Below are 56,402 nucleotides of genomic sequence, written 5' to 3'. Positions count from 1 at the left end.
GGGCGATTGTGTCAGCCTGCCCCCCGGCTATGCCCAGCCCCTGGTGTTCGAGCCGCTGGAGCGCGCGTTGGCCGACCGCGCCGGCCGGGGCAACGGCACCATCGCCGATGACCTGTACGCCCTGGGCGTGACCCTGCTGACCCTGTACCTGGGCCGCGCGCCCGGCCGGGGCCTGGACGACCAGACGCTGCTGCAGGCGCGCATGGACAGGGGCACGTATTCGGCGCTGACATCGGGTGTGCGCATCCCGCAGTCGCTGGTGGAGCCGCTGCGCGGCCTGATCACCGACGACGCCCGCCAGCGCTGGACCCTGAACGACCTGGACATGTGGATGCAGGGGCGCCGCCTCAGCCCCAAGCAGGCGCAGCTGCCCAAGCGGGCACCGCGCCCCATGGAATTCCAGGGCCGGGAAATCTGGCACGTCCGGGGCGCCGCCTGGGCCTTTTCCAAATCCCCCGTCGCCGCCGCCCAGGTGATCGAGCGTGGGGAGTTGGATCGCTGGCTGCGCCGGTCCCTGAATGACGAGCCACGGGCGGAAGCCGTGGCCAACGCCATCCGCACCGCCACCTCGGGCGGCCGCGCCTCCAACGTGGAGGAGCGACTGGTGTCCCGCGTCTGCACCGCCCTCGATCCCCCAGGCCCCCTACGCTACAAGGGCCGGGCCATCATGCCAGACGGCTTCGGCACCGCCCTGGCCGAGGCCCTGGCCACCGGGGAGGGCGGTCAGGCCCTGGCGGAGATGATCGTGGGCCAGTTGCCGGCCTTCTGGATCAGCGTGCAATCGGAATACAAGGCCGAGCAGGTGCTGATGATCCAGCAGTTCGACGCGGTGCGCGCCGTGCTGGAGAACACCAGCCCCGGATTCGGCATCGAGCGCGCGCTGTACGGCCTGAACCAGGTGGCGCCCTGCCTCAGCCCGGCGGTGGCCGACTATTACCCCCTCACGCTGGGCGACCTGATGGCGGCGCTGGACGTGGTCGGCGCCGGCGCCGGCCCGGGGCGGGACCCCATGGACCGCCATGTCGCCGCCTTCGTCGCCACCCGCAATCCCAAGCTGAACGAACGCCTGCTGGCCACGCTGGCGGCGGAGTCGGCGCGGCGGCCGGTGGGGGTGCTGGCCATCCTGGCCGATACCCAGCGCCGGGCGGGTCCGCCCAAGGTGCCGGGCCTGGCCCTGTGGATGACCAGCATCCTGGAACCGTCGTTCAAGCGCTTCCGCAACCTGAAAAAACGGGAAGAGGTGCGCGTGGCGGCGCAGAAGGCGGCGCGCGAGGGCGTGCTGGACATCCTGCTCAGCATCGTCGACGACCCCAAGGCCCTGACCCAGGACCACCATGGCTTCCTGGATGCGATGCGCCGCCATGAAAGCCTGACGGCCCGCATCAGCAAGATCGAGGAAACACTGGGCGACCGCAGCGACGTCGCCGTGTCCAAGGGCAAACGGGTGGCCGCCATGGTGGCCAGCGGCATCTCCCTGGCCGGCTTGGCCTTGATCGTCACCTTGATGGCGGGCGTGAAGTGAGCCAGGGTGGTGCCATGAACAGCGCCTCATCCCCCCGACGCCGCAGCTATGGCGGCCTGCTGGCCGCCGCCGTGCTGCTGCTGCCCCTGGGCGCGCTGGTGCTGCCCACCTCGGTGCTGACCGTCATCGGCATGATCCCCACGCTGGTGGCGTGGATCGTCGACCGCGATCCGGACAAGCCGGCGGCGGTGACCGTGGGTGGCCTGAACCTGTGCGGCGTCATGCCCTTCTGCATCCAGCTTTGGCAGCATGGCCACACCATGGACTATGCCGCCGGCCTGCTGGTCCAGCCCGTGACCTGGCTGGTCATGTATTCCGCCGCCGGCGTGGGCTGGCTGCTCTATTTCGGCATACCGCCCCTGGTGGCCGGCTGGGCCGTCGCCCGTGACCAGGCCAAAATCCGGGAGCTGGATGAGCAACGCCAGGCGCTGGTGGAGGAATGGGGCATCGAGGTGACGGGCCAGGGCCTGAAGCCTGACGTCCCGGCCGAGGGCGACGCCCCGTCGGAGGAACCGCCCGATCCCCTGGCCGACACCGCCGCGGCGCCGTGACCGACGACGGCCGCGCCCGCCCCTCGTATAACGCCCCTGCCCCTTATTCCGCATGAGCCCCGCCCCCATGCCCGTGTCCCGACTCCGCGTCCCACTGGTCCGCGCCCCGCTGATGGCCATCGTTCTGGGAGCCCTGTCCCCGGCGGCCTGGCCCGTTGCCGCCCAGGCCCAGGCGGCGTTCCAGCCGGTACCCCAGGCCGTGGCGCCGGCCAAATATGGGGTGGAGGTGGTGCGCACCTATCCCCACGACAGCCAAGCCTTCACCGAGGGCCTCTTTTACCTGGACGGCTTTCTGTATGAGAGCACCGGGTTGGAACGGCAGTCCACCGTCCGCAAGGTGGAGTTGGCGACGGGCAAGGTGGTGCAAAGCCATGACCTGCCGCCCCAGTATTTCGGCGAAGGCATCGTCAACTGGAAAGACCGGCTGGTGCAGCTGACCTACCGAAGCGAGGTCGGCTTCGTCTACGGCCTGGGCGATTTCAAGGAGCGGAAGAACTTCCGCTATCGCGGCGAAGGCTGGGCCCTCACCCAGGATGGCCACCGGCTGATCATGAGCGACGGCACGCCCGAACTGCGCTTCCTGGATCCCGAGACGCTGGCGGAAACGGGGCGCATCACCGTCACCGACAACGGCTACCCCATCCGCAACCTGAATGAGCTGGAGTTCGTGAAGGGCGAGATCCTGGCCAACATCTGGCAGACCAACCTGATCGCCCGCATCAACCCCGCCACCGGCGCCGTCACCGGCTGGATCGACCTGACCCCGCTGGAGACCCTGTCCGGACGGGCCCCGAACGTCGACAACGTGCTGAACGGCATCGCCTATGACGCGGCGGGTGACCGGCTGTTCGTCACCGGCAAACGCTGGCCCAAGCTGTTCGAGGTCAAGCTGGTGCCCATGAAGTAGGGCTCAGCCCTCGCCCAGCGCCGCCGCCAACCGATGCAGGCGGTCGCGCAGGTCCGTCACCTCATCCAGGGGCATGGGAAAGCGGCAGAACATGGCGCCGGGAATGGCCAGCGCCTTGTCGCGCAACGCCCATCCCGCCGGCGTCAGCTCGACACGCACGCGGCGCTCATCTTCCGGATCGCGGCGCCGGGCCACCAGGCCGGCGGCTTCCAGGCGCTTCAGCAAGGGGGTCAGGGTACCGGAATCGAGATCCAGCCGTGCGCCCAGGTCCCCCACCGTCATGGACGCCGCCGGCGAGGGCGTCCCCCGAGGCACGCCCTCCCATAACACCATGAGCGCCAGGTATTGCGGGTAGGTCAGGCCCAAGGCATCCAGCAAGGGGCGATAGGCCCGGGTGATGCGGTTGGTCGCCTGGTACAGGGCGAAACACAGCTGGCGATCCAGCGCCAGCGGATTGTCGGCGTCGTCCGGGGGGACCGCGTCGTCTGGGGAGGGGGAAAGGCTGGCAGGCTTGACCATCGGGACCGCTTCGCAAGGTGCGCTGGATTAGGGGCAGACCTTGAGGGCGATGGCAATGGCAGAAGCGGCCCCTGCCGACCGCTCAGGTCTGCAGAACCTCCACCTTCACGCCGCCGGCGCCGGTCATACCCTCCACCCCCGCCTTCAGCTTGGACAGGAAGGTGAAATTGATACCGTCGCGGCCGGCCAGCAGGGTGGTGAGCTTGTGACGCGGCAGATCGACCCGCTTGGACAGGTCCTCCATCAGGCCACCGCCGCGCAACGATTTCACGGCGTCGGACGACAGCTCCGGGTCGACATAAAGCTTCCCCTCCTTGCGGATCAGATACAGCGTGCCGGTCATGGCGCCCCCACCGCCCGGTCCCGGCAGGGCGGCGACCTCACCGGGGCCGCGCAGATAGGCCGTGACGGTCTGTTCCTGGCGGTCATGGGTGAAGTCGCGCAGGGCGGGCGCCGACTGCACGATGATCTGGGCCAAGGCGCGGGATCGGGCGATGGCGCCGACCAGGCGGCCATAGCCCGCCACCGCCGCCTCATACGAGGCCTCCACCGCGTCCTGCTTCAGCAAGGGGGCCGCCGCGTCGCCCACGGGCACGGTCTCCGCCAATAGGGCGGCGTGCCGCACGTCCTGGTGCAATCGCTCCAGATCGGCCACGGCCTGCGCCACCTCCTGCGCCGTCACGTCCAGGTGGGTGATCCACTTTTCCATGACATAGCCGGTGCCCAGGCCCATAGGCTCCGCCCGATCCACCATCGCCTGCAACACCGGCTCCACCGACTGGATGTGCAGTTCCGTCACCGTCTGGCGCAGTTGGGCCAGGCGGATCAGCGTGGCGGGACGCTTGCTCTCATCCAGACTCTCCCCGCGCGACGCCAGCACGGTGATGAAGGACAGGGTGTCCCCCACCTCCACCCACAGCTTGCGGAAGGCGTTCAGCTCCTTGGTCCGCGCCACCATCTGGCAGGTGCGCTGCAGGGCGCCCACCGACTGCTCCAACTGCCGGATGTCGCCGATGATGCGGGTGTACAACTGCCCCTTGTCGGGCTGCCGTTTCCAGGGGTTGGGCGCGTCGCCTCGCACGGCGGGAACTCCAAATAGCGGACCGGGGCATCGCCCGGCACCAGGAATGGTATCAGGCCGACCCACGCGTTCCCAAATCCATAAAGCGCGCATTCGCATAGGGTGCGCCCGGCGCCGTCAGACTCGAGGGGCCTGCCACCGCCACCCGGCCCGCCATGCCGTCCGTGCCGCTTCCCTTGGCCCGATGCCGGGCGTGCCCCCGACCATGCGCGGCATGGGGTCCATCTTCAAGCCCCGCCGCGCCGAGTGTCAATTAACGGCAATCGTTTCGGTTTCGAACTAATCCAGGATAACCGGGGACGCGCACCAAGTGACTAGGCCAACCGGACAGGCGGGGACCAGGCGGGGACGGTGTGACGGGATGGCCTGCCAGGCGCGCTTCACCCACGCCGGGGGCCGCACCATCGGAAAAGCTTAGCCCATCAACATTTTTGGTCGCCGTTTAAGGTGACAGCGCCCCCGCCAGCGGGTACATCGACATCCAAGCAATACGCGGGGCATCACATCACGCCGGCGGCACGCGCTTGCACAGCGCCGCCATCCGGTTGGGCAGATACGGGAGAGGTGGTTTTGAGCCTTTGGACGAAAAAGACTATTGCGGAGGCCAGCGCCGACAATGACGGCGACGAAGGCCGCCCCACTCTGGCGCGCAGCCTGAATGCATGGAACCTGACCGCGCTGGGCATCGGCGCCATCGTCGGCGCCGGCATCTTCGTCCTGACGGGCTCGGCCGCAGCCCAGTACGCCGGCCCCGGAATCGTCCTATCCTTCGTGCTGGCGGCCACCGCCTGCCTGTTCGCCGGCCTGTGCTATGCCGAGTTCGCGGCCATGGTGCCGGTGGCGGGCAGCGCCTACACCTACGCCTATGTCACCGTCGGCCAGTTCCTGGCCTGGATCATCGGCTGGGACTTGGCGCTGGAATATCTGTTCGCGTCGGGCACGGTGGCGGTCGGCTGGTCGGGCTATTTCGTGAACCTGCTGAAACAGGTGGGCATCGTCATCCCACCAGCTTTGACCTCCGCCCCGTTGACGGTGAAGGACGGCTTCCACTTTGAGACCACGGGCGCCATCCTGAACCTGCCGGCCGTGGTGCTGGTGGGCCTGATCACCGTGCTGCTGTACCTGGGCATCCGCAATTCGGCCCGCGTCAACGGGCTGATCGTGCTGCTGAAGCTGGTGGTGGTGTTCCTGGTCATCGGCTTCGGCCTGTTCTACGTGGTCCCGGCGCATTGGTCGCCGCTGATCCCGGCCGAGGTGGTGGACGAGAAGGGTTCCCACTATGGCTGGAGTGGCGTGCTGCGCGGCGCCGGCGTCATCTTCTTCGCCTATATCGGCTTCGATGCCGTCTCGACCACGGCGCAGGAGGCGGTGCGGCCCCAGCGCGACATGCCCATCGGCATCCTGGGATCGCTGATCTTCTGCACCGTGCTTTACATCCTGATGTCGCTGGTTCTGACCGGCCTGGTGCCCTACACCGAGCTGAACGTGCCCCACCCGGTGGTCGTGGCCATCGAGGCGGTGAAGGATCTGCACTGGCTGGCCCTGCCGGTGGACCTGGGCGCCGTGGCGGGCCTGACCACCGTCATGCTGGTCATGATGCTGGGCCAGAGCCGCGTGCTGTACGCCATGTCGCGCGACAGGCTGCTGCCCCCGGTGCTGGGCAAGGTGCACCCGACCTACCGCACGCCTCACGTGGCCACCGTCGTCACCGGCGTCCTGGCCGCCTTCCTGGCGGGCCTGTTTCCCATCGACATCCTGGGTGAGCTGGTTTCCATCGGCACCCTGCTGGCCTTCGCCATCGTCTGCGGCTGCGTCCTGGTGCTGCGCATCACCCAGCCGGACACCGAACGGCCCTTCAAGACGCCGCTGTTCTGGCTGGTCTGCCCCCTGGGCATGCTGGTCTGCGGCTACCTGATGTCGGGCCTGCCGGGCGACACCTGGCTGCGCCTCATCATCTGGATGGTCGTCGGCTTCGGCGTGTACTTCTTCTACAGCCGCCGCCGCGCCGCCTGACAGGTGCGGTTCGAATGGCGAAATGGGGCTGGGCGAAACGTTCGCCCAGCCCCTTTCCGTTTCTGTGCGGGGGAACCTAACGCCGGGCAAAGCTGCCCAGCGGTCCGCCACTGGCGGCGGGCCAGCCGAAGCCCAGGACGGCCAAGAGGTCGGCGGACGCCGCGTCGTTGACCAGCCCCTCGGCCAGGGCCGTGACCATGGCGGTGCGCACCGCCGCCATCAGTTGCCGCCCGGCATCGGCGGGCGGCGGGTCGTCCGGCGGGCGCTTCAGGGCGGCGAGGACAGCGGCGGCCCCCTCCTCCCCCAGCAGGTCGGTGACGGCGGCGTACCCCAGCCGGCGGGCCAGGGACCAAGGCCCCTCCGCCAGGCCGGCGCCGCGCGCCGCCGCGTCCACGTCCGCCGCGCCAACCGTGGGCCCCAAGTCCAGGGCCGCCCGCAGATAGGCCGCGTTCAGCCGGCCAAGGAAACGGCCCTCCTCATCCTCCACCCGAAAGGGGGTGCGGCCCAGGCGCCGGGCGGCGTCGATGGCGATGGACAGGGCGGGGGCCGAGGTCGCGGGGCCCGCCACCACCTCCGCGACACCCCCATCGGCCGGCAGGTGCAGGCCCACCAGGCGGTCCGGCCAGGACAAGCCCTGGGCCACCGCGCCCACGCGCAGGCGCGGCCCCGTCAGCGCCAGCAGGGCATCATCGCCCAGCGCCGCCTCCGCCGCGGCCAGCAGGGCCCGCTTGGCCGCCAAGTCCTCGCGGCTGGCATCGAACAGGATTTCGATCTTGCGGCCGCCCAGGCGCGCGGGCGCAAGATCGTCCAGACCATCGGCGTCCGCCACCACATGCACATCCAAGCCGGCGCGGCGGGCGGCCAGGGCCACGGCGTCCGCCGCCGGGCCGCGCCCCAGCACGGCGACGCGCGCCAAATCCGCCACGGGCAGCGCCGGGCGCCAGGCGGCCTTGTCCGCCTCCCCCTTCGCCACGACCAGAGTACGCACCAGGGCCGCAACCTCTCCCCGGCGCAACAGGCCAGCAGCCAGCGCCCGTTCCAGCGCCAATCCCTCATCCAGCGCCAGGCTCAGCCCCTGGCTGACCGCCGTCTCGATGGCGGCGGTGGCCGAGGCCACGGCGATCGGCTTGCGCTTCTGGCCGACGACGAAGGGCGGCTCCGCCCTCTGCGCCAGACGGCCACGCACCCAGGCCTTGGCCGCCGCCCGGACATGGCTGGCCGGCACCACCTCGTTCACCAGCTTGGCCTCCAGCGCCGCCGCCGCCGTCACCATATGGCCGCCGGACAGCAGGCCATGCGCGCCCACCCAACCCAGCAGGCGGGGCAGGCGCTGGGTGCCACCGGCCATGGGCATCAGGCCCAGGCGCTGGTCGGGGAAACCGAATCGCGCGGCGGGATGATCGGTGGCGACGCGGTAGCCGCAGGCCAGCGCCAGCTCAAGCCCCGGCCCCAGGGCCGACCCGCTGAGCGCCGCGGCTATGGGCTTGGCCGTTCCTTCCAGGCGACGCAGGATATCGCCATAAGGGGCGATGGCCGCCAGCAGCGCGTCGTCGGCCAGGCCGGGCGCCGCGTCCGCCAGGGCCAGCAGGCCCAGCGGCTCCCGCCCCAGCAGGAAATGCCCCTTGGCCGACGCGATCACCAGGCCGCGCACCTCCTCCCGGTCCTCCAGGATGGCGGCCAGTTCATCCAGCGCCGCCACCAGGGCGTCATCCACCAGGTTGGCGCGCCCAGGGGCGTCCAGCGTCGCCAGGGCGATGCCGTCGTCGTCGAGCGTCAGGTGCAGGGGGGACGGATGGTCGGTCATGCCCGCACTGTGCCGGGCCGCCAGCCCCCCGGCAAGTCCCCCTATTCCTTAGGAAAAGGGCGCCGGCGGTGATCCGCCGACGCCCTGCCCCCTGTAATACATGGCTGGGGTCGATTGTCCTCAGCCGCGCAAGGCGGACGCCTCGCGCGCCAGCTTGGTGATGCCGGCCCAGTCCTTGGCCGCCACCAGGTCCGCCGGGGTCAGCCAGGAGCCGCCGACACAGGCGACGTTGGGCTGGGCCAGATAGTCGGGTGCCGTCTTCACGGTGATGCCACCCGTGGGGCAGAAGGTCACACCCGGCAGGGGCGAGGCCAGCGACTTGATCAGCTTCAGGCCGCCCACGGCCTCGGCCGGGAACAGCTTCACATGGCGCAGGCCACGCGCCTGCAACGCCATCACCTCGGACGGGGTGGCGGTGCCCGGCAGGAAGGGCACGCCCTTGGCCAACACCTCGTCCAGCAGGGCGGGATAGCAGCCGGGGCTGACGATGAACTGCGACCCTGCGTCCTGGACCCGGCCCACCTGATCCGGCGTCACCACCGTGCCGGCGCCGACCACGGCATCGGGCACCTTGGCGGCGATGGTTTCGATGGCGGCCAGGGCGGCCTCGGTGCGCAAGGTGACTTCCAGCACCCGCACGCCGCCCTCGACCAGGGCCTCGGCCAACGGCAGGGCGTCCTCGGCCTTCTCGATGATCAGGACGGGAACGACGGGGCCCAGCGCCAGGATTTCGCCCACGCCGTACTTGCTCTGCGAACTCATGCGAAATCCTCTCCGAAGCTATGGGCGCCTTCCTCGGCGCCGGTCACATGGGCGCGCATGGCCCCGAACAGGTTGCGGCCGGTGCCCCAGCTGTTGGCGCTCAGGTCGGGCGCGGCGGCCGGGCGGGCGGCGAACTCGGCCGCGTCCACCAGGATGTCCAGCGTTCCGGCCTCGCCATCCAGGCGCACCACGTCGCCGGTCTGGATGCGGGCCAGGGAGCCGCCCTTCAGCGCCTCCGGCGTCAGGTGGATGGCGGCCGGCACCTTGCCCGAGGCGCCGGACATGCGGCCATCGGTGACCAAGGCCACCTTGAAGCCCTTGTCCTGCAGCACGCCCAGGGGCGGCGTCAGCTTGTGCAGTTCCGGCATGCCGTTGGCGGCCGGGCCCTGGAAGCGGATGACGGCGATGAAGTCCCGCTCCAGTTCACCGCGCTTGAAGGCGGCCAGCATGTCGTCCTGGCTGTCGAAGACGATGGCCGGCGCCTCGACGATGCGGTGCTGCGGCTTCACCGCCGACACCTTGATGATGGCGCGGCCGGCGTTGCCGGTCAGCAGGCGGATGCCGCCCGACGGATCGAAGGGCTCGGCGGCGGGGCGCAGGATGGTGGTGTCGGCGCTGTGCGGGGTGCCGGGGCGCCAGGCGGCCTTGCCGTCCTTCAGCCAGGCCTCATGGCGGTAGGCGTCCAGGCCGGTACCCTGCTCCGTGCCGTCGGCCACGGTGGCGACGTCGCCATGCAGCAGCCCGGCGTCCAGCAGGGTGCTGATCAGGAACTGCAGCCCGCCCGCGGCGTGGAAGTGGTTCACGTCCGACACGCCGTTCGGGTAAACCCGCGCCAGCAGGGGGACGGCTCCCGACAGGTCGCTGAAATCCTGCCAGTCGATGCGGATGCCGGCGGCGCGCGCCACCGCCACCAGATGCAGGGTGTGGTTGGTCGATCCGCCCGTGGCCAGCAGGCCGACGATGGCGTTGACGATGCTGCGCTCATCCACCAGGCGGCCGATGGGCATGTAGTTGCCCGACTGCTCCGTCAGCTGGGCCACGCGCTGGGTGGCGGCCACGGTCAGGGCGTCGCGCAGCTCCGTGTTCGGGTTGATGAAGGAGGCGCCCGGCAAATGCAGGCCCATGATCTCCATCAGCATCTGGTTGGAGTTGGCGGTGCCGTAGAAGGTGCAGGTGCCCGGGGAGTGATAGGACTTGGACTCCGCCTCCAGCAGGTCGTCGCGGGTGGCCTTGCCCTCCGCGTACAGCTGGCGGATGCGCGCCTTTTCCGGGTTGGACAGGCCCGACGGCATGGGGCCGCCCGGCACGAAGATGGCCGGCAGGTGGCCGAAGGACAGGGCGCCGATCAGCAGGCCGGGAACGATCTTGTCGCAAATGCCCAGGTACAGGGCAGCGTCGAACATGTCATGCGACAGGGCGATGGCCGTGGCCTGGGCGATGACATCGCGGGAGAACAGCGACAGCTCCATGCCGTCGCGGCCCTGGGTCACGCCATCGCACATGGCGGGCACGCCGCCAGCGAACTGGGCGACCACGCCGGCCTCATGCGCCGCCTTCTTGATGATGGCGGGGAAGCGCTCGAACGGCTGGTGGGCCGACAGCATGTCGTTATAGGCCGACACGATGGCGATGTTGGATTTGCGGTTGCCCGCCAGCGCCGCCTTGTCGTCGGCGGCGCAGCCGGCGAAGCCGTGGGCCAGGTTGCCACAGCCCAGCGCGCCGCGCCGCGGGCTCTGGCCCTTCTGGGCGTCCAGGCGCCGCAGATACAGGGCGCGGCTGTCCGCGCTGCGCTGGATAACGCGGTCTGTGACCCGCCGCAGGGTGTCGTGTAGCGCCATGGGGTCCTCCCTGGCTGAAAAGCCATGAACGTGGGGCGCCGACGGGGCCGGCGATGCGGTGCCGCCCCCGGGGCTTCAAGTCGAATGAACTCCGCCGAACCCTTACAGTTCGGGGTCGTGCCAGCGGCGGCCGTCGCGGTCCAGCAGCAGGGCGGCGCTGATCGGGCCCCAGCCGCCGGCGGCGTAGGGGTCCGGGCGCATGTCCGTCTGTTCCCAGCCGGCCAGGATGGTGTCGATCCACGACCAGGCGGCGTCCACCTCGTCACGGCGCATGAACAGCGACGGGTTGCCCCGCACCACATCCATCAGCAGCCGCTCATAGGCCTCGGGATAACGGTCCTTGAAGGCCTCGGCGTACGACAGGTTCAGCGGCACGGACCGCAGGCGCAGGCCACCGGGGCCCGGCACCTTGGTCATGATGTTCAGCTGCACGCCCTCGTCCGGCTGCAGGCGGATGACCAAACGGTTGGCCATCAGGTCGCCCGAGCCCTTGGGGAAGACGCTGTGGGGCACGTCCTTGAACTGCACGACGATCTCGGAATACCGGACCGGCAGGCGCTTACCCGTGCGCAGGTAGAAGGGCACGCCGCTCCAGCGCCAATTCTCGATCTCGGCCTTGATGGCGACCAGCGTCTCGGTGTTGCTGGAGCGGGTCAGTTCATCGGCGTAGCCCGGCACGGGCTGGCCATTGATAGAACCGGCACGGTACTGGCCGCGCACCGTCTTGGCCTTCACATCCGTTTGGGTGATGGGGCGCAGGGCCCGCAGCACCTTGATCTTCTCGTTGCGGATCTGGTCGCCGGACAGGTGGGCCGGCGGCTCCATCGCCACCAGGCACAGCAGCTGCAGGAAGTGGTTCTGCACCATGTCGCGCAGGGCGCCGGCCTTGTCGTAATACTCGGCCCGGCCCTCGACGCCGACGCTCTCGGCCACGGTGATCTGGATATGGTCGATCCAGCTGCTGTTCCACAGCGGCTCGAACAGGGCGTTGCCGAAGCGCAGGACCATCAGGTTCTGCACCGACTCCTTACCCAGATAATGGTCGATGCGGTAGATGCGGTCTTCGGGGAAGACGGCGCCCACCTCCTCGTTCACGGCATTGGCGGATTGCCCGTCGTGGCCGATGGGCTTTTCCAGCACGACGCGGCAGGTGTCGGTCACGAGGCCGGCGGCTTGCAGGTTGCGGCAGATGGCGCCGAACAGGCTGGGCGCGGTCGCCAAATAGCAGACGCGGGCCTTGTCCTCATGCCCCTTCAGCAGCTTCTGCAGCTGCTCCCAGCCGGCGGGCTTGGTGGCGTCCAGCGACACGTAGCTGAGCCGGGCGGAAAAACGCTCCCACACGGCCGGCTCCAGGTCGGCGGCGGGCACGTGGCGCTGCAGCGCCGCCCACACCGTGCCCCGGAAATCCTCCACCGTCTGCTCGGTGCGGCTGACGGCGATGATGCGGCTTTCATCCGTCATCTGCCGGTCGCGTTCCCGGTAATAGAGGCCGGGCAACAGCTTGCGCATGGCAAGGTCGCCGGTACCGCCGAAAACGACGAAATCGAAGGGATTGACTTGCAGCACTTCAGCCATCATGGCGCCTTGGCTTAGGTTCCCAGGGATGGCAGGGCCATCCGCCCGTTATCAATTATGCGGTTATTTCACTACCACAATTCCCTGGAAGCGCCACCGGAAAATCACCCCTCTGGTAACAAGGTTGGTGATTTTCCGGTAATTTCGCAACATGACTGCCCTGCGGCCGCAGGCGCTCTCCAGGGTGGGCCGCGCGCCCGCTCAAGCCTTCAGGCCGCCCATCAGCAGGTATTTCACCACCAGGTAATCCTCGATGCCGTATTTGGAGCCTTCGCGGCCCAGGCCGCTCTGCTTCACGCCGCCGAAAGGCGCCACCTCCGTGGAGATGATGCCCTCGTTGATGCCGACCATGCCGTATTCCAGCGCCTCCGCCACCCGCCAGATACGGCCGATATCGCGGCTGTAGAAATAGGCGGCGAGGCCGAACTCGGTATCGTTGGCCATGCGGATGGCCTCGGCCTCGTCCGTGAAGCGGAACAGCGGCGCGACGGGGCCGAAGGTCTCCTCCCGCGCCAGGATCATGTCCGGCGCGGCATCCAGCAGCAGGGTGGGCTCGAAGAAGTTGCCGCCCAGGGCATGGCGCCGGCCGCCCATGGCCACGCGGGCGCCCTTGGACACCGCATCGGCGATGTGGCGTTCCGCCTTCTCCACGGCGGCGGCGTTGATCAGGGGGCCGGTGGTCACACCCTGGTCGGTGCCGTTGCCCACGCGGAGCCGTCCCACCGCCTCCGCCAAGCGGGCCGCGAAGGCCTCATAGACGCCGTCCTGCACCAGGATGCGGTTGGCGCAGACACAGGTCTGGCCGGCGTTGCGGTATTTGGAGGCCATGGCCCCCTCCACCGCCGCGTCCAGATCGGCGTCGTCGAACACGATGAAAGGCGCGTTGCCGCCCAGTTCCAGCGACAGCTTCTTCAACGTGTCGGCGCTCTGCTTCATCAGCAGCTTGCCCACGGGCGTGGATCCAGTGAAGGATAGCTTGCGCACCAGCGGGTTGGAGGTCATCTCCCCGCCAATGGGCTTGGGATGGCCGGTGACGACGCTGAACACCCCCGGCGGCACGCCCGCCCGCTCCGCCAGCACGGCCAGCGCCAGGGCGCTGTAGGGCGTCACCTCGGACGGCCGCACTACGATGGGGCAGCCGGCGGCCAGAGCCGGTCCCACCTTGCGGGTGATCATGGCGATGGGGAAGTTCCAGGGGGTGATGGCGGCGGCGACGCCGATGGGCTCCTTCACCACGACGATGCGCTTATCGCCGGCGAAGCTGGGGATGGTGTCGCCGTAGGCGCGCTTGCCCTCCTCCGCGAACCATTCGATGAAGCTGGCGCCATAGGCGACCTCGCCCCGCGATTCGGCCAGGGGCTTGCCCTGCTCCGCCGTCATGATGCGGGCCAGATCCTCCTGCGCCGCCATGATCATCTCGAACCAGCGGCGCATGACGGCCGCGCGGTCCTTGGCGGTGCGCGCGCGCCAGCCGGCCCAGGCGGCATTGGCCGCCCTGATGGCCAATGCCGTCTCGGCGGCGCCCATGTTGGGGATGGTGCCGATGACCTCGCCCGTCGCGGGGTTGTCGACGTCCAGGGTGCCGCCGCCGTCGGCATCCACCCAGGCCCCGCCGATATAAGCCTGGTCCCGCAGCAGACCGGAGTCTTTCAGACCGAGGGCCTGAGCCGTACGGATGAGAGGCCCATTGGGGGCGCGAACTTGGGGGGCGCGAACGGGGCTATCCATGGCAAACCTCTTGTAACAACCGCCCGGGGGCCGCCCGGGGGCATGGTTCTTACGTAGGCGGGCGCCGGCGGTGTTGCAATGCGGGAGCCGGCACGACTACCGGCCGGCGGGTCACAACCGGCCATCCCCCGCCTGCGTTCCCAGGCCAAGCTGAAATCTGGATCTTGGGGCTCAGGCCGCTTCGTGATCCGGGTCCGGCAGGTTCCCCGCCCGGCCCAAGGCACGGCGCGCGCGGACCAGCGCCTGGTCCAGGGTGCGGCCGAAATGGACCTGCCGCGGCTTCAGGCCCTGGGTCAGCAGCAGGCGCCGCGCCTCCGGATCGGCCAGGGCGATGGCCACCACGGCCCCCTGCTTGCGCGCCTTGGCCACCAGCCCATCGATGACGGTCACGGCCGTGGAATCCAGCAGCGGCACCGCCGTCAGGTCCAGCACGTAAGCCCGTGGCCGGGCCGCGATGCGGTCGAACAGGGCGGACACGCCGGCCGCCGCCCCGAAAAAGAATGCCCCGGACAGACGAAAGACCAGGATGTCGTCGTCGTGGGTCTGAGGCTGGTCCGGCAGCGGGCCGGCGTGATCGGCCACGTCAGGCGCCACCAGGGGGGTGCCCCCCTCCACCCGCAGGGTCCCGGCCATGCGGTGGATGAACAGCAGCGACCCGGTGGCGAAGCCGACGACGATGCCCAGCGTCAGGTCCCGCAGGATGGTGAGCAGGAAGGTGGACAGCAGCACCGCGGCATCCCCCCAGGACGCCCGCAGCAACAGGGCGAAGGCATGCTTCTCCGCCATGTTCCAGGCGACGATCGCCAGCACCGCCGCCAGCGCCGGCAGGGGGATATAGCTGGCCAGCGGGGCGGCCACCGCCATGAACAGCGCCAGGAACACGGCATGCGCCATGCCCGATACCGGCCCGCGCGCACCCGCCCGCACATTGGTGGCCGTGCGGGCAATGGTGCCGGTGACGCAGATGCCGCCGCAAAGCGCGCTGGCGATGTTGGCGACGCCTTGCGCCACCAACTCGGCATTGGCCCGGTGGCGCCGGCCGGTCATGCCATCGGCGACCACGGCGGACAGCAGGCTTTCGATGGCGCCCAACAGCGCGAAGGACACCGCATCCGGCAGGACCGCCAACACCAGGTCCGGCGACAGGGGCGGCAGATGGGGGGCGGGCAGGCTGCGCGGGATGCCGCCGAAACGCGTGCCGATGGTCTCAACGGGCAGGTGGGCAAGCGCCGCGACCACGCTGGCCGCCGCCACCGCGATCAGCAGGACGGGCCATTGAGGGCGCCAGCGCCGCAGCAGCACGATCAGGGCGATGGTCGCCACCGCCGTACCCAGCGCGGCGGGGTTCAGCGTGGGCAGCGCGTGCCCCAGGGCCAGCAGCTTGGGCACCAGCGGCCCCGGCTCCTTGCCCGGCAGCGTCAGGCCCAACAGGTCGCGCGCCTGGCTGGCCGCGATGATGACGGCGATGCCGGCGGTGAAGCCCACGGTGACGGGATAAGGGATGTATTTGATGAAGGTACCCAGGCGCAGGGCACCGATGGTCATGAGGATCAGGCCGGACAGGAGCACGGCCAGCGCCATGCCCCCCACCCCCAGCCGCTCCACCGACGCGGCGACCAGCACGATGAAGGCCCCGGCCGGGCCGCCGATCTGAAACCGGCTGCCGCCCAACAGCGACACCAGGAAGCCGCCGACGATGGCGGTGTACAGCCCCCGGTCCGGCGTAACACCCGAGGCGATGGCGATGGCCATGGACAGCGGCAAGGCCACGATGGCCACGGTCAAGCCGGCCACCAGGTCAGCCCGCAGGTCGCGCAGGCCATACCCCTCGCGCAGCACCGTGACCAGCTTGGGCTTATAAAGTTCCCGCCAGCCTGGCTCCGCCATCGTCCTGTGCATGACGCCCCCTGTCCGTTACCCCTGTCGTTACTGCGCCGCCCCCACCCTTTGCGCCCTACCATCGCCCAGCCGGGTCATCCCGGCCTAACCCTTTCCCGCTCAGCCCTTCTTCTGTGCGGCCTTGCGCGCCTTCTGGGCGGTGGCGAAGGCGGCGGCCCAGCCTTCCTTCACCACCTGACGGCCACGGCCGATGGCCAGGGCGTCGGCGGGAACGGGCTCGGTGATGGTGCTGCCGCCGGCGATGAAGGCGCCGTCGCCCACCTGCACCGGGGCCACCAGGGTGGCGTTGGTGCCGACGAAGACGTTGCGACCCACCTGGGTGCGGTACTTGAAGGTGCCGTCATAGTTGCAGGTGATGGCACCGGCCCCGATGTTGGTTCCCTCCCCGATATCGGCATCGCCGACATAGGCCAGATGGTTGGCCTTGGCGCCGTTGCCCAGGGTGGAGGCCTTGACCTCCACGAAGTTGCCGATGTGGGCGCCGGCGCCGATATCGGATCCGGGGCGCAGGCGGGAATAGGGGCCGATGATGGCCTCGCGCCGCACCACCACCCCTTCCAGATGGCAGAAGGGCCGGATGGTCACGCCATCCTCCACCACGACGCCGGGGCCGAACACCACGTTCTGGCCCACGGTGACGTCGCGGCCCAGCACCGTGTCGGCGGAGAACCACACCGTGTGCGGGTCGGCCAGGGTGGCGCCGTTCAGCATGGCCTGGCGGCGCAGGCGGGCCTGCATCAGCTTTTCCAGCTTGGCCAGCTCGACACGGGAATTGACGCCTTCCACATCCGCCGGGTCCCCCTCCGCCACCGCGCAGGCATGGCCCTGGGCGCGGGCCACGGCCACGGCGTCCGTCAGGTAGTATTCGCCCTTGGCGTTGGCGTTGCCGATGGCGTCCAGGATGGCCCACAGGCGGCGCCCATCGAAGGCCATCAGGCCGGCGTTGCACAGGCCAATGGCGCGCTCCTCGGCCGTCGCGTCCAGGTACTCCACGATCTTGGTCAGCCCGCCGGCCTCATCCTGCACCAGGCGGCCATAGGCGGCGGGGTCGGCCGGGCGCATGCCCAGCACCGCCACGGCCGGATCACCGGCGCCACGCCGCGCCTGGACCAGCAGGGACAGCGTCTCCGGCCGCACCAGCGGGGTGTCACCGAACAGAACCAGCACGTCGCCGTCAAAATCTCCCAGGGCCGCGCGCGCCGCCTTCACCGCGTCGGCCGTGCCCAGCTGCTGGGACTGCAGCACCGTGGCATGCGGCGCCACGGCCTTGGCCACGGCCTCCTGCCCCGGCCCCACGACGACGACGACGCGATCCGGGTTCAGCGCCGCCGCCGCCCGCAGGACATGGGCCACCATGGGCTCATTGGCGATCGGGTGCAGCACCTTGGGCAGGTCGGACTTCATCCGGGTGCCCTTCCCCGCCGCCAGGACGATGCAGGCGAGGGTGGCGGTCGGCGTCGAAGCGGTCATGGCGATACCCTTTGGGCGGCTTGGTTCAGGACCTCGCGGGGGCAAGGGCTGTCGTCCGATGGGATGAGGCGGACGCCTTGCCATCCCGACGCCATTGCCAGCGCGGCCCCCTTACTGCCACAACGTTGGTGTGTCGCGAAACCGCCTTCGCCGGAGGCCCGCCCATGTCCGCGTTGCCAGCCGCCATCCTGTTCGATTTCGACGGAACCCTGATCGACAGCGCCCCCGACATCCTGACCGGCATCAACCTCCTGCTGGATGAGGAGAACCTGCCCAAGCTGGATCTGGCTCAGGTGCATCAATTCATCGGCGACGGCGCCCCAATGCTGGTCACCCGCACCTTCGCCGCCGTCGGACGGCCCCTGGACCCCGACTCGGTCCCCGCCATGACCGACCGTTACATGGCCATCTACGAGTCCCTGCCGGCTGATCCCGGCTGCGTCTTCCCGGGTGTGGCGGGGACGCTGGCCAGCCTGCGCGAAAGCATTCCCCTGGCCCTGGTGACCAACAAGCCGGAGCGCGCGACCCACGCCGTGCTGCGAGCCATCGGCCTGGACGGCCTGTTCACGGCGGTGGTGGGCGGCGACACCCTGCCGACGCGCAAACCCCATCCAGGGCCCCTGCTGCACGCCATGGCCCAGTTGGGCGCGGCGCCCGCCCGGACGGTCATGGTGGGCGACGGCGCCAACGATGTGACCGCTGGCCGCGCCGCCGGCTGCCGTGTCGTGTGCGTTACCTATGGCTATCCGCGCATGCCCGTGGAAGAACTAGGGGCGGACCGGCTGGTGGACCATTTCCATGACCTGCCGGCCGCCTTGGCGGACCTGGCCCTGCAGTGAAGCGGCCGGGCCGGGGTTACCGGCTTTGGGGGAAAAGTCGCTTATGCGTGGTTTGGATTTGCGGGCAGAACGGGAAGAGATTCTGGACGCCCTGCTGGTGACGGGCACGGCCTTCATGCTGGCCGTGGCGCAATGGCGCCATGTCGTCCACTTCTTCGATCAGTTCCTGCTGCAGAACCTGCAGGCGGAGGTGGGGGTGCTGTACGGCTACCCCCATTGGCGCTTCTTCCAGTCGCGCGTGCTGGCGCCCGTGATGGAACATCTGATCGAGCTGATGGGCATGACCCTGGCCAACGCGCACGCCACCGTCGCGATCTTTGGCCTGACCGGCGCCGGCCTCGCCCTGTTCTACGCCGCCCAGGCGGCGGGGGGCCAGGACGGGAATGGCCGGCAGAAGGCCTGGACCGCCCTGCTGGCCATGCATGTCCTGTTCGCGGCGCTGATGTCCAAGCCTTGGCTGTACATCTGGGACTTCGTGCTGCTGCTGACCACGGCGGTCTTCTACCTGCTGGTCCTGACCCGCGCGCCGTGGTGGGCCTTCCTGGCCCTGCTGGGCGTCGCCTGCTTCAATCACGAGTCCGCCGTGTTCATCGGCGGCTACATGGTGGCCAAGGCCCTCGTCGATGCCTGGATTGAAAAGCGGCGGCCGGATCCACGATGGCTGGGGGCCGGGGTGGGCGGCAGCATCGCCGCCTTCGCCATCATCGAAACCCTGCGGCGCACCCTGCTGAAGGAAGAGATGGGCTGGAAGCTGTTCAAGGAAATCCAGAAGTCGTCCTCCACCACCTTCGACGGCTATTTCCACATCCAGGTGGGGGAGAACTTCGGCCAGTTCTATGACTGGGTCGCTGATCCCAGCCTATCCCTGGATCTCCTGATTCCAGTCTACCTGGCCACCGTCCTGGGGATGACGGCCCTCATGGTGCGGCGGCACGGCCTCCGTGCCCTGGCGCTGGCGGCCTTCGTCGGGGTGCAGGTGGTCGCGGTCCTGGCCCTGGGCCTCACCAATGAGACCCGCACCCTGCTGCATCTGGCGCCCTTCGTGGCGCTGGCCGCCATCTGGCTTAAGAAACCAACGGCGGACGCGCCCGGCCCCTTCGCCGCCTGACGCGACGATGGCCCAGCCTCACGGTGCGATGGGCTGGGGCGGGACAGTGCCTTGGACGTTGATGGTGTAGGTCTGCCTCTGGGCGGTGCCCATGGGATAGAAGACCTGCACCTCCAGCACGTCCGCGCCGGTATAGCCTGGGGCGGGCTGGTACCACAGCTGCTGGGCGGGCATGGGCTTCTTGTTGCAGGCAGCGCGGGGATTCCCGGCGGGGAAGGTGGGATAGTCCGTGCCGTCGCGCAAGCTGGCGGTGCCGTGGGCCGGCGCGGTGAGGATTTGCACCGTGATGCCCGAAATCGGTGCACAATCCTCATGCAGACCTTGATAGAAATTCAGTTCGCGCTCTTGCCCCACGGGAACCGTACGGGTCAGCATGACCTTTTCCGGCGTGCCAACCGTACCGGCGGGCCGGGCCACTGGGGCGCCGTTCGTGGTGACGGGCACAACCTGCACATGCTGTACCGCACAGCCTGCCGCCAAGGCCATGGCCGCCATCATCACCATCCAACGCCCAGCGATCATCGCATCCTCAAGAGTGCGTGTCAGGATGCCGCCCGGCGCGACACCTCTCGCATAGGTCGCATTATTTTGATGAATACATCCATGTGACAAACGGCCGCCCCAGGGGGCTTTCCCCGGGGCGGCCGTCTGTCACATCATCTTGTCCCAAGCGAACCCGGCATCAGCCCAGGCGCGACAGCGCCTCGGCCAGCTTGGCGCGGGTGCCGTCGGCCTCGGCCCGGCGCTCCCGCTGTTCCTCGATGACCTCGGGCGGGGCCTTGTCGACGAAGTTGGGGTTGCCCAGCTTGGCGTCAACCTTGGCGATCTCGCCCTCCAGCTTCTGGATTTCCTTGGCCAGGCGGGCCTTCTCCTTGGCGATGTCGATGAAGTCGGCCAGCGGCAGGACCAACGTCGCCTCGTCCACCACCGCCTGCACGGCACCGGTGGCCGGCGCCTCCTCCGTCAGGGTGATGTCGGACAGGCGGGCCAGCTTCAGGATCAGGTCGCGGTGGGTGGCCAAGCGCGCGGCGGTGTCGGCCCCGGCACCCTTCACCAACAGCGGCAGTTGGGCCGACGGTGGCACGTTCATTTCCGACCGGATGGTGCGGATGGTGGAGATGAAGCGCACCACCCAATCCATCTCGGCCTGAGCGCCGGCGTCCTTGTAGGCCGAGGGGTACTGCGGCCAGGCGGCGGTGATCAGGTCGCCGCGCTCCTGTCCCTCGCCCAGCTTCTCCCACAGCTCTTCCGTCAGGAAGGGCATGATGGGGTGCAGCAGGTGCAGGATCTGGTCCAGCACCCAGGCGGTGACGGCGCGGGTTTCGGCCTTCGCCGCCTCATCCTCGCCCTGCAGGATGGGCTTGGTGAACTCCAGGTACCAGTCGCAGAAGCTGCCCCAGGCGAAGTGGTACAGGGCGTTGGCGGCATCGTTGAAACGATAGCCCTCCAGCGCCTCGGTCACCTGCGCCGCGCAGTCGGCCACGGCGCCCACGATCCAGCGGTTGACCGTCTGGGTCAGTCCGGCTGGGGTGAAGCCCGGCACGGGCGCCACCTGGTTCATCTGGGCGTAGCGGGCGGCATTCCACAGCTTGGTCGCGAAATTGCGGTAGCCCTCGACGCGCGAGGTCGCGAGTTTGATGTCGCGGCCCTGGGCCGCCATGGCGGTCAGGGTGAAGCGCAGGGCGTCGCAGCCATACTGGTCGATCAGGTCCAGGGGATCGATGACGTTGCCCTTGGACTTCGACATCTTCTGCCCCTTCTCATCCCGCACCAGGGCGTGGATGTAGATGGTGCGGAAGGGCACGTCGCCCATGAAATGGATGCCCATCATCATCATGCGGGCGACCCAGAAGAAGATGATGTCGAAGCCGGTGACCAGCACGTCGCCCGGGTAATAGCGCGCCACCTCTGGCGTCTTTTCCGGCCAGCCCAGGGTGGAGAAGGGCCACAGCGCGGACGAGAACCAGGTGTCCAGCACGTCGGAATCGCGGGTCAGCAGTGTGGGGGCGCCGTAATGGGCGTCCGCCTCCTCCTGGGCCTGGGCCTCCGTCTCGGCGACGAAGAACTTGCCGTCCGGCCCGAACCACGCCGGGATCTGGTGGCCCCACCACAGTTGGCGGCTGATGCACCACGGCTGGATGTTGCGCATCCACTCGTAATAGGTGTTTTCCCACTGCTTGGGCACGAACTGCGTCTTGCCTTGTTCCACGGCCTCCAGCGCGGGCTTGGCCAGGGTGACGGCGTCGCAATACCACTGGTCGGTCAGCCAGGGCTCGATGACCACGCCACTGCGGTCACCGTGCGGCTGCATCAGGGTGTGCGGATCGATCTTCTCCAACAGCCCCAGGGCCTCGATCTCCTCCACCACCTTCTTGCGGGCGACGAAGCGATCCAGCCCCTGGTACTCGGCCGGCGCATGCTCGTTCAGCTTCGCGTCGCGGTCGAACAGGTTGATCATGGGCAGGTTGTGCCGCTTACCGACCTCGAAATCATTGAAGTCATGGGCGGGTGTGATCTTCACCGCGCCGGTGCCGGTCTCCGGATCGGCGTATTCGTCGGCGACGATGGGGATGCGGCGGCCGGTGATGGGCAGGATGACATTGCGGCCCACCAGGTCCTTATAGCGCTCATCCTCCGGGTGCACGGCCACGCCGGTGTCGCCCAGCATGGTTTCCGGGCGCGTGGTGGCGACAGTGATGTAGGTCCCCGACACTTCCCCATTTGGCCCTTCCACCGGATAGCGGAAGTACCACAGGCTGCCCTTCACCTCCTTCTGCTCGACCTCCAGGTCGGAGATGGCGGTGTGGAGCTTGGGGTCCCAGTTCACCAGGCGCTTGTCGCGATAGATCAGGCCCTGGCGGTACAGCTCGACGAACACCTTGCGGACGGCGGCGTTCAGGCCCTCATCCATGGTGAAGCGTTCGCGCGACCAGTCAGGGGAGGCGCCCAGGCGGCGCAGCTGGCGGGTGATGGTGCCGCCGGACTCGGCCTTCCACTCCCACACCTTCTGGAGGAAGGCCTCGCGGCCCATCTCCTGGCGGGTCTTGCCTTCCTTGGCCAGGTTGCGCTCCACCACCATCTGGGTGGCGATCCCGGCATGGTCGGTTCCGGGCTGCCATAGGGCGTCGCGGCCGCTCATGCGGTGATAGCGGATCAGCAGATCCTGCAGCGTGAAGGTCAGCGCATGGCCCATGTGCAGGCTGCCCGTCACGTTGGGCGGCGGCATCATGATGGTGTAGGGCTGGGCGTTGCTGTCGACATGGGCGGCGAAAGCGCCCGAGCGCTCCCAGCGCTCATAGCGGCTGCGTTCGACATCGGCGGGGGAGAAGGTCTTGTCCAGCATGGCGGGCACCTGAAATCACGGGCTCAAAACAAAAGAAAAGGGCGGCGCGGGGTCCGGCGCCGCCCCCTCTCAAATTACCTGGGGTTTGCCAAGGTTTATCGAGGCGGCGGGCGTCAGTCGAGTCCGCGCCGTACAACCTTCTCGATCTCGCGCTTGACCAAGCGCTCGACCAGGGTGGGCAGGTTCTCGTCCAGCCATTCCCGCAGGATGGGCCGAACCAGAACGTGCACGATCTCTTCCAGCGTGACGTCGGAACGGCCGATGGGCCCCTCCCCCGTCAGGCTGGGGCCACCGCGGCGGAACCCCGATAGGCCGGAGAAGGCACGGCTGGCCGCCTCCTCGGTGAATTCCGACATCAGGCGGTCGTCGTCCATGGACGGCGGCGGACGACGCGGCGGCGGGGGCGGCGGCTCATACGCGAAGGGGTCCGGCAGGGGCTCGGGCTCCGGCGCGGGCTCGTCCGGGATGATATCCGTGAGTTCCAGCACGTCGTCCTCCGGCGGAGGCGGCGGCGGGGGCGGCGGCATGGGCACCGCTTCGAAGATATCATCCTCCGGCGGGGGAGGCGGCGGCGGCGGTGGGGGCGGCGGAGGCGGAGGAGGAGGCGGAGCCTCCGGCTCAGGCGGCGGGGCGTCGGTGTCTTCGGAAATGATACGCCGGATGGAGGCGAGGATTTCCTCCATCGAAGGTTCTTGTTGTGACTTGTCAGCCATTGTTGCCTAACCTGACCTGTAACGGCGTGGACCTGAGACCCCGCGGTCCCGCACCGACAGGGGGGACCGACATCTGGCGCAGCCTAGGGCAAGAACAGTAAAAATGCCATTGGGTTAATCATTGGATGCGCAGCCCGCCAATGCTGCGCCCAGCCCTCGCCGATCAATCCCCGCGCCCGCCAGCCCCGCCATTGCTTCATCCGCCCCAAGAATAGGGACAGGCTCACGCATTCCTCAGAAGAAAAGGGCGGCCCCGCGCGTCGGGACCGCCCCTTTTCTATCAGACGGACGTCTCAAGCCGGCCTGTGAACCCAGCGCCCCGCAGCCAGCGGGCATCCAGGTTGCTCCAGCCTCGCTGTCAGCCGGCCTTACTTCTCGATGGACGGCCCCCAGAGCTTGTCCTTCACCTCTTCATAATGGGCCTTGGCATCGTACAGCGGCACGTTCAGGCCCAACTTGGCGGCAGTCAGGTCACCCACGGACGACAAGACCTGGTAGGAAGCCACCTGCTCATCGTGCTGGGCCCGCACCAGTTCCACCTTGGCGTTCACCAGTTCCTGCTCCGCATTCAGAACGTCCAGGATGGTGCGCGAGCCGACGGCCTGCTCCTGCCGCACGCCTTCCAGCGCGATCTCGTTGGAGGCGACGGCGCTCTTGTACGCCTCGATGGCGGCGCGGGCGGTGACCAAAGCCTGCCAGGCCTTCACTGCCGTCTCGTCCGCGGAGCGCACCGCCTCCATCACCTGGGTGCGGCGCTGCTGCTCCGTCTGCTTGGCGCTGCGCACCTTGGCCGAGGTGCCGCCGCCCTCGTACAGCGGAATGGTGACGCGGGCGGAGATGACGGCCGTGTCGTACTGGCTGTTGGGGGCCGACTGGTCCCAGTTGCGGTAGTACTGCGCGCTGGCGGACAGCTGCGGCAGCATCTGGCCGAAGGCGCCGTCCACGGCATCCTGCGATGCCTTGTGATTGTAGCGCGCGGCCACCACCACCGGGGCCGACACCTCTGCCTGGGCCATGGTTTCTTCCTGGTTCACCGGCAGATGCACCAAGCGGTTCGGCTGCTTCAGCGTACCGGGCAACTGGCCCATCAACCTGGCATAGGTGGCGCGGCTGGCGGCCAGGTTGCCCTGGGCGGAAATACGGTCGGCCGTCGCGCCGGCCAGACGCGACTCGGACTGGCTGACGTCGGTGCGGGTCAACTCACCCACGCGGAAGCGATCCCGGGACGCCTCCAGCTGGCGGGTCAGCACCTGCTCATTGTTGATGTTGAGTTCCAGGACCGCCTGGTCCCGCACCACATCCAGATAGGCGGTGGCGGCGGCCAGCAGCACCTGCTGTTCGGTGTCCAGCAGGCTGGCGCGGCCGGCTTCCACCTGATTCTCCGCCTGGCTGATGCCGGCCTGGATGGTGCCGCCGGCATAAATCGCCTGGTTGATGGTCACGCCGCTCTGCGCCGGGTTCATGTGCTCGATGAAGCGGCCCTGGGTCAGGCGCTCCTTACCGACGTTGCCGTCGGCGGTGACCGTCGGCAGCATGCTGGAGCGGGCCAGCGGCACGCCTTCGTCCGTGGCGCGCTGACCGGCGCGGCCGGCTTCCAGCGTCGGGTTGTTCTGATAGGCCTGGATCAGGGCATCTTCCAGCGACTGGGCCTGGGCGCCCCCCGCCAGAACCAAGGTCAACGCCGCCAACGGCAGGGCAGCAACCAGTCGGTGCGCCCGCTTAACCCCATGTCCGGTTCCCATGCCCTTCGCCCCACGTCCAGCGGTGTTCATTTGCATCGCCATTTCCCCAAACGCCTTAAAAAATCAGCCGGAGCATACGCTTCACACGGTTGTGTGACCCTCCACACGGTTGCGTGGCAGAGCGTGGCCCCGAATCCCCATCGGCGCCAAAGCGCCCCATAAAATATTCTTTAACACGTCCGGTGAACCCGCATAGGTCCACTTAAGGCCATGTTCCAGGCGCCCCACGAAAATCCGGCCACCTGGCACCATCCGGAAGCGCATCAAAAGCCGCGGGGACGGCGGCAACCCGGCCACCGTCCCCGCGACCAGCATTAAAACACGAACTCGGCGCGGCGCTCGAAGCCCGGCAGCGGGCGAACGGCGGCATCGAACATGACGCGGTGCGAAACCACGCCGCCCACCTTGCGGTAATAGCGCGCCTCGCCCAGGCCGGCGGCATTGATGACAACGGCCACCAGGCGACCGCCTTCCGCCAACTGGTCCAGCAGGCTGGCCGGAACCTCGGACACGGAGCCATCGATCAGAATGGCGCCGTAGGGGGCCTTGGCGGCATGGCCGGCGGCCAGATCGCCCTGGACCACGGTCACGCCGGCGACACCGGCCAGCGCCTTGCGCGCGGCCTCGACCAGCGCGCCGTCGCTTTCCAGCGCCACCACCGAGCCCGCCATCTCCGCCATGACGGCGGCGGCATAGCCGGTGGCGACGCCAACGGCCAGGACCTTGTCGGCGCGGCTCAGGGCCAATTCCTGCACCAGACGGGCCAGCACCATCGGTTCCATCAGGTAGCGGCCGGGCGACACCGGCACATCCTCGTCGACATAGGCGACGCCGGCCAGCGCCTCCGGCACGAAGCGCTCGCGCGGGATGGCCAGGAAGGCCTCCACCACGAAGGGGTCGGTGACCTTGTTGGGGCGAATCTGGCCCTCGATCATGTTGACGCGGGCGGCGGAGTAGTCGGCGGCCATGGGATATACCGATCTGCTGGAAACGATGCGGACGAAGTAGGGGCACAGGCGGGCCGGTGCGCCCGCACATGCTTGAAAAACCAGGATCGGTATATATCCCCCCCGCCGCCCGATGACAATTGCGGCCTGCGGCGGAAAGGCCGGCCAGGGATGGTGGTGCGGCCTTCGCGCCCATCCGTCACCGAAACGTCAGAAAGCGATGCCAGCACGCTTGACCGCCCCGGCGGGCGACGCTATAGAGGCGCCCTGCCCTGACCGCAGGCGCCGCCCGACGGCTCCTCCGGTTGGTTCTCGTGGATGGCGCGGTGGCAGAATGGTGATGCAACGGACTGCAAATCCGTGAATCCGGGTTCGATTCCCGGCCGTGCCTCCAAATCCCTGAATATCTCCCATATATATAAGTGTCGTGTGCCGTCCCGGCCGGCCCTCGCCTGTTGTGGCCTGACCCGGCTACGCGTCGAATCCGGCGGCCACCAGGGGCGCCACATCCGGCGGTAGGGTACCCTCCAGATGCATGAGGCGAACCCGGAGCACGGCGGCGATGGTCATCGCGTCGGCGATTTCGCCTGACAGCACCATGTCCAGCACCGCGCGCAAAGGCAGACGGCGGATGGTGAGTTGTTCCGTGTCGTCAGGCGCGACCGGCACCTCGGCCAGATCCCAGGCCAGGTAAAGGTGGGCGTGCTCATTGCTGATGCTGTTGGACATGTCCATGCGCTGGATTTCCAGCCAGCAGCCCGCGCTCAGGCCTGCTTCCTCGCGCAATTCCTCGGCGGCCCCGGCCAGGGGCATGAGCGCCTTGGGGCCAGCTTGGGGAATGCCCCCCTCCACGATTTCCCAACTGTAGCGGCCGGCGCCGAAACGCCACTGGCCAATCAGCCAGGTGTCGCCATTGGCGGCCACCGGCAGCACCCCCACCGCCACGGTGGTCAATTCCACCGTGCCGAAGATACCGGGACTGCCATTCGGGCGCAGGACCTCATGATGCACGACCCGCAGCCAAGGGTTCTGGTACCGCACCTCCCGCGACAGCACCGTCCAGGGATTCCTCTGGCTGTTGGGGGGCTCGGACTTCGACATGGACAGGTTCCTCATGCGGCGCGGTATCCCCCTAGATAGGGGAATCCGCCCGGGTATTCACCCCCATCGCGCGCCCCGTCATCACGTCCGTCCTCAGCCAAGAGCCACAAGCCCCTGTTTTCGTGGCTATTCCAGCCGCGCTCGCCGGATTGGCGAGGGGGGCGTCACATTTTTTTCGATTTTCCCAAACAAAGGGGTTCCAATCCCAAAAACGCTTTGCTATATCACCGCCCACCGCAGCGCCGCTGACTGATCGGTCAAACGAAAACGAAGCAGGCGCGCTGATCCCAGGTAGCTCAGCCGGTAGAGCAGGTGGCTGTTAACCACCGGGTCGGGGGTTCGAGTCCCTCCCTGGGAGCCAATAGAGCCCCCGGAACCGCAAGGTTCCGGGGGTTTTTCTTTGGCCGCGCCCGACCGTCCCATCCGTGAATATTTTCGGCGCGTCGTCGACGGCCATCCCGGCCCTCTATCGCGCCAGGGAAGCGGACACGGGTGCGGCACATTTGTCATCGCCGTTCCGCATGCCCCCCTCGCCAGATGGGACGCGCGCCATAGTTCTATGACCGACCGGGTTTTCCTGCGACGCGAGAACGCCTTGCCTCCCTTGTACCACGTGACCGCGCTGTCGAACTTCGCGCGCGCCTTCGACAAGTACCAGCGCCTCTATCGGAAAGGGCAAATCCCCGAGAGCACCTACCCGGGGGAATTCTACGTGTTACCACCGGACCGGCTGCCCATCGGGATGGCCAAGGCCGAACGGCTGGTGCGACGGCTGGGCATACCCGGCGACCGCCCGCTGGTGCTGAAATCCATTCTGGACCCCGCGCTGCTGCGTCCCAACCTGCGCAACGGCCTTGGTATGATCTGGCCATCCGCCGACCTGCCCGTGGCGGAAACCTGGACCCCGGACCGGGACGGGGGCCTGGAGAGCCGGCAGAGCCTGGAGGAAACCATGGCGGCGTCCTTGCGTCTGCAAGGGCCGCTGTTCACACCCTTCAGCGCCCTGCGGCCGCGCTCCCTCTCCTTCCTGCCGGTGGCGCGCGGTTGCCAGGCGGCATGTCCCTTCTGCTTCTCGACGGCCTCCGTCTCCGCCGATCAGCCCGGCGGCAAGCCAGACTGGCCCCTGATGGACCACTGGATCGAGCGCGCCCGGCTAAGCGGCGCCGAACGCGCCGTGATCACCGGCGGTGGAGAGCCGACGCTGTGGCCGCAGCCCTACCTGCGGGACCTGGTGGCCCGCTGCCACCGCCGTTTCGGCACCGTGGTGCTGATCACCAACGGCGTGCGCTGGGCACGCATGGACCGGCACACGGCCGTCGGAGAGTTGACGGCCCTGCATCAGGCCGGCTTGACCGTGCTGGCCGTCTCCCGCCACCATTGGGACGAAGCCGCCAATGTCACCCTCATGGGGCTGGAGACGGCGACGCCGGCCCTGCTGGCGACGATAGGCGCGCACCGCGGCGCCCTGGCGGGTTTGCGCCTGCGCCTGGTGTGCGTGCTGCAACAGGGCGGCGTGGCTTCCGTTTCGGATATCGAGAGTTATGTCCGCTGGGCGGCGGCCGCAGGCGTGGACGAGGTGTGCTTCAAGGAACTGTATGTTTCCACCAGCGTCGAGTCCGTCTACCACAACCATGATGCCAACCGGTGGTGTGAGGCGCATCAGGCGCCGCTGTCGCTGGTGCACGACTGGGCGCAGAAACGGGGTTGGCCCGTGGCCCTGCGCCTGCCCTGGGGGGCGCCGGTCTATCAGGGCATGGTGGATGACCGGCCCCTGCGCGTGGCCGCCTATACCGAGCCCAGCCTGTTCTGGGAACGGGCCAACGGCATCGCCCGCAGCTGGAACGTCATGGCGGATGGGCGCTGTTACGCCTCATTGGAAGACCGCGCCAGCATCATGGAGGCGCCGGTTGGGACGCCGGCCTTGGAGACTGCCTGATGGATTTCATGGAGTTCCTCGCCTGGGAGCGGCAGGCCGCCGCCGACCGCCCCGATGTTCTTCGCCTGACCGAAACCCGTATCGCCGAGGCCTTCACCCTCCTGCGGCCCCCGGTAGAGGTGCCCGACGCCTTCCCCACCGTGCATCGCTGCCATATGGCGCAGCTGTGGCGGACGGTGCGGGGCCTGCCCGCCGATGGAGCGCGGGAGACGCTGGTGTGCCGGGGGGTGCGCCACGCCCTGGGCCTGCTTCTGCGCCGCTATGCCGAACAAGGGCGCCAGCTCCTGCTGCCCGGGGACGTCTACCCGGTCTACGGGCGCATCGCGGCCGCGGCGGGGCTGCCGGCGACCCGCCGCGGCATCTTCCCGGCTTTCGACGCGGCGGCGGTCTTCCAAACGGCAGAGGCCATCGGGGCGGATATCGTGCTGCTGCCGGCCCCCCTTAAACTGCAGGGGCGGGACTGGACAACGGCGGAGGCGCGCGTCGGCCGCGACTGGCTGGCCGGGGCGTCATCGCGGCGCCTGCTGCTGGACGGGGTCTATTCCTTCGGCGGGCCGCTGGCGCCAGCTGTCCTGGACCTTATGGCGACAGGACAGGCGATCTATCTCGACTCCCTGTCCAAGGGCTGGCTGACCGCGCAGGTCTTCGGTGTCGCCATCGTGCCGGAAGGCGACTTCGCCAGCCATGCCGAGGATTTTCGCCAAGACCCGCCGTCACAAGCCGACCTGTTCCGCGCCCGAGCGCTCATGACCGACCATGACGGCCTGCCGGAGCGGCTGCGCCAGGGGCTGGCGGAGCGGCGGGCGGCGGTCGCCGGCCAGTTGGCCGCGGCCGGCGTCACCGCCCATCCGCCCGGCCAAGGCTACCTCATCCCCGTGGAGGGCACGGCACCGGCGCTGCTGGAACGTCACGGCCTGCTAACCATCCCGCTGTCGGTCTTCGGCGGCGATCGCCCCGGGTGGTCCATCGCCAGCGCCCTTCCCGTCGCGGTGACGCCATGACCTTGCTTGCCGAGACTCCCGAACTCTGGGACGTGGTCTTCAAGATGCCGGTGGAGCGCCTGCGCTTTATCGAGGCGCAGGCGCAGAAGGCGGGACCCGCCGTGCTGGACGTCGGCTGCGCCACCGGCATGACCTGCCGCGCGTTGCGCGAGGCCGGCATGGCCCCCATCGGCGTGGACATCAACGCCCGCTTCATCGATACCGCCCGAACCAAGGATCCGGCAGGGGAGTACCACGTCGGAGACATGCGGACCTTCCAGCTGTCACGCGCGTCCGACCTGCTGATCTGCCTGGGCACCACCTTTTCCTACAACCTGACCAACCGCCAGGTGGCGCAGACGTTGCGGAACTTCCACGACCACCTGCGGCCGGGTGGACGGCTGGTCGTGGACGTGGTCAACGCCATCGCCTTCACCGGCGCCCAGCCCTTCCGGCGTCTCAGCCGCCACACCTTCAACCGGGAGGGGGAGGAGGCCGTCGCCACCATCCGCCATGGCCTGGATTTGCGCGCCCAGACGATGACGGAGCAAGTGACCTGGCGGCGCAAGGGCCACGCGGTGCGCAAGGACCCGGCGGAATCGCTGCGCCTGCTGTTCCCCCAGGAGCTTGCCTTCCACCTGGAGGTGGCTGGGTTCGCCGACATCGCGTTGCTGGACGGCTGGGGCGGTGACGCACAGGGCTTCAGTGGGCGGCGGCTGATCGCATTGGCAACCCGGCCCGGTTGACCGCCATCCCGTTAATTCCCACCCCCTCTTTTCCCATGGCGGCCACACGTGCCCCCCTTGCGAGGCACCACGGTCCGCTCCTGATCAGGTGGGGCTGGAGCGTTCCATCATTTCCGACACCTTCGCGGCGAGGACGTCCAGGGTGAAGGGCTTGGTGATCATGTCCATGTTGGTTCCCAGGAAACCGGCCCGGATGGCGGCGTTCTCGGCGTAGCCGGTCACGAACAGCACTGGCAGGCCGGGCCGGTGCTCCCGCGCGATCTCCGCCAGTTGCCGGCCGTTGATGCCAGGCAAGCCGACGTCGGACACCAACAGGCTGATGGGCCGGTCGGATGTCAGGATGGCCAGGGCGGCGGCGGCCTCGCCCGCCTCCTCCACCTCATAGGACAGTTCCTCCAGAACGTCCCGGATCAACAAGCGGACGGATGTGTCGTCCTCCACCACCAGCACGCGCTGCCCCCTGCACTCGCAGGGCGTCGCCGCCGGGGGCGCGGCCTCCTCCACCGGCGGCGGCTCGACCGCCCGGAGGTAAAGCGATACGGCCGTGCCCACCCCCGGCTGGCTGTGGATGCGGACCTGCCCGCCGCACTGCCGGGCGAAGCCATACACCATGGACAGGCCCAGGCCGGTGCCCTGGCCAACCGGCTTGGTCGTGAAGAACGGCTCGAACGCCTTTTCGATCAGCTCCGCCGACATGCCCACGCCGGTGTCGGAAACGGTGATCACGACATACCGGCCCACGGCCACCTCCGGCCGGGTGGCGATGTAGGCATCGTCCAGGTGAACGGCCTTCATCTCCAAGGTCAGTTGCCCACCCTGGGGCATGGCGTCCCGCGCATTGATCACCAGGTTAAGGAGGGCGTTTTCCAGCTGGTTGGCGTCGGCCACGGCATGGGGCAGGTCCGGCGCCTCGATGACGCGCAGCTCTATCGTCTCAAGGATGGTCCGGCGCAGCAGATCCTCCAGCGACCGGACGAGGGCGGATGCAGGATGGATTGCTGGCGCCCGTCGCCCAGCACCGCGTCCACGGCGCTCAGCTCGAAAACGTCGAAGTCCTCGATGCTCCAGCCGTGGGAGGCGGCGACCACCGCCAACTCCTCCCGCGTTTCCGACAGCGTTATGTAAAGCGTCCTTTCCCCGGCCGCCGCGCCGGCACCCAAGAACTCAAGCGCCAGCGTCGTCTTGCCGGACCCCGGCATTCCTTCCAGCAAGTAGAGCCGCCGGGGTGGCAACCCGCCGCTCAAGATGACGTCGAGCCCGGGGTTGCCGGTGGAGATTTTCTCCACCAAGTCGTGCATCGGCATATTCATTGTGGTCACTCCTGCCCCCCCACCCGTGCCTTCATAAACGGTCGCTGCCCAAGCCGAGCGGGCTTGAGCCCAAGCGTGGAGCCCAAAGCGTGAAACGAGGCATGACGGCGCGGACGGTTCCGGCCGACCTGGGTCTACCTCGGAAAGTGACGGAAACATCAGGGTGGACGTAAAAGTTCCCGGAAAAAGAGAAGGGGCACGAAAGTCCGCCATCTCCGCCCCCAAAGGGGGCGTGTCCGATGGCGTCCCAGCGTTGCGCCGGCGCCGTGCCAGACGGGGCTTGCAATATGCAGCCCCGAGGCTCATGTTGGGGAAGTCGATGTTGCTGCTGGGCTACTGACCGGCAGATGCCGGCCTTCCCTGTCGTGATTTTGGCGCCCGTGCCGCACTCCCGCGCCGGGCAGCTCCGATCGGGAAAACCCCAGGAGATATCTCATGTCTATCGGTACCGTGAAGTGGTTTAACAGCACCAAGGGCTTTGGCTTCATTCAGCCCGAGGATGGCACCGCCGACGTGTTCGTCCACATTTCCGCCGTTGAGCGCTCGGGCATGGGCAACCTGTCTGAAGGCCAGAAGGTGAGCTTCGAGATCGTCCGCGACCCCCGCAAGGGCAAGTCGTCGGCGGAGAACCTGCGCGCCGCTTGAGGCTCGTGGTTTCGGCTTTTGAAGAGCGACGGCATGGCCTCCATGCCGTCGCTTTTTTTTCAGCTTGAAACAGGATGCGATCAGATCGCGTCCTGACCCTAACCTGTTCATGATGGAGCGGACTTGTACGATCAGATGATTCCCCCTGATCGCGCCCCGCTCTAACGGGAGGCCGCGATGGCCAAGGAAGAATACCTCGAGTTCGAGGGTAAGATCGATGAGGCGCTGCCCGATGGCCGCTTCCGGGTCATGTTGGAAAACGGCCATTCGATCATCGCCTACACCGCCGGACGCATGCGCAAAAGCCGCATCCGCTCTCTGGCCGGCGACCGGGTCACCGTCGAGATGACCCCCTATGACCTGACCAAGGGGCGGATCGTCTTTCGCCACAAGGATGAACGGCCCGGCACCGTTCCCCTGCATAGGCCAGCGCCGCGCCGGCGCTGAGCTGTGGACGGGGGGCCAGGCCATTCGCCCGGCCCCCGCTCACCCATTCAAGGCCATTCCCTCAAGGAGCGTGCGATGACCGTTGCGACCGCCGCGCGTTCCACCCCGCGTTACAGCAGCGGGGAGTACCGGGCCGACGCCGTCGTGCATGTCGTGGGGGTTACGGCGGCGCTTATCGCCGGCGTCCGGCTCATCGCCCTGCCCGCGGGTCCCAACGCCACCGACAGCGCCTTGGGGCTGGCGGTCTACACCCTGGCCATGGCGGCGATGCTTACGTTCTCCGCCGCCTATAATCTGACCCTGCGGCGTTCGCGCAAGGAATGGCTGCGCCGTCTGGACCATGTCGGCATCTTCCTGGCCATCGCAGGAACCTATACCCCCCTTCTGATGCACCTGCCGTCCAACCGTGCCGCCCTGGCCCTGACCCTGGTCTGGGCCATCGCCCTGGCCGGCGCCCTGCTGAAACTGTCGGCGCCGCGCCAGTACGAGCGCATGGGCCTGGCCCTCTATCTCGGGCTGGGGTGGATCGGACTGCCCTTCATACCAGCGCTGGCGGGGCGGTTACCCCCCGACACCGCCCTCCTGATCGGCATCGGCGCGGTGATCTACACCGTGGGCGTCGGGGCCTATCTGATGGAACGGGTACGGTATCACAACGTCATCTGGCACCTGATGGTGCTGGCGGCGGCGGGCTGCCACTACGCGGCGATATGGGGGGAGTTCCATCCCTGAAACGGCGGCCACCCGGCTGACCATGAACCACCTTTTTCGGAGAACCGCGATGTATCCTCATAAATTCGCCATCGGCCAAAGCGTCGTTCTGCATCCGGCCCCCGGCGAAACCCGCCCCGCCGGCCCCACCGTCAGCGTCACCCGGCAATTGCCGGCGGCGGGACGGGACCCCCAGTACCGGATCAAGGTCGACCAGGACGGCCAGGAACGGGTTGTGCGCGAAAGCCAGTTGGAAGCGGTGCGGACGCCCGCGTCCGCCTGACGCCCGCCTCGTCCACTCTCAATGCCATTTGTGGGAGACCCCTTTGGAAAAGCCCCCGGTAGACCAGGCGAAGGACGGGAACACTCCCGGCGGAAACGATCCGGGGCCAGCCCCGGAGACGCCCAAGCCACCGGAGGTCCGGCATCTGAAGGAAGCCGACCTGTCGGATGAGGCCCGACAACGCCTCTATGCTTGCCTGGCCGCCCCGCCCTCACCCCATCGCCCGAACACCAACCGCTGGCAATCGATGCCACGCCGCAAGAAGCCCGGCCCAAGCTGAAACAACGGCGCCGACAGCCCGCCGGACAAGGTTGACCTGGGTCAATGCCCTAAGACGCCGTTTGGGCGACTGTCCAAACGGCTGGCGACCCGGCATCGTGCCCCTCGGGCATGAACAGGCCGCACCCCATATGAGGGCCGGCACCATGATCAAAGAAATCCTTGTCCACTTGGATGGCGGCGCCGACGACGAAAGCCGCATCCTGCATGCCGACCGCCTGGCGGTGGCGCATCAGGCCCATGTCCGGGGCCTGTACCTCACCATCCTGCCCGATCCACCGGAAAGCATCGCGCACTACAGCGTCACCCGCGGCGCCCTGGCCGACCATTTGCGGGAGTGCCAGGCGCAATGCCGGCTGACCGAGCAGGCGCTGGCGCAGCGGCTGGACGCCCTGTCCTGCCGTCATGAGCTGTGCCGGTTCGATCGCGTGGCGGCCGAGGTCGGCGGCCTGATCGCCGATCAGGCGCGCATGGCCGATCTGCTGGTTGTCCGCACCCCTTACCGTGTCGCCGAACCAAACCGCGCCAGCGATGTGGTGGAGGCGGCGCTGTTCGGGTCCGGCCGGGGCGTATACGTCATTCCGGAGGAGGACCCGTTGAGGCTGCAGCCGCTGGATACGGTCCTGATCGCCTGGAAAAATAGCCGGGAGTCGGCCAATGCAGTGGCCCAGGCCCTGCCTTTCCTGCGCCGGGCCAGCCGTGTCGCCATCGCCGTGGTGGAAACCGGGGCCGATGCCCGGCGGGCGGCGGAGGGCCACCGCGACCACTCCGCCGAGAATCTGGCCCGCTACCTGTCCCACCATGGCGTGACCACGGAAATCCGGCGGCTGGGCAAATGGGACAACATCTCCGCCGGACTGTTCAACGAGGCCGAGCTGTTGAATGCCGGCCTGATCGTGGCGGGGGCCTACGGCCGTTCCCGCCTGCGGGAATGGGCCCTGGGCGGCGTCACCCGCGACATCCTGACCAAGACGCCCATCCCGGCCCTGCTGGCCCATTGAGGAGGGGCGCCCCCGCCCCCCTATTCCTGACCCCATACTTGATAGGAGACCACCCATGAAGGCGCTTGTCTATCAAGGCCCCGGCCGCAAGGCGCTGGAGCAGCGGCCGAAGCCGGAGATCAAGGATCCCGGTGACGCCATCGTCCGCATCACCAAGACCACCATCTGCGGCACCGACCTGCACATCCTTAAGGGCGACGTGCCCACCTGCCTGCCGGGCCGCATCCTGGGCCATGAGGGCGTGGGCGTGATCGACGCCGTGGGCCCGGGCGTCACCATGTTCAAGCCGGGCGACCGCGTGCTGATCTCCTGCATCACCGCCTGCGGCACCTGCGACTATTGCCGCCGCGGCATGTATTCCCACTGCCGCACCGGCGGCTGGATCCTGGGCAACGTCATCGACGGCACCCAGGCGGAATATGTCCGCATCCCCCATGCCGCCACCAGCCTGTACCCCATACCCGAGGGCGCGGATGAGGAGGCGCTGGCCATGCTGAGCGACATCCTGCCCACCGGCTTTGAATGCGGGGTGCTGAACGGCAAGGTGGCGCCGGGCGCGACCGTGGCCATCGTCGGCTCCGGCCCCATCGGCCTGGCGGCCCTGCTGACGGCCCAGTTCTACAGCCCGGCGGAGATCATCATGATCGACGTCGACGACAACCGGCTGGAGGTGGCACGCCGCTTCGGCGCCACCCGCACCGTGAACAGCGCGGCCACCAACGCGGTGGAGGCGGTGAAATCCTGGACCGAAGGCGCCGGCGTCGACACCGTGATCGAGGCGGTGGGCATCCCCGCCACCTTCGAACTGTGCCAGGACCTGGTGGCCCCGGGGGGCACCATCGCCAATGTCGGTGTCCACGGCCATAAGGCCGACCTGCACCTGGACCGCCTGTGGGCCCAGAACATCGCCATCACCACCCGGCTGGTGGACACCGTCAGCACACCGATGCTGTTGAAGACTGTGCAGTCGCGGAAGCTGGACCCCAGCGTGCTGATCACCCACCGCTTCACCCTGGACGGCATCCTGTCGGCCTATGACACCTTCGGCCACGCTGCCGACACGCGGGCCCTGAAGGTGGTGATCAGCCCCTGACGGCGGCCCGACCCGTGGCGTCAGGAGGCCGCGGTAACCAGGGGTCCAGTAACCGGGGATTGAGGTGAATCATTTTGCCAACCGCCGGGATGGTTAATGGTTGGGTCATGAACGGATGGGGGAGCGGCGCCGACGCGCCCTCCCCTACCGGGCCTGACAAGGACACATTACACCATGTCCACCCAGCAGATCCCCGACCCCAGCGGCCAGGCCCCCAGTAACCAGGCCCAGCGCAATTCGTCCTCCTATCGCCTGCCGGCCTTGGACCATAAATTCATCCTGAGCGACAGCATGCGCGGCACCCGCCTGATGCTGGAGTATGAGAAGGCGGAGGAGCGGCTGCGGGATTGGGGCGTGCGGTCCACCCTGGTGACCTTCGGCAGCGCCCGGGTGCGGCCCGCCGACGCCGCGGCCACGGCGGAGGAGGCGGCGCGCGTGGCGGAGTTCCCCCAATCCACCCGCTGGTATGCCGAGGCCCTGGCCTTCGGCCGGCTGGCGTCGGAGCGGGGGGGTGCGCTGGACGGCTGGCCGGGGGGCTACCGCGACAATGTCATCGCCACCGGCGGGGGCGGCGGCCTTATGGCGGCCGTCAACCGTGGCGCGTGGGAGGTGGGCGCGCCCAGCATCGGCTTCAACATCGCCCTACCGCATGAACAGGAACCCAACCCCTACACCACGCCGGAACTGACCTTCCAATTCCATTACTTCGCCATGCGCAAGCTGCACTTCGCCATGCGGGCGGCGGGGCTGGTCATCTTTCCCGGCGGGTTCGGCACCCTGGATGAGATGTTCGAGATCCTGACCCTGCGCCAGACCGGCAAGTCCGCCCCCATTCCGGTGGTGCTGATGGACAAGGCCTACTGGACGCGTGTCCTTGACTTCGGCCTGCTGGCCAAGACCGGCATGATTGCCGCCGCCGATCTTGAACTGTTCAGCTTCGCCGACGATGCCGAGGGGATATGGCGCGCCCTGCTGGCCCATGGCCTGAAGGTGGCGCGACCGCATGCCGCCGACACGTCCTCAGCGTTCCAAGACTCCTGATCCTGCGAAGGGCCCGTCCCTATGATCCCCAGCGTCACCTTCCACGGCGCCGCCGGTACCGTCACCGGCTCCTGCACCCTGATCCGCCATGACGGCGGCACCCTGCTGATCGACTGTGGCCTGTTCCAGGGGCCCAAGACGGTGAAGGAGCTGAACTACCGCGACTTCCCCTTCGACCCGCGCGAGCCGGCGGCCCTGGTGCTGACACACGCCCATATCGACCATAGCGGCCTGGTGCCCAAGCTGTGCCGCCAGGGCTTCAAGGGGCGCATCCATTGCACCAGCGGCACCCGCGACCTGCTGACCTTCATGCTGCCCGACAGCGGCTTCATCCAGGAAAGCGAGGTCCAGCACCTGAACCACCGCAACCGGCAGCGCGGCCGGGCGGAGGTGCAGCCCATCTACACCCGCAAGGACGCGGAGGCCTGCCTGGACCAGTTGGAGCCGGCGGACTACGGCACCTGGATCGATGTGATGCCGGGGGCGAAGATCCGCTTCTGGGACGCGGGCCACCTGCTGGGCTCCGCCTCGGTGGAGGTGAGGGTCGCGGGCGACGGCGGTGAGCAGACCCTGCTGTTCTCCGGCGACCTGGGCCCCGGGGACAAGCCGTTCCACGGTCTGCCGGAAGGGCCGGCCGGTGCCGACTGGGTCTTCTGCGAATCCACCTACGGCGCCACGGTGCGCCCGCCGGTCGACAACCAGGAGCGCCGGCGCCAACTGGGCGCCGAGGTGGCGGAGGCCCTGAAATCCGGCGGGGTCCTGCTGATCCCGGTCTTCGCCGTGGAGCGGACGCAGGAGTTGCTCTATGACCTGAACCAGTTGATCGACGACGGCACGCTGCCGCGCACCGACATCTTCCTGGACAGCCCGCTGGCCGTGAACGTGACGGACGTCTTCCGCCGGCACCTGCCCGACATCAACCACGCCGGCGTGGCCAACCCCTTCGACCGCCCCTACTTCCACCCCATCACCGAGGTGGAGGGCAGCAAACGCCTGAACCGGCTGGGCGGCGGCGCCATCATCATGGCGGCCAGCGGCATGTGTGATGCCGGCCGCATCCGCCACCACCTGAAGAACCATCTGTGGCAACGCAACGCCACGGTGCTGTTCGTGGGCTACCAGGCGCCGGGCACGCTGGGCCGCCTGCTGGTCCAGGGCCGCAGCCCCGTCCGCATCCATGGCGAGGAGGTGGAGGTGCGCGCCCGCATCCGCACCCTGGACAGCTATTCCGGCCATGCCGACCAGGCGGAGCTGCTGGCCTGGCTGGCGGCGCGGGGCCCCATCCGGGGCGGCGTCGCCCTGATGCATGGCGAAACCGCGCCCCGGCAAGCGCTGGCGGACGCCCTGGCCGCCAGCGGCCTGGCGGTTCCCATCCACCAGCCGGCGCTGGATGAGACCATCGTGCTGCGGCCCGGCAAGGCGGAGCGCGTCCCCGCCGCCCAGCCGCGCCTGCTCACCGTGCCGGATGAGGATTGGCACAACCTGTACGCCCGCACCGTGCTGGACCTGAGCGAGCGCCTGCGCCACGGCGACGATGCCGAACGGCTGGCGCTGCTGCGCCAGGTCGCGGCCCTGCTGACGCCCCCTGAAGCCGCCCCCCGAAAAACCGACCCCCAAGAAACCGACCGATAAAGAGGATCACGCGGATCATGCGCATCCTGAAGTTCCTGCTGGTGATCATCCTGCTGGCCGGCGCCGCCGGTGGCGGTTATTGGGCTTGGCTGCGGACACGGCCGCCCGTGCTGCCCGCCGGCTTCGTTTCCGCCGACGGCCGCATCGAGGCGCAGGAGGTGGACATCGCCGCCAAATACGCCGCCCGCGTCCTGAGCATCGAGTTCGAGGAGGGGCAGCTGGTCCAGGCCGGCACCATCCTGGCCCGGCTGGACGTGCGCGACGTCCAATCGCAATACCGGGCCGCCGCCGCCGCCCTGGCGCAGGCGCGCAAGACCCGCGACCAGGCCGCCAGCCTGGTGGTGCAGCGGCAAAGCGACCTGGACTTCGCCAACAAGGAGATGAACCGGGCCAATGAGCTGTTCACGCGCGGCAACGTCTCGCAGCAGCGGGTGGACAGCAACCGCAACCAGCTGCGCAGCGCCGCCGCCGCCCTGCAGTCGGCCAAGAGCGGCCTGAGCGCCGCCGACGAGGCCATCCGCGCGGCGGAGGCGGACGCGGACCGGATGCGCGACCTGGCCGACGACGGCATCCTGAAGGCGCCGGTGACGGGCCGCATCCTGTACAAGCTGGCCCAGCCTGGGGAGATGCTGGGCGCCGGCGGCAAGGTGGCCACCCTGCTGGACCTGTCGGACGTCTACATGACCTTCTTCCTGCCCACGGAATACGCCAACCGGGTGGCGCTGGGGGCCGAGGTGCGGCTGCTGCTGGACGCCCTGCCCGGCCTGGCCGTTCCCGCCGCCGTCAGCTTCGTGGCGCCCAAGGCCCAGTTCACGCCCAAGCAGGTGGAAACCCGGGCGGAGCGGGACCGCATGATGTTCCGCATCAAGGCGCGGGTGCCCCAGGCCCTGGTGACCAGCCATATCGAGCAGGTGAAGACCGGCGTCAGCGGCACGGCCTATGTCCGCCTGGACGCGCAGGCCGCCTGGCCGGCCTGGCTGCAATCGCGGCTGACGACGACGGCGCCGCAATGACCGGCCAAGCGCCAACGGCGGTACGGGTTGCCGGTGTCAGCCACCGCTATGGCCGGACGGGGGCGCTGGCGGCCGTGGACCTGACGGTCCCGGCGGGCGGCACCCTGGCCCTGATCGGCCCCGATGGGGTGGGCAAGTCCACGCTGCTGGGCCTGATCGCCGGCGCCAAGCGCCTGCAGGACGGCACGTTGCAGGTGTTGGGCGGCGACATGGCGCGGGGTTCCGACCGGCGCCGCCTGCAGCCGCGCGTCGCCTTCATGCCCCAGGGCCTGGGCCGCAACCTCTATCCCGACCTGTCGGTACGGGAGAACCTGGAGTTCTTCGGCAAGCTGTTCGGGCAAGGACCGGGGGAGCGGAGCCGCCGCATCCACCACCTGCTGGCCGCTACCGGCCTCGCCCCCTTCCCCGACCGGCCGGCGGGCAAGCTGTCAGGGGGCATGCGGCAGAAGCTGGGCCTATGCTGCGCCCTGATCCACGACCCCGACCTGCTGATCCTGGATGAGCCGACCACCGGCGTCGACCCGCTGTCCCGCCGCCAGTTCTGGGACCTGATCGACAGCATTCGGGCCGAGCGTCCGGGCATGACCCTGCTGGTCGCCACCTCCTACATGGATGAGGCCCAGCGCTTCGAGCGGGCGGTGATGATGGACGGCGGCCGCATCCTGGCGGACGGGACCCCGGCCGAGCTGATGGCCCGCACCGGCACCGCCGACCTGGAGGCCGCCTTCGTCGCCCTGCTGCCGCCCGACCGGCGCGGGCCCGCCGACGGCGCCGCCGTGCCCCCCCTGCCCGCCGGCCGGCCCATCGCCATCGAGGCGCGCGGACTGACGCGGCGCTTCGGCGACTTCGTGGCCGTGGACGCGGTCAGCTTCGCCATCCCCAAGGGGGAGATTTTCGGCTTCCTGGGCTCCAACGGCTGCGGCAAGACCACCACCATGAAGATGCTGACCGGCCTCCTGCCGGCCAGCGCCGGCACGCCCCTGCTGTTCGGCCAGCCGGTCGACCCCGGCGACCTGGCCACCCGCCAGCGCGTCGGCTACATGGCCCAATCCTTCTCGCTCTATGGTGACCTGTCGGTGGCGCAGAACCTGGATCTGCACGCCACCCTGTTCGGTCTGCTGGGGGCCGCCGCCGACGCGCGGGTGGCCGAGGTGGTGGCCGACTTCGGCCTAGCCCCCTACCTGCCGGCGCTGGCCGACAGCCTGCCCCTGGGGGTGCGCCAGCGCCTGTCGCTGGCCGTGTCCGTGCTGCATAAGCCGGAGGTGCTGATCCTGGACGAACCGACGTCGGGCGTGGACCCGGTGGCGCGCGACGCCTTCTGGCGCCAACTGACCACGCTGTCGCGCGACCAGGGCGTCACCATCTTCGTCTCCACCCATTATATGAACGAGGCCGCGCGCTGCGACCGGGTGGCCTTCATGCAGGCCGGCCGCGTCCTGGCGGTGGGGGCGCCGGAGGCGTTGCGCCAGGAAAAGCAGGCCAGCAGCCTGGATGACGCCTTCGTCGCCTATATGCGTGAAAACGAGCCGGAAGAGGCGCCGCCGGAAACGGCCCCGGCGGCGCTGATCGAAACCCCGGCGGCGGAGTCCGGCGGCTTTTCCCCGCGCCGCCTGTCCGCCTACGCCCTGCGCGAGGGGCTGGAGCTGCGGCGCGACCCCGTGCGCCTGACCGTGGCCTTGCTGGGCACGCTGCTGCTGATGCTGGTCTTCGGCTTCGGCATCAATTTCGATGTCGAGAATTTGCGCTTCGCCGTGCTGGACCGCGACCACTCCCCCCTGTCGCGCACCGTGGCGGAGGCGTTCTCCAGTTCCCGCTACTTCCAGCAGACGCCACCGGCCACGGACGCGGCGGAGGGCCTGCGGCGGCTTCAGGCCAACGATGTCGCCTTGGTCGTGGACATACCGCCCGACTTCGGCCGCGACGTGAAGAAGGGCACGCCGGCGGAGGTGGCCGTGCGCATCGACGGCGCCATGCCCTTCCGTGCCGAGACCATCCAGGGCTATGTCGCCGGCCTGTTCCTGCGCCTGCAGCAGGATCTTGCGACCGAGGCGGGGGTCGAGGCGGCCCCCGGGCTCAGCCTGGTGCCACGCTTCCGCTACAACCAGGCCTTCCGCTCCGTGGACGCCATGGTGCCCTGCGTCATCGGCCTGCTGCTGGTCTTCATCCCGTCCATCCTCACGGCCCTGGGCGTGGTGCGGGAGAAGGAGCTGGGCTCCATCACCAACCTTTATGTGACGCCGGTGTCGCGGCTGGAATTCCTGCTGGGCAAGCAGCTGCCCTACATCGCCATCGCCTTTTTCAACTACGCGGTCATGGTGGTGATGGCCCTGGTCATCTTCCATGTGCCGCTGAAGGGCAGCTTGGCCGGCCTCAGCCTGGGCGCGCTGGCCTATGTCATGGCCACCACCGCGCTGGGCCTGCTGGTGTCCTGCTTCGTCAGCACCCAGACCGCCGCCGTCTTCGGCACCGCCATCGCCACCATGCTGCCGGCCATCCAGTTCTCCGGCATGATGCAGCCGGTCTCCACCCTGTCGGGCATGCCGCACCTGCTGGGCACGCTGTTCCCCACCACCTATTTCGTGAAGACGGTGGTGGGCGCCTTCACCAAGGGGCTGTCGCTGGCCGAGCTGACACCCTTCATCCTGTCGCTGCTGGCCTTCTTCCCCGTCCTGGTGCTGACGGCGGCCGTGTTGCTGCGCAAGCAGGAGGCATAAGCCATGGCCGCCTTCCGCAACCTGCTGACCCTGGCGCGCAAGGAACTGGCCGGCCTGCTGCGCGACCGCTTCATGCTGTTCTTCGTGCTGTACGCCTTCACCGGCATGATCTACCTGCAGGCCACGGGCATCAGCCACGAATTGCGCAACGCCTCCATCGCCATCGTGGATGAGGACCAGTCCCCGCTGTCGCTGCGCTTCCGTTCCGCCTTCCGCCCGCCCGACTTCCAGGCCCCCGCCCTGATCGCCAAGGGGGAGGTGGACCGCGCCATGGCGGACGCGCGCTATACCTTCGTGCTGGACGTGCCGCCGGACTTCCAGTCCGACCTGCTGGCCGGCCACGGCGCGGAACTGCAAATCCTGGTGGACGCCACCGCCATGATGCAGGCCGGCATCGGCGCCGCGCAGATCCAGTCGGTGCTGAGCGATGAGGTCAGCCGCTTCCTGGCGCGCGACAAGACCGCCACCACCCCGGACGCCGTCAGCGCCCAACTGCGTTTCGCCTTCAACCAGACGCTGGAGACGACGCGCTTCACCGGCATGATGGCCATCCTGTTCAACGTCACCATGCTGTCGGTGCTGCTGACCGGCGCCGCCGTGATCCGCGAGCGCGAGCATGGCACGCTGGAACACCTGCTGGTCATGCCGGTCCGGCCGCTGGAGATCATGGGGGCCAAGGTGCTGGCCAACGGCCTGGTGGTTTTGGCGATGACGGGCCTGTCCCTGGCCGTCGTCATCCGATGGGCCCTGGGCATCCATCTGGCCGGGTCCATTCCCCTGTTCATGGCGGGAACGGCCGTCTACCTGTTCTTCACCACGGCGCTGGGCATCTTCCTGGCGACGGTGGCGCGGTCCATGCCCCAACTGGGCCTGCTGTTCATCCTGATCGTCCTGCCGCTGAACCTGCTGTCCGGCGGCAACACGCCGCTGGAGAGCATGCCGCTGTGGCTGCAGCGGATCATGCAGTTCTCACCCGCCACCCAGTTCGTCGCCTTCGCCCAGGCCATCCTCTACCGCGGGGCGGACATCACCCTGGTCTGGCGCCATTTCGCCGCCGTGGCCGCCATGGGGTCGCTGTTCTTCCTGCTCAGCCTGTGGCGCTTCCGCCGGCATCTGGCGGCGGCGCGGTGACGACAGGCGCCCTTGGGAGGCGCCCTTGGGGGGCGCCCTTACGGCACCAGCACGGCGGCGCCGTTGAGGCGCCCGGCGCGCAGGTCGGCGATGGCCTGGTTTGCCTGGGCCAAGGGATAAGAGGTGACCTGGGGGCGGATGCCGGCCAGGGGCACGATGCGCAGGAAGTCCAGCGCGTCGTCCCGCGTCAGGTTGGCCACGGACACCACCTGCCGCTCCCCCCACAGCAGGTCGTAAGGGAAGGCGGGGATGTCGCTCATGTGGATGCCGGCGCACACCACCCGGCCGCCCTTGCGCACCGCTGCCAGGGCCGCGGGCACCAGCGCGCCCACCGGCGCGTAGAGAATGGCGGCGTCCAGCGGTTCCGGCGCCGGCGCGTCCGACCCGCCGGCCCAGACCGCGCCCAGGGACAGGGCGAATTCCTGCGCCGCCAAGTCATCGGGCCGGGTGAAGACATAGACCTCCGCCCCCTGCCAACGGGCCACCTGAAGAATGATGTGACCGGCGGCGCCGAAACCGTAAATGCCCAGCTTGCGGTGCGGCCCCGCCATCACCAGCGACCGCCAGCCGATCAGCCCGGCGCACAGCAGGGGCGCGGCCGTGGCGTCGTCCAGATCGATGCCGTCCAGGGGATAGACATAGCGCGCCTCCGCCACCATGAGGGTGGCGAAGCCGCCATCGCGGGTATAGCCGGTGAAGCCCGGCGCATCGCACAGGTTCTCATGCCCTGACAAGCAGTAGGGGCAGTGGCGGCAGCTGTGCGCCAGCCAGCCCACGCCCACCCTCTGCCCCACGCCAAGGCCGGACACGCCCACCCCCAGCCGATCGACGACGCCCACGACCTCATGTCCCGGTATGCGGGGCAGGCCGCCCGGTGGCAGGTCGCCGTCGATCACGTGCAGGTCGGTGCGGCAGACGCCGCAGGCATGGATGGCGATACGAACCTGATCGGGGCCCGGCTCCGGGTCCGGCAGCTCCCTCTCCTGCAAGGCACCCGACGTTCCCAACACCATGGCGCGCATGACGTCACCCCACACCGAATTTATTGGCCGCCCAGATCGCCGGCCACCCCCCAGGGAACCTCCGTCCCCCAACCCCCGCATTGATGCGGCGCAAACCGGGGGCGCCGAACGCCATTGTTGATGCACCGCACCAAGGCCGCCGCGCGCCGGTGATCTCCTACCGTCCAACAGGCACTCATGGAAATGGAGGTTCTGATGGCACACGTCGCTTTGGTCACGGGCGGGATCACCGGCATAGGGGCGGCGGTCAGCCTGGCCCTGAAGAGCGCCGGTCACACGGTGGTCGCCACTTATCCGGCGTCGGAGGAGGCCACGGCCGCCGCCTTCCGCCGGGAAACCGGCCTGGCCACCGCCGCCTGGGACGTGGCCGACTTCGTCGCCTGCGCGGAGGGCATCGCCCAGGTCACGGCCAAGCACGGCCCAGTCGACATCCTGGTCAACAACGCCGGCATCACCCGGGACGCCATGCTGCACAAGATGACGCAGGAGCAATGGCGCCAGGTCATCGATGTCGATCTGGGCGGCTGCTTCAACATGTGCCGCGCCGTGATCGAGAGCATGCGGGAACGCCGCTTCGGCCGCATCATCAACATCAGCTCCGTCAACGGGCTGTCGGGCCAGGCGGGCCAGACCAATTACGCCGCCGCCAAGGCCGGCCTGATCGGCTTCACCAAGGCGCTGGCGCTGGAAGGCGCGTCGCGCAACATCACCGTCAACGCGGTGGCGCCGGGGTACACCAAGACCACCATGGTCGAGGCGGTGCCGGCCCCCATCCTGCAAACCATCGTCGACGGCATCCCGGCCAAGCGCCTGGCCCTGCCGGAGGAGATCGCCCGCGCCGTCGTGTTCCTGGCCGCCGATGAGGCCGGCTTCATCACCGGCGAAACCCTGTCGGTGAACGGCGGGAAATATATGCAGTAGTCCACAGCACGGACGGATGAATGGAGGACGCCATGACCCTCGCGAACCCTTCCGCCAGCACGCGCCCGCGCCGCCGGCCAGGATACCGGCCGGCGGCCGCGCAGGCCCCAGGCGCCCCCCTTCCCGCCGTCCCGCAAACTGTCGTCCCGCCACCCGACGCCCCGCCCCCCATTGTCCCCCCGGCCGCCACGCCGGCACCGGACCCCGACTTCCATGCACTGGACCGGGCGTTGCGGGCCGCGGCGGCCCGGTTGACCCAGGGCCTGTCCCCCTCCGTCATCGCGGAGGCGTGGGCCGACTGGGCCATACACCTGACGGCCAGCCCGGGTCGGCGGCTGGCCCTGTCGCTGGCGGCCGCGGACGCCGCCGGACGGTTCACCGTCTGGCTGGCGGAAGCGGCGGCGGGCGGCAAGCCCGCCCCCTTGGTGGAACCCCGCGCGGGCGACCGCCGTTTCGTCGATCCCGTCTGGTCGCAATGGCCGCATGTGGCGGTGGCCCAAGCCTATCTGCTGGGGGAGGCGCTGTTGCTGGACGGGGCGCGGCGGGTGCCCGGCGTGGCGCGCCAGCATGAGAATGAGCTGAGCTTCCTGTTCAGCCAATGGGCCGACGTCCTGTCCCCCACCAATCTGCCCTGGCTGAATCCCGTCATCGTCAGCCGAACGATGCAGGAGGGCGGCAGGAACCTGGTGCGCGGCGCGATGAACTGGATGGACGACGCCAGCCGCCTGATGAGGGGGGCCCCCCCAGCGGGGGCGGAGGAGTTCCAGGTGGGGCGGGACGTGGCCATCACCCCCGGTACGGTCATCCACCGCAACCGCCTGATGGAGGTGATCCAGTATACCCCGACCACGGCGACGGTGCGGGCGGAGCCCATCCTGATCGTGCCGGCCTGGATCATGAAGTATTACATCCTGGATTTGCGGCCGGAGAATTCGCTGGTGCGGTGGCTGGTGGACCAGGGTCACACCGTCTTCATGGTGTCTTGGAAGAACCCGGACGCCGATGACCGGGACCTCAGCCTGGACGATTATCGCCAACTGGGCGTCATGGCCGCCCTGGATGCCGTCAACCGCGCCGTGCCTGGTCAAAAGGTCCACGCCTGTGGCTATTGCCTGGGCGGGACCATCCTGTCCATCGCCGCCGCCACCATGGCCCGGGACGGTGACGACCGGCTGGCCAGCCTGACGCTGCTGGCGGCGCAGACCGACTTCGCGGAGGCGGGCGACCTGATGCTGTTCGTGGACGAACGCCAGGTCAGCCTGCTGGACGACCTGATGTGGTCCCAGGGCTATCTCAGCGGCGGCCAGATGGCGGGGGCCTTCCAACTGCTGCGCCCCAACGACCTCATCTGGTCTCGCGTCATTCGCGACTACCTGCTGGGCGACCGGGAACCCATGAGCGATCTCATGGCGTGGAACGCGGACTCCACCCGCATGCCCGCCCGCATGCATGGCGAATATCTGCGCAGCCTGTTCCTGGAAAACCGCCTGTCGGCCGGCCGCTTCGCGGTGGAGGGGCGCGTCATCGCCCTGCGGGACATCAAGGTGCCCGTCTTCGCCCTGGGCACGGTGCGCGACCATGTGGCGCCCTGGCGGTCCGTCTATAAGATCAACCTGTTCAGCGACACCGACGTGACCTTCACGCTGGTGTCGGGCGGGCACAATGTGGGCATCGTCAACCCGCCGCGCGGCGAACGGGGTAGCTACCAAACCCTGACCCGCACGGCGGATGAGCGGTACATCGACCCCGACACCTGGGCGGGGCTGGCGCCGCACCATCCCGGTTCCTGGTGGACCGCCTGGCAGGAATGGCTGGCCGCCAAGGGCGATGGCACCCAGGTGGCGCCACCGGCCGTGGTGCCGGACGCGACGGCCCCCGACCTGCCCTCGCCCGGCCTGTATGTCCACCAGGCCTGATCCGGGCGTCGGATCAGGAATTGACGATGGTGCCGCCGTTGGGGTGCATCACCTGGCCTGTCATGTAGGACGCCTCGTCACTGGCCAGGAAGACATGGCAGGACGCGACCTCATTGGGCTGGCCGGGCCGGCCCATGGGGGTGTCCTTGCCATGTTCCGCCACCTTGTCCGCCACGAAGGAGGCGGGGATCAGTGGCGTCCAGATGGGGCCAGGCGCCACCGCGTTGACCCGGATGCCCGCCTCCACCAGAAGCTGGGACAGGGATCGGGTGAAGGCCAGGACAGCCCCCCGCGTGGCTGAATAATCCAACAGGTGGGGGCTGCCCTTGTACGCGGTGACGGAGGTGGTGTTGACGATGGCGCCACCGCGTTTCATGTGCTGCAAAGCCATCTTGGACATGAAGAAATAGCCGAAGACGTTGGTACGGAAGGTGCGCTCCAGCTGCTGCGCCGTCAGGTCGCCCAGGCCGCCCGTGGTATGCTGCTCCGCCGCGTTGTTCACCAGGATGTCCAGCTTGCCGAAGGTGGAGACCACCTTCTCCACCGCCTCGCGGCAAAAGCCCTCATCACCCACGTCACCGGCGATGCGGAGGCCACGGGCCCCTTCCGCCTCGATCAGCGCCACGGTGTCGGCCGCGTCCTCATGCTCATCCAGGTAGACGATGGCGACATCGGCCCCCTCCCGCGCCATGGAGACGGCGACGGCCCGGCCTATGCCGCTGTCGCCACCAGTGATCAGGGCCGCCTTGCCCTTTAGGCGGCCGGCACCCGGGAAGCGGGGCGCATAATCCGGCGCCGGTGTCATCTCGCGTTCGCGACCCGGCTGGTGGTCCTGCTGCTGCGGGGGAATGGCGTCATCCATGGTGGCGCTCCATCATCAAGGTAAAGGATATGGTGGGAACCATTGGCCGGTCCCCAGGTTCCGGCCGCCCGTCGGCCACGCCCATCCCCGGCGGAACGGGCGTGGCCCTGGGCAGTAGATGCGCCGGATCACCGATGGCCGTGCGCGGAGCCCCCCTTGCGACCCGCCTCCGCCGCCCGCGCCCGGTCATGGGCGAAGTTGCCACCGGAGGCCTGGCCACCCTTGCGACCGGCCTCGGCCGCGAGTTCACGGTCCTGCGAGAAGCTGCGCTTCTCATCCGGCACGTTCTGTCCACCCTTGCGACCCGCCTCGGCGGCAAGGCCGGCATCCTGCGAGAAGCTGCGCTTCTCATCGGGCACGCTGGAGCCGCCCTTGCTGGCGATCTCGCGCTGCTTTTCGCCATCCATCGAGGCGAAGCCGCGGCCACTGGTGCTGCTGTCCTTGGTCATGACGTCCTCTCTCCTTTGCGCATCGCGCCACCGACCCTTAAGGCTTCGGCAGCGTCCGCATACAAGGCGGGACATCGAGAGCGGTTCCCGTTTTATTTCGAATTATTATATCATTTTAATACAGACAAGAACAAGGCTCGCTTCATTCAGCAATATCCACCATTTCCACTCTATAAGCCCCAAAAGGAAAAGGGCTGGACCCACAGGCCCAGCCCCTCAACTCCGGACCGGATTCCGTTCTGCGCCGAAGCGCCGGCGGATCCGGCCCCTGGATGCCTTAACACTCGGCCTTAATGCTGGCCGCCCTTGCGGCCGGCTTCGGAAGCACGCTCACGGTCGTGGGCGAAGTTCCCGCCCGAGGCCTGACCACCCTTGCGGCCCGCCTCGGCGGCCAGCTCATGGTCCTTGGAGAAGCTGCGCTTCTCATCCGGAACGCTGGAGCCGCCCTTCGAGGCGATTTCGCGCTGCTTTTCATCATCCATCGAGGCGAACCCTCGGTTCGACGTATTGTTCGAAGTGTTGGAAGCCATAGGATCACTCCATTCTGCTTCTAGTCTGCTTCGGGATCGGTCCATCCGCCATTGGCGGAACCTGGGCCGCCGACGCGTTCTCGCGCCGGATGAATAATAAAGCCTCCAATCCGCCGTTTTGTTCCGAAGCACTCAAAGCAATTGAAGTATTGATAAGTCAAAGCTTCGCTTGTTCTTCATCTATAGTGGACCAGCGACCCACGGCCATCTCCCGCGCCTGGGACAGCGCCGCCACCAGAACGGCGAATGTGCGGGTGCGGGCCTTCTCATCCCTGGCCCGCAGCACCGCCGACGGGTGATAGGTCGCCACGCCAGGGCGGCCATCCGCCCAGGTCAGCGGGCGCCCGCCTTCCCGCACCAGGACCACCACGCGGCCCATCAGCGACCGGGTGGCCGTGGCGCCCAGGGCCACGATAACCGCCGGCTGAACCAAGGCGATCTCGCGGCTGAGCCACCAGCGGCATGCCTCGATCTCACCCTGGTTGGGTCGCTGGTGCATACGGCGCTTGCCCCGCATCTCATGCTTGAAGTGCTTCACGGCGTTGGTGACGTACAGGCGGCTCCGGTCCAGTCCTGCCTCCGCCAATGCCTGATCCAGGATGCGCCCGGCGGGGCCCACGAAGGGGTGCCCGGCCTTGTCCTCCTGGTCGCCCGGCTGTTCCCCCACCAGAACCAGCGGGGCATCCACCGGCCCGTCGCCGAACACGACCTGGGTGGCGGCGCGGTAGAGATCACAGCGCCGGCAGTCTGCGGCCTCCCCCGCCAAGCCCGCCATCTCCGCCCTTCCTGAACCCGTATTGTGTGCCATGGCCGCTGTGATCCCCTATCGCTGTCCCCTGTCGAGACGGCACCGGCACGACAACGGTGGATGGAAAGGCGGGTTCCACTGGCACCGGGGAATGCCCCCGTCGCGTCTTGCAATATCCCCTCGGGGGGGATAGGTTCGACGCCCATGCCATCCCCTGACCAGATCGACATCGCCCCATGACCCCGCTTTCAGACCTGCTGCAACAGGGCGCCGGCAACGCCTGGCTTTTCATCCCCAGCGCCATCCTGCTGGGCGCGTTGCATGGGCTGGAACCTGGACATTCGAAGACCATGATGGCGGCCTTCATCATCGCCATCCGGGGAACGGTGGGGCAGGCGGTGTTGCTGGGCCTGTCCGCCACCCTGTCCCATACATTGGTGGTGTGGGCGGTGGCGCTGGCCGGCTTGCACTTCGGCCAAAGCTGGAACGCGGAAACGACCGAACCCTATTTCCAGATCGCGTCCGGAATCCTGATCATCCTGATCGCCCTGTGGATGCTCTGGCGCACGTATCGCGCCCAGCGCGAAGAGGCGGCGCATGATCATGACCATGGGCACGCCCATAGCCACGGGCATCACCATGATCACGAGCATGATTACCCCCATCATGACCACCATGCCGAAGGCCTGACCCTGGGGGAGACGGGCTATCAGGATGCCCATGAGCGGGCGCATGCGGCCGACATCCAACGCCGCTTCGCCAACCGCACGGTGACGACGGGCCAGATCGTCCTGTTCGGCCTGACGGGCGGCCTGATCCCCTGCCCCGCCGCCATCACCGTGCTGCTGCTGTGCCTGCAGCTGAAGCAGGTGACCCTGGGCGTGGCCCTGGTGCTGTGTTTCAGCATTGGCCTGGCGCTGACCATGGTCAGCGTGGGTGCCGCGGCGGCGCTGGGCATGCGCCACGCCTCCCGCCGCTGGGGAGAGGCATTCACCACTCTGGCCCGCCGGGCGCCCTATGCGTCGGGCGCGTTGATCATCCTGGTCGGCCTCTATATCGGCTGGCAGGGATGGAGCGCGCTGGCCTGAGCCGTCAATTGGCCAGGCGCTGGATGATCAGGTCGACCAGCGCCCGCAGGCGCGGCAATCGCCGCAGGTCGCGGTGATAGCCGATCCAAGTGTCGCGACTGGGCGGCGCCTCCCCCAGATCAACCAGCGCGATGCCCGGGGTGCTGTCCCCCAGGGGGCGGGGGAGGACGGCCAAGCCACCCCCCAGCGCGCACAGGCGCGCCTGGACCTCGCGGTTGTTGCTGCGCGACACCACGGTGGCCCTGGGCAATAGGCGCGTCACCCAGCCCACGTCGGGCATGCCGCCAAAGGCCGTGTCCATCAGCACCAGACGACAACCGGCGCCATCGCCCGCCACCGGGTTCCACAAGCCCGGCTTGGCATAAAGGCCGTAGGGAATGGTCACCAGCTTGCGGGCGATGACCTCCGGTTCATCAAACGGTTTGATGCGCATCACCAGGTCCGCTTCCCGCCGGGCCAGGCTGTACAAACGCGGATCGGTCAGCAGTTCCACCGTCACGGCCGGATGCTGGGTGGCGAACTCCGCCAGCACGGGCGACAGCATGGTCACCCCGAACCAATCGGAACATGAGACACGCAGCATGCCCTCCAGCCCGCCGACGCTGCCGGCCAACTGGCGTTGCAGGGCCAGCGCCTCCTCCTCCATGCGCAGGGCCGGGCCCAGCATGGCCTGGCCCTCATCCGTCAGGATGAAGCCATCGCTGGTGCGCTGGAACAGGGCGGCGCCCACCGCCTCCTCCAGCGCCCGCAGGCGGCGGCCCATGGTCGGCTGCGTCTGACCCAGCTTGCGCGCGGCGGCACCCAAGGTACCCTCCCGCGCGATGGCCAGGAAGATGGGCAGGTCACTCCATTCCAGCACGCGCATACGCTCACCCAAACAAAACTGCATGATCTTTGTACAGTTCTTAAGATTTTCATGCATCGTGGTTGGGCGCAAGGTCTGTGGGCGCCGATGAGGGCGCCACCCGAACCGGAGCAGAACGCCATGACAACCACCATGAAAGCCGCGATCGTCGAGACGCAGAACGGCCCCTTCCGCATCACCGACATCGCCCGTCCCCAGCCGGACGCTGGCCAGGTACTGGTCCGCATCCTGGCCAGCGGCGTGAACCCGCTGGACACCAAGATCCGCGCCGGCGCCGCCGCGCATGCCCGCCACCCCCTGCCCGCCATCCTGGGCCTGGACCTGGCCGGCGTGGTCGAGGCGGTGGGCCCCGGCGTCTCCCCCTTCCGACCGGGTGACGAGGTTTACGGCATGACCGGCGGCGTGGGCGGGCTCCAAGGCTCCCTGGCCCAATACGTCGCGGTCGATGCCGATTTGCTGGCGCTGAAGCCCGCCAACCTGACGATGCGCGAGGCGGCCGCCCTGCCTCTTGTGGCCATCACCGCCTGGGAAGGGCTGGTGGACCGCGCCAAGGCGGGGCCGGGCCAGACCCTGCTGGTCCAGGGTGGCGCCGGCGGCGTCGGCCACATGGCGGTGCAGATCGGTCGCGCGATGGGCGCCACCGTCTATGCCACCGCCCATGCGGAGGACGCCGAATACGTTCGCAGCCTGGGCGCCACACCCATCGATTACGCTACCGAAACGGTGGCCGATTATGTGGGCCGGCTAACCGGCGGCAGGGGGTTTGAGCTGGTGTACGACACCAACGGCGGCGCGGTGCTGGACGCCTCCTTCCAGGCGGTGGCCCGCTTCGGCCATGTGGTCAGCGCGCTGGGCTGGGGCAGCCACGCCCTGGCCCCCTTGTCATTCAAGGGCGCCACCTACTCCGGCGTCTTCACCCTGGCCCCGCTGCTGTCAGGGGTAGGCCGGGCCCACCACGGCGAAATCCTGACGCAGGTCAGCACCCTGGTCGAGGCCGGCAAGCTGCTGCCCCGCCTGGATCCGCGCCCCTACACCCTGGACACGGTGGCCGACGCCCACGCGGCCCTCACCGACCGCAGCGCCACGGGCAAGGTCGTGGTCTCGATCAGTCGGGAGTGACAGGGCGCCGTGCCCCGGTCAGTGCCCATGCCCCTCATGGGCAAGGTGCGGGGACAGGGAGGGTGGCGTGTCGTGGGCATCCCGCGAGGGTGGGATGACGAAGAAGCCGTGGGTGCCGTCGCGGCGCAATTGCCCCACCAGGCCGTATTCCCAGTCCAGGTAGGCCTGCATCGCCTCCACCGCGTTGTCCGTGCCCTCATAGGGGCGGCGGTAGACGTCATCGGGGGCGGAGAGGTAGGCCCCCTCCCCGGTTTCCAACTGCAGGCCGGCGGCCGTCCACGCCGCCGTGCCGCCGTCCAGCACCAGCGCCGGCCGGCCGGTCAGGGCCTGGATGTCGACGGCGGCGAAGCGGGCGGCGACACCGTCGGGGGAGGTCACGACGATGGTCCGGTCGCGCGCCGCCGCCGGCAGGTCCACCGCCAGCCGCGCCCGGATGGCGAACCGGGCGCCGGGGACGCGGCCCCGCCGGTAGGCCGGGCTGGGCCCCACATCCAGGAGGGTGACGCCGCCCCCATTCGGTAGATTGGCCGCCAGCAGCCGCGCCAGGTGGGCCGGCGGGATGGCCTCAACCACCGGCAGCGGCGGCAAGGTGGCCCGCCAAGCCCCCGTGGCGGTCAAGGCGGTGGCGGGAACGTCGTCCAGCACCAACACCTCCCACCCCATTTGCGCAAGCCACGAGGCGCTCATGTCCGCCCGCACCGACAGGGTGTCGAACAGCACGATGCGGGCCCCGCGCACAGGCGCGGAATGGTCGGTTTCCTGCACCAGTTGACCGCCCGGCGCGCTGCGGAAGCCCGGCAGATGACCGGCCTGGTATTCCTCCGGTGTGCGCACGTCCAGGCGATAGAGGGTGCGCCCCCGCTCCTCCAGCGTCTCACGCGCCGCATACGGCAGGCGGCGCACGCCGGCGCGATAGGCCACGGTGCGGGCGGCCGCGCGGGCCGTCTCCCGGGCCGTATCGTCCACGTCGCCGAAGCGGCGCTCCTGCCCATGCTCAAGGCTGAAACCCGCCAGGGTCCAGCCGATGGTGCCGTTGCGCAGGGCGTAGACGGGGTTGGGCACCCCGGCGTTGCGCAGCGACTGGGCGCCGATCAGGCTGCGGGTGCGGCCAGCGCAATTGACGATGATGGTGGTGGCGGGATCGGGCGCCAGGGTGCGGGCGCGCAGCACCAGCTCCGCCCCCGGCACGCTGGTGCCGGTGGGTATGCTCATGGTGCGGTATTCCTCGAACCGCCGGCTGTCCAGCACCACCACGTCAGCCTGCTCATCCAGCAGGCCCTTGACCTCCGGCGCGCTCAGCGAGGGCGTGTGCGCCTCCGTCTCCACCAGCTCGCCGAAGGCCTTGGACGGCACGTTGACGTCGCGGAAGACCTCATAGCCGGCGGCGCGCCAGCCTTCCAGGCCACCCGCCAGCAGGCGCACGTTGGTGTAGCCCAGATCCGCCAGCCTGGCCGCCGCCCGTTCCGCCAGCCCCTCGCCATTGTCATACAGCACGATGGCGGTATCGCGCCGGGGCACACGGTCCAACACCTCCAGCTCCAGCCGCGACAAGGGCAGGTTGGCGGCGAACAGCGGGTGGGCCTGGGCGTAGGGGTCCTCCTCCCGCACGTCCAGCAGGGCCAGTTCGCGCCGGGCGATCAGATGGAGACGGACGTCGGCGGGGGAGACGGTGGCGGCGGCGGGGACGAAGGACATCAGGCGGGCTCCAGGGACGGCGTACGGGTGATGGTGAAGGCGGGCGTGGCGCCGGCGTTGCTGTAGCCGGAGATGAAGGGCTTGCGCGGCCCTTGTGCCGGATAGACCCAGCGCCGCACCTGCCCGATATCGGCGCCATAGACATGGATGCTGACCGAGGTGCGGTCCAGATGGGCATTGGTGACGCGGTGGATATCGCCCGCCTGGGGCGACAGCGTCTCCACCTCCCCCGCTTCCAAGCGCTGCTTGGGACCGACGGCCACCAGCTCATCGCGCGATCCCACGACGAAGCGCTGGGAATACTCGGCCCCCCGCAGGACGCCGACCAGCCCCCAGACGGTATGGTCATGCACCGGCGTCTCCTGCCCCGGCCCCCAGACGAAGCTGACGACGGAATAGCGCCCATCAGGGTCGGCATAGAGCAGGAACTGGCGATACCTTGCCGGATCGGGCTCGGCATAGGCGGCCGGCAGCCAGTCGTCCTGGGCCACCAGCTCCGCCAACGCGTCGCGCGCCTGATCCAGCAACGCGCCCTCGGGCAGACGCTGGTCCACCAGGGTATCCAGCCGGCCGATGAAGGCGCGCAGCCGCGCCGGTGCCTCGGGGTTGGTGGTCTCGCTCATCTCGTCCCTCCGCCTGGTGACATCAATGGATGGGTGGACAGCAACCCTAGCCTGGATAATTCACCAGGGTTGGCGGGCATAGGCTAAGGCCCTGGAATCACGTAGGATTCGATTGCTGAGGCCGAACCTGCTGTTTCCGG

The 56,402-nt window shown here is 68.7% G+C and carries 49 protein-coding genes and 2 tRNA genes (1 of these 51 running past the window's edge); 26 read left to right on the top strand and 25 right to left on the bottom strand.

Annotated elements, in window-relative coordinates; genetic code table 11:
* From FBZ90_RS07465 to FBZ90_RS07455, 3 genes are all read left to right on the top strand, one after another.
* On the top strand, window positions 1-1,522 hold the 3' portion of the coding sequence (locus FBZ90_RS07465) for a serine/threonine-protein kinase (RefSeq protein ID WP_145730597.1). The gene continues 506 nt to the left of window position 1, outside the view; 1,522 of the gene's 2,028 nt are visible here — the last part of the coding sequence; its start codon lies off the left edge, out of view; its stop codon occupies window positions 1,520-1,522.
* A gap of 14 nt (window positions 1,523-1,536) precedes the next feature.
* Window positions 1,537-2,073, top strand: a complete 537-nt coding sequence (locus FBZ90_RS07460) for a hypothetical protein (RefSeq protein WP_145730595.1) — start codon at window positions 1,537-1,539, stop codon at window positions 2,071-2,073.
* A 67-nt stretch (window positions 2,074-2,140) separates the two neighbouring features.
* A complete protein-coding gene (locus FBZ90_RS07455) occupies window positions 2,141-2,980 on the top strand; it encodes a glutaminyl-peptide cyclotransferase (RefSeq protein ID WP_211101941.1) in 840 nt (279 codons plus the stop codon).
* Window positions 2,981-2,983: 3 nt separating this feature from the next.
* On the opposite strand, the gene FBZ90_RS07450 is transcribed toward FBZ90_RS07455, so the two are convergent.
* Window positions 2,984-3,499 carry a MarR family winged helix-turn-helix transcriptional regulator gene (locus FBZ90_RS07450; RefSeq protein ID WP_145730593.1) on the bottom strand — a complete coding sequence of 172 codons (516 nt, stop codon included), beginning with the start codon at window positions 3,497-3,499 and terminating at the stop codon, window positions 2,984-2,986.
* Window positions 3,500-3,581: 82 nt separating this feature from the next.
* Window positions 3,582-4,580 carry a hypothetical protein gene (locus tag FBZ90_RS07445; protein ID WP_145730589.1) on the bottom strand — a complete coding sequence of 333 codons (999 nt, stop codon included), beginning with the start codon at window positions 4,578-4,580 and terminating at the stop codon, window positions 3,582-3,584.
* Between the two features lie 564 nt (window positions 4,581-5,144).
* On the opposite strand from FBZ90_RS07445, the gene FBZ90_RS07440 reads away from it, so the two are divergent.
* The gene (locus FBZ90_RS07440; RefSeq protein ID WP_145730588.1) at window positions 5,145-6,593 is read left to right on the top strand and encodes an amino acid permease; all 1,449 of its coding nucleotides are present in this window, start codon (window positions 5,145-5,147) and stop codon (window positions 6,591-6,593) included.
* A 76-nt stretch (window positions 6,594-6,669) separates the two neighbouring features.
* On the opposite strand, the gene FBZ90_RS28625 is transcribed toward FBZ90_RS07440, so the two are convergent.
* The 7 genes from FBZ90_RS28625 to glmU all read right to left on the bottom strand — a co-directional run bounded on the left by FBZ90_RS28625 (window position 6,670) and on the right by glmU (window position 17,669).
* Entirely contained in the window at window positions 6,670-8,397 is a 1,728-nt protein-coding gene (locus tag FBZ90_RS28625) for an enoyl-CoA hydratase-related protein (RefSeq protein WP_145730586.1), read from the bottom strand.
* A 120-nt stretch (window positions 8,398-8,517) separates the two neighbouring features.
* Entirely contained in the window at window positions 8,518-9,159 is a 642-nt protein-coding gene (locus tag FBZ90_RS07430) for a bifunctional 4-hydroxy-2-oxoglutarate aldolase/2-dehydro-3-deoxy-phosphogluconate aldolase (protein ID WP_145730583.1), read from the bottom strand.
* Window positions 9,156-10,997, bottom strand: a complete 1,842-nt coding sequence (gene edd / locus FBZ90_RS07425; protein ID WP_145730581.1) for a phosphogluconate dehydratase — start codon at window positions 10,995-10,997, stop codon at window positions 9,156-9,158. Before edd ends, FBZ90_RS07430 begins: the two co-directional genes overlap by 4 nt.
* Window positions 10,998-11,099: 102 nt before the next feature.
* Complete coding sequence (zwf, locus tag FBZ90_RS07420; RefSeq protein ID WP_186455657.1) at window positions 11,100-12,575, bottom strand: glucose-6-phosphate dehydrogenase; 1,476 nt, start codon at window positions 12,573-12,575, stop codon at window positions 11,100-11,102.
* A gap of 198 nt (window positions 12,576-12,773) precedes the next feature.
* On the bottom strand, window positions 12,774-14,300 hold the full coding sequence (locus FBZ90_RS07415) for an NAD-dependent succinate-semialdehyde dehydrogenase (protein ID WP_246130209.1): 1,527 nt from the start codon (window positions 14,298-14,300) through the stop codon (window positions 12,774-12,776).
* Window positions 14,301-14,471: 171 nt separating this feature from the next.
* Window positions 14,472-16,199, bottom strand: coding sequence for a SulP family inorganic anion transporter (locus FBZ90_RS07410; RefSeq protein ID WP_145730578.1), 1,728 nt, complete (start codon window positions 16,197-16,199; stop codon window positions 14,472-14,474).
* A gap of 99 nt (window positions 16,200-16,298) precedes the next feature.
* On the bottom strand, window positions 16,299-17,669 hold the full coding sequence (gene glmU / locus FBZ90_RS07405; RefSeq protein WP_145730576.1) for a bifunctional UDP-N-acetylglucosamine diphosphorylase/glucosamine-1-phosphate N-acetyltransferase GlmU: 1,371 nt from the start codon (window positions 17,667-17,669) through the stop codon (window positions 16,299-16,301).
* A gap of 164 nt (window positions 17,670-17,833) precedes the next feature.
* Between glmU and gph the strand changes: the two genes are divergently transcribed.
* Entirely contained in the window at window positions 17,834-18,508 is a 675-nt protein-coding gene (gene gph, locus FBZ90_RS07400; RefSeq protein WP_145730573.1) for a phosphoglycolate phosphatase, read from the top strand.
* Between the two features lie 43 nt (window positions 18,509-18,551).
* Window positions 18,552-19,616: a hypothetical protein gene (locus FBZ90_RS07395; RefSeq protein WP_145730571.1), complete on the top strand. Its 1,065-nt coding sequence runs from the start codon at window positions 18,552-18,554 to the stop codon at window positions 19,614-19,616.
* 18 nt (window positions 19,617-19,634) lie between these two features.
* Here the strand turns inward: FBZ90_RS07395 and FBZ90_RS07390 are convergent, their stop codons facing one another.
* The 5 genes from FBZ90_RS07390 to FBZ90_RS07370 all read right to left on the bottom strand — a co-directional run bounded on the left by FBZ90_RS07390 (window position 19,635) and on the right by FBZ90_RS07370 (window position 26,382).
* Window positions 19,635-20,138: a hypothetical protein gene (locus tag FBZ90_RS07390; protein ID WP_145730568.1), complete on the bottom strand. Its 504-nt coding sequence runs from the start codon at window positions 20,136-20,138 to the stop codon at window positions 19,635-19,637.
* Between the two features lie 160 nt (window positions 20,139-20,298).
* The gene (locus FBZ90_RS07385; RefSeq protein WP_145730566.1) at window positions 20,299-22,959 is read right to left on the bottom strand and encodes a valine--tRNA ligase; all 2,661 of its coding nucleotides are present in this window, start codon (window positions 22,957-22,959) and stop codon (window positions 20,299-20,301) included.
* Between the two features lie 113 nt (window positions 22,960-23,072).
* Window positions 23,073-23,642: a PopZ family protein gene (locus tag FBZ90_RS28620; RefSeq protein WP_477529316.1), complete on the bottom strand. Its 570-nt coding sequence runs from the start codon at window positions 23,640-23,642 to the stop codon at window positions 23,073-23,075.
* A 398-nt stretch (window positions 23,643-24,040) separates the two neighbouring features.
* Window positions 24,041-25,414 (bottom strand): TolC family outer membrane protein, encoded by a 1,374-nt coding sequence (locus FBZ90_RS07375; protein WP_246130208.1) that lies wholly within the window; start codon window positions 25,412-25,414, stop codon window positions 24,041-24,043.
* A 314-nt stretch (window positions 25,415-25,728) separates the two neighbouring features.
* Window positions 25,729-26,382, bottom strand: coding sequence for a protein-L-isoaspartate O-methyltransferase family protein (locus tag FBZ90_RS07370; protein ID WP_145730559.1), 654 nt, complete (start codon window positions 26,380-26,382; stop codon window positions 25,729-25,731).
* Between the two features lie 299 nt (window positions 26,383-26,681).
* Between FBZ90_RS07370 and FBZ90_RS07365 the strand changes: the two genes are divergently transcribed.
* A tRNA-Cys gene (locus FBZ90_RS07365) sits at window positions 26,682-26,755 on the top strand.
* A 77-nt stretch (window positions 26,756-26,832) separates the two neighbouring features.
* Here FBZ90_RS07365 and FBZ90_RS07360 read toward each other — a convergent pair.
* Complete coding sequence (locus FBZ90_RS07360; protein WP_246130207.1) at window positions 26,833-27,462, bottom strand: NUDIX hydrolase; 630 nt, start codon at window positions 27,460-27,462, stop codon at window positions 26,833-26,835.
* A 285-nt stretch (window positions 27,463-27,747) separates the two neighbouring features.
* Between FBZ90_RS07360 and FBZ90_RS07355 the strand changes: the two genes are divergently transcribed.
* From FBZ90_RS07355 to FBZ90_RS07340, 4 genes are all read left to right on the top strand, one after another.
* Window positions 27,748-27,823: transfer RNA gene (locus FBZ90_RS07355), tRNA-Asn, on the top strand.
* Window positions 27,824-28,021: 198 nt separating this feature from the next.
* Window positions 28,022-29,398, top strand: coding sequence for a radical SAM protein (locus tag FBZ90_RS07350; RefSeq protein ID WP_145730555.1), 1,377 nt, complete (start codon window positions 28,022-28,024; stop codon window positions 29,396-29,398).
* A complete protein-coding gene (locus FBZ90_RS07345; RefSeq protein ID WP_145730554.1) occupies window positions 29,398-30,399 on the top strand; it encodes a PLP-dependent aminotransferase family protein in 1,002 nt (333 codons plus the stop codon). Before FBZ90_RS07350 ends, FBZ90_RS07345 begins: the two co-directional genes overlap by 1 nt.
* Window positions 30,396-31,124, top strand: coding sequence for a class I SAM-dependent methyltransferase (locus FBZ90_RS07340; RefSeq protein ID WP_145730551.1), 729 nt, complete (start codon window positions 30,396-30,398; stop codon window positions 31,122-31,124). Before FBZ90_RS07345 ends, FBZ90_RS07340 begins: the two co-directional genes overlap by 4 nt.
* Window positions 31,125-31,208: 84 nt before the next feature.
* On the opposite strand, the gene FBZ90_RS07335 is transcribed toward FBZ90_RS07340, so the two are convergent.
* Entirely contained in the window at window positions 31,209-32,012 is an 804-nt protein-coding gene (locus tag FBZ90_RS07335) for an ATP-binding protein (RefSeq protein WP_211101940.1), read from the bottom strand.
* 38 nt (window positions 32,013-32,050) lie between these two features.
* On the bottom strand, window positions 32,051-32,434 hold the full coding sequence (locus FBZ90_RS07330) for an ATPase domain-containing protein (protein WP_211101939.1): 384 nt from the start codon (window positions 32,432-32,434) through the stop codon (window positions 32,051-32,053).
* Between the two features lie 435 nt (window positions 32,435-32,869).
* On the opposite strand from FBZ90_RS07330, the gene FBZ90_RS07325 reads away from it, so the two are divergent.
* The 11 genes from FBZ90_RS07325 to FBZ90_RS07275 all read left to right on the top strand — a co-directional run bounded on the left by FBZ90_RS07325 (window position 32,870) and on the right by FBZ90_RS07275 (window position 44,424).
* A complete protein-coding gene (locus FBZ90_RS07325) occupies window positions 32,870-33,079 on the top strand; it encodes a cold-shock protein (RefSeq protein ID WP_145730547.1) in 210 nt (69 codons plus the stop codon).
* A gap of 177 nt (window positions 33,080-33,256) precedes the next feature.
* Entirely contained in the window at window positions 33,257-33,526 is a 270-nt protein-coding gene (gene infA / locus FBZ90_RS07320) for a translation initiation factor IF-1 (RefSeq protein ID WP_145730545.1), read from the top strand.
* A 75-nt stretch (window positions 33,527-33,601) separates the two neighbouring features.
* Window positions 33,602-34,258, top strand: a complete 657-nt coding sequence (gene trhA, locus FBZ90_RS07315) for a PAQR family membrane homeostasis protein TrhA (RefSeq protein ID WP_145730543.1) — start codon at window positions 33,602-33,604, stop codon at window positions 34,256-34,258.
* A gap of 49 nt (window positions 34,259-34,307) precedes the next feature.
* On the top strand, window positions 34,308-34,520 hold the full coding sequence (locus FBZ90_RS07310; RefSeq protein WP_145730541.1) for a hypothetical protein: 213 nt from the start codon (window positions 34,308-34,310) through the stop codon (window positions 34,518-34,520).
* Window positions 34,521-34,945: 425 nt separating this feature from the next.
* Window positions 34,946-35,800 (top strand): universal stress protein, encoded by an 855-nt coding sequence (locus FBZ90_RS07305; protein WP_145730539.1) that lies wholly within the window; start codon window positions 34,946-34,948, stop codon window positions 35,798-35,800.
* Between the two features lie 55 nt (window positions 35,801-35,855).
* Window positions 35,856-36,893, top strand: coding sequence for a zinc-dependent alcohol dehydrogenase family protein (locus FBZ90_RS07300; RefSeq protein WP_145730537.1), 1,038 nt, complete (start codon window positions 35,856-35,858; stop codon window positions 36,891-36,893).
* A gap of 174 nt (window positions 36,894-37,067) precedes the next feature.
* Window positions 37,068-37,934 (top strand): LOG family protein, encoded by an 867-nt coding sequence (locus FBZ90_RS07295; RefSeq protein ID WP_145730535.1) that lies wholly within the window; start codon window positions 37,068-37,070, stop codon window positions 37,932-37,934.
* A 21-nt stretch (window positions 37,935-37,955) separates the two neighbouring features.
* Window positions 37,956-39,566: an MBL fold metallo-hydrolase gene (locus FBZ90_RS07290; protein WP_145730533.1), complete on the top strand. Its 1,611-nt coding sequence runs from the start codon at window positions 37,956-37,958 to the stop codon at window positions 39,564-39,566.
* A gap of 17 nt (window positions 39,567-39,583) precedes the next feature.
* Window positions 39,584-40,579, top strand: coding sequence for an HlyD family secretion protein (locus tag FBZ90_RS07285; RefSeq protein WP_145730530.1), 996 nt, complete (start codon window positions 39,584-39,586; stop codon window positions 40,577-40,579).
* Window positions 40,576-43,293 carry a ribosome-associated ATPase/putative transporter RbbA gene (gene rbbA, locus FBZ90_RS07280; RefSeq protein WP_145730528.1) on the top strand — a complete coding sequence of 906 codons (2,718 nt, stop codon included), beginning with the start codon at window positions 40,576-40,578 and terminating at the stop codon, window positions 43,291-43,293. The genes FBZ90_RS07285 and rbbA overlap by 4 nt, the downstream gene beginning before the upstream one ends.
* Window positions 43,294-43,296: 3 nt before the next feature.
* On the top strand, window positions 43,297-44,424 hold the full coding sequence (locus tag FBZ90_RS07275; protein WP_145730526.1) for an ABC transporter permease: 1,128 nt from the start codon (window positions 43,297-43,299) through the stop codon (window positions 44,422-44,424).
* A gap of 38 nt (window positions 44,425-44,462) precedes the next feature.
* Here the strand turns inward: FBZ90_RS07275 and FBZ90_RS07270 are convergent, their stop codons facing one another.
* The gene (locus FBZ90_RS07270; protein WP_145730524.1) at window positions 44,463-45,446 is read right to left on the bottom strand and encodes a zinc-dependent alcohol dehydrogenase family protein; all 984 of its coding nucleotides are present in this window, start codon (window positions 45,444-45,446) and stop codon (window positions 44,463-44,465) included.
* A gap of 195 nt (window positions 45,447-45,641) precedes the next feature.
* Between FBZ90_RS07270 and phbB the strand changes: the two genes are divergently transcribed.
* Window positions 45,642-46,367 (top strand): acetoacetyl-CoA reductase, encoded by a 726-nt coding sequence (gene phbB / locus FBZ90_RS07265; protein ID WP_145730522.1) that lies wholly within the window; start codon window positions 45,642-45,644, stop codon window positions 46,365-46,367.
* 32 nt (window positions 46,368-46,399) lie between these two features.
* The gene (locus FBZ90_RS07260) at window positions 46,400-48,283 is read left to right on the top strand and encodes a PHA/PHB synthase family protein (RefSeq protein ID WP_211101938.1); all 1,884 of its coding nucleotides are present in this window, start codon (window positions 46,400-46,402) and stop codon (window positions 48,281-48,283) included.
* 13 nt (window positions 48,284-48,296) lie between these two features.
* Here the strand turns inward: FBZ90_RS07260 and FBZ90_RS07255 are convergent, their stop codons facing one another.
* The 4 genes from FBZ90_RS07255 to FBZ90_RS07240 all read right to left on the bottom strand — a co-directional run bounded on the left by FBZ90_RS07255 (window position 48,297) and on the right by FBZ90_RS07240 (window position 50,932).
* Window positions 48,297-49,145: an SDR family oxidoreductase gene (locus FBZ90_RS07255; protein ID WP_145730520.1), complete on the bottom strand. Its 849-nt coding sequence runs from the start codon at window positions 49,143-49,145 to the stop codon at window positions 48,297-48,299.
* Between the two features lie 128 nt (window positions 49,146-49,273).
* Entirely contained in the window at window positions 49,274-49,594 is a 321-nt protein-coding gene (locus FBZ90_RS07250) for a con-10 family general stress protein (RefSeq protein ID WP_145730518.1), read from the bottom strand.
* Window positions 49,595-49,884: 290 nt separating this feature from the next.
* Entirely contained in the window at window positions 49,885-50,124 is a 240-nt protein-coding gene (locus FBZ90_RS07245) for a con-10 family general stress protein (RefSeq protein ID WP_145730516.1), read from the bottom strand.
* 157 nt (window positions 50,125-50,281) lie between these two features.
* Window positions 50,282-50,932, bottom strand: a complete 651-nt coding sequence (locus tag FBZ90_RS07240) for a UdgX family uracil-DNA binding protein (protein WP_145730514.1) — start codon at window positions 50,930-50,932, stop codon at window positions 50,282-50,284.
* 176 nt (window positions 50,933-51,108) lie between these two features.
* Between FBZ90_RS07240 and FBZ90_RS07235 the strand changes: the two genes are divergently transcribed.
* Window positions 51,109-51,960: a nickel/cobalt efflux transporter gene (locus FBZ90_RS07235; protein WP_145730512.1), complete on the top strand. Its 852-nt coding sequence runs from the start codon at window positions 51,109-51,111 to the stop codon at window positions 51,958-51,960.
* 4 nt (window positions 51,961-51,964) lie between these two features.
* Here FBZ90_RS07235 and FBZ90_RS07230 read toward each other — a convergent pair whose 3' ends face one another.
* On the bottom strand, window positions 51,965-52,849 hold the full coding sequence (locus tag FBZ90_RS07230) for a LysR family transcriptional regulator (protein WP_246130205.1): 885 nt from the start codon (window positions 52,847-52,849) through the stop codon (window positions 51,965-51,967).
* A 108-nt stretch (window positions 52,850-52,957) separates the two neighbouring features.
* On the opposite strand from FBZ90_RS07230, the gene FBZ90_RS07225 reads away from it, so the two are divergent.
* Window positions 52,958-53,944 (top strand): zinc-dependent alcohol dehydrogenase family protein, encoded by a 987-nt coding sequence (locus FBZ90_RS07225; RefSeq protein WP_246130204.1) that lies wholly within the window; start codon window positions 52,958-52,960, stop codon window positions 53,942-53,944.
* Between the two features lie 18 nt (window positions 53,945-53,962).
* Here FBZ90_RS07225 and FBZ90_RS07220 read toward each other — a convergent pair whose 3' ends face one another.
* On the bottom strand, window positions 53,963-55,639 hold the full coding sequence (locus FBZ90_RS07220) for a rhodanese-like domain-containing protein (protein WP_145730508.1): 1,677 nt from the start codon (window positions 55,637-55,639) through the stop codon (window positions 53,963-53,965).
* Entirely contained in the window at window positions 55,639-56,262 is a 624-nt protein-coding gene (locus FBZ90_RS07215) for a cysteine dioxygenase family protein (RefSeq protein WP_145730505.1), read from the bottom strand. Before FBZ90_RS07215 ends, FBZ90_RS07220 begins: the two co-directional genes overlap by 1 nt.
* Between the last annotated feature and the right edge of the window lie 140 nt (window positions 56,263-56,402).

Source organism: Nitrospirillum pindoramense, from assembly GCF_007827955.1.
In the GTDB taxonomy this organism is placed as follows: domain Bacteria; phylum Pseudomonadota; class Alphaproteobacteria; order Azospirillales; family Azospirillaceae; genus Nitrospirillum; species Nitrospirillum amazonense_B.
The sequence above is the reverse complement of the archived record's forward strand: the minus strand, read 5'-3'. Positions and strand labels throughout refer to the sequence as shown.

What these genes read in the sequence shown, in the direction of transcription:
- FBZ90_RS07460 (WP_145730595.1), top strand. Translation starts at nt 1,537, where the DNA reads ATGAACAGCGCCTCATCCCCCCGACGCCGCAGCTATGGCGGCCTGCTG.
- FBZ90_RS07455 (WP_211101941.1), top strand. Translation starts at nt 2,141, where the DNA reads ATGCCCGTGTCCCGACTCCGCGTCCCACTGGTCCGCGCCCCGCTGATG.
- FBZ90_RS07450 (WP_145730593.1), bottom strand. Translation starts at nt 3,499, where the DNA reads ATGGTCAAGCCTGCCAGCCTTTCCCCCTCCCCAGACGACGCGGTCCCC.
- FBZ90_RS28625 (WP_145730586.1), bottom strand. Translation starts at nt 8,397, where the DNA reads ATGACCGACCATCCGTCCCCCCTGCACCTGACGCTCGACGACGACGGC.
- FBZ90_RS07430 (WP_145730583.1), bottom strand. Translation starts at nt 9,159, where the DNA reads ATGAGTTCGCAGAGCAAGTACGGCGTGGGCGAAATCCTGGCGCTGGGC.
- edd (WP_145730581.1), bottom strand. Translation starts at nt 10,997, where the DNA reads ATGGCGCTACACGACACCCTGCGGCGGGTCACAGACCGCGTTATCCAG.
- zwf (WP_186455657.1), bottom strand. Translation starts at nt 12,575, where the DNA reads ATGATGGCTGAAGTGCTGCAAGTCAATCCCTTCGATTTCGTCGTTTTC.
- FBZ90_RS07415 (WP_246130209.1), bottom strand. Translation starts at nt 14,300, where the DNA reads ATGGATAGCCCCGTTCGCGCCCCCCAAGTTCGCGCCCCCAATGGGCCT.
- FBZ90_RS07410 (WP_145730578.1), bottom strand. Translation starts at nt 16,199, where the DNA reads ATGCACAGGACGATGGCGGAGCCAGGCTGGCGGGAACTTTATAAGCCC.
- glmU (WP_145730576.1), bottom strand. Translation starts at nt 17,669, where the DNA reads ATGACCGCTTCGACGCCGACCGCCACCCTCGCCTGCATCGTCCTGGCG.
- gph (WP_145730573.1), top strand. Translation starts at nt 17,834, where the DNA reads ATGTCCGCGTTGCCAGCCGCCATCCTGTTCGATTTCGACGGAACCCTG.
- FBZ90_RS07395 (WP_145730571.1), top strand. Translation starts at nt 18,552, where the DNA reads ATGCGTGGTTTGGATTTGCGGGCAGAACGGGAAGAGATTCTGGACGCC.
- FBZ90_RS07390 (WP_145730568.1), bottom strand. Translation starts at nt 20,138, where the DNA reads ATGATCGCTGGGCGTTGGATGGTGATGATGGCGGCCATGGCCTTGGCG.
- FBZ90_RS07385 (WP_145730566.1), bottom strand. Translation starts at nt 22,959, where the DNA reads ATGCTGGACAAGACCTTCTCCCCCGCCGATGTCGAACGCAGCCGCTAT.
- FBZ90_RS28620 (WP_477529316.1), bottom strand. Translation starts at nt 23,642, where the DNA reads ATGGAGGAAATCCTCGCCTCCATCCGGCGTATCATTTCCGAAGACACC.
- FBZ90_RS07375 (WP_246130208.1), bottom strand. Translation starts at nt 25,414, where the DNA reads ATGGGAACCGGACATGGGGTTAAGCGGGCGCACCGACTGGTTGCTGCC.
- FBZ90_RS07370 (WP_145730559.1), bottom strand. Translation starts at nt 26,382, where the DNA reads ATGGCCGCCGACTACTCCGCCGCCCGCGTCAACATGATCGAGGGCCAG.
- FBZ90_RS07360 (WP_246130207.1), bottom strand. Translation starts at nt 27,462, where the DNA reads ATGTCGAAGTCCGAGCCCCCCAACAGCCAGAGGAATCCCTGGACGGTG.
- FBZ90_RS07350 (WP_145730555.1), top strand. Translation starts at nt 28,022, where the DNA reads ATGACCGACCGGGTTTTCCTGCGACGCGAGAACGCCTTGCCTCCCTTG.
- FBZ90_RS07345 (WP_145730554.1), top strand. Translation starts at nt 29,398, where the DNA reads ATGGATTTCATGGAGTTCCTCGCCTGGGAGCGGCAGGCCGCCGCCGAC.
- FBZ90_RS07340 (WP_145730551.1), top strand. Translation starts at nt 30,396, where the DNA reads ATGACCTTGCTTGCCGAGACTCCCGAACTCTGGGACGTGGTCTTCAAG.
- FBZ90_RS07330 (WP_211101939.1), bottom strand. Translation starts at nt 32,434, where the DNA reads ATGAATATGCCGATGCACGACTTGGTGGAGAAAATCTCCACCGGCAAC.
- FBZ90_RS07325 (WP_145730547.1), top strand. Translation starts at nt 32,870, where the DNA reads ATGTCTATCGGTACCGTGAAGTGGTTTAACAGCACCAAGGGCTTTGGC.
- infA (WP_145730545.1), top strand. Translation starts at nt 33,257, where the DNA reads ATGGCCAAGGAAGAATACCTCGAGTTCGAGGGTAAGATCGATGAGGCG.
- trhA (WP_145730543.1), top strand. Translation starts at nt 33,602, where the DNA reads ATGACCGTTGCGACCGCCGCGCGTTCCACCCCGCGTTACAGCAGCGGG.
- FBZ90_RS07310 (WP_145730541.1), top strand. Translation starts at nt 34,308, where the DNA reads ATGTATCCTCATAAATTCGCCATCGGCCAAAGCGTCGTTCTGCATCCG.
- FBZ90_RS07305 (WP_145730539.1), top strand. Translation starts at nt 34,946, where the DNA reads ATGATCAAAGAAATCCTTGTCCACTTGGATGGCGGCGCCGACGACGAA.
- FBZ90_RS07300 (WP_145730537.1), top strand. Translation starts at nt 35,856, where the DNA reads ATGAAGGCGCTTGTCTATCAAGGCCCCGGCCGCAAGGCGCTGGAGCAG.
- FBZ90_RS07295 (WP_145730535.1), top strand. Translation starts at nt 37,068, where the DNA reads ATGTCCACCCAGCAGATCCCCGACCCCAGCGGCCAGGCCCCCAGTAAC.
- FBZ90_RS07290 (WP_145730533.1), top strand. Translation starts at nt 37,956, where the DNA reads ATGATCCCCAGCGTCACCTTCCACGGCGCCGCCGGTACCGTCACCGGC.
- FBZ90_RS07285 (WP_145730530.1), top strand. Translation starts at nt 39,584, where the DNA reads ATGCGCATCCTGAAGTTCCTGCTGGTGATCATCCTGCTGGCCGGCGCC.
- rbbA (WP_145730528.1), top strand. Translation starts at nt 40,576, where the DNA reads ATGACCGGCCAAGCGCCAACGGCGGTACGGGTTGCCGGTGTCAGCCAC.
- FBZ90_RS07275 (WP_145730526.1), top strand. Translation starts at nt 43,297, where the DNA reads ATGGCCGCCTTCCGCAACCTGCTGACCCTGGCGCGCAAGGAACTGGCC.
- FBZ90_RS07270 (WP_145730524.1), bottom strand. Translation starts at nt 45,446, where the DNA reads ATGCGCGCCATGGTGTTGGGAACGTCGGGTGCCTTGCAGGAGAGGGAG.
- phbB (WP_145730522.1), top strand. Translation starts at nt 45,642, where the DNA reads ATGGCACACGTCGCTTTGGTCACGGGCGGGATCACCGGCATAGGGGCG.
- FBZ90_RS07260 (WP_211101938.1), top strand. Translation starts at nt 46,400, where the DNA reads ATGACCCTCGCGAACCCTTCCGCCAGCACGCGCCCGCGCCGCCGGCCA.
- FBZ90_RS07255 (WP_145730520.1), bottom strand. Translation starts at nt 49,145, where the DNA reads ATGGATGACGCCATTCCCCCGCAGCAGCAGGACCACCAGCCGGGTCGC.
- FBZ90_RS07250 (WP_145730518.1), bottom strand. Translation starts at nt 49,594, where the DNA reads ATGACCAAGGACAGCAGCACCAGTGGCCGCGGCTTCGCCTCGATGGAT.
- FBZ90_RS07245 (WP_145730516.1), bottom strand. Translation starts at nt 50,124, where the DNA reads ATGGCTTCCAACACTTCGAACAATACGTCGAACCGAGGGTTCGCCTCG.
- FBZ90_RS07240 (WP_145730514.1), bottom strand. Translation starts at nt 50,932, where the DNA reads ATGGCACACAATACGGGTTCAGGAAGGGCGGAGATGGCGGGCTTGGCG.
- FBZ90_RS07235 (WP_145730512.1), top strand. Translation starts at nt 51,109, where the DNA reads ATGACCCCGCTTTCAGACCTGCTGCAACAGGGCGCCGGCAACGCCTGG.
- FBZ90_RS07230 (WP_246130205.1), bottom strand. Translation starts at nt 52,849, where the DNA reads ATGCAGTTTTGTTTGGGTGAGCGTATGCGCGTGCTGGAATGGAGTGAC.
- FBZ90_RS07225 (WP_246130204.1), top strand. Translation starts at nt 52,958, where the DNA reads ATGAAAGCCGCGATCGTCGAGACGCAGAACGGCCCCTTCCGCATCACC.
- FBZ90_RS07220 (WP_145730508.1), bottom strand. Translation starts at nt 55,639, where the DNA reads ATGTCCTTCGTCCCCGCCGCCGCCACCGTCTCCCCCGCCGACGTCCGT.
- FBZ90_RS07215 (WP_145730505.1), bottom strand. Translation starts at nt 56,262, where the DNA reads ATGAGCGAGACCACCAACCCCGAGGCACCGGCGCGGCTGCGCGCCTTC.